The organism is Nostoc sp. DedVER02 (genome assembly GCF_034530675.2).
GTDB lineage: Bacteria > Cyanobacteriota > Cyanobacteriia > Cyanobacteriales > Nostocaceae > Nostoc.
Genome location: NZ_JAVRCP020000009.1, coordinates 57,672 through 115,342, shown reverse-complemented (window position 1 = coordinate 115,342; position 57,671 = coordinate 57,672). Strand labels below are relative to the sequence as shown.

General features: G+C 39.1%; 53 protein-coding genes, 1 tRNA gene and 1 pseudogene (2 of these 55 cut by a window edge). 30 read left to right on the top strand and 25 right to left on the bottom strand.

All coding sequences use genetic code 11. The features are described from left to right. The 4 genes and pseudogenes from RMZ41_RS12350 to RMZ41_RS12335 form a co-directional block, all read right to left on the bottom strand. Positions 1-396, bottom strand: partial view of a tetratricopeptide repeat protein gene (locus tag RMZ41_RS12350; RefSeq protein ID WP_322642839.1) — the 5' portion only. The gene continues 345 nt to the left of window position 1, outside the view; 396 of the gene's 741 nt are visible here — the first part of the coding sequence; it begins with the start codon at positions 394-396; the stop codon falls past the left edge of the window. A 138-nt stretch (positions 397-534) separates the two neighbouring features. Next, positions 535-1,704: pseudogene (gene rpoD, locus RMZ41_RS12345) on the bottom strand (RNA polymerase sigma factor RpoD); the annotation flags it as partial. A gap of 1,210 nt (positions 1,705-2,914) precedes the next feature. Beyond that, positions 2,915-3,097, bottom strand: a complete 183-nt coding sequence (locus RMZ41_RS12340; RefSeq protein ID WP_322642786.1) for a hypothetical protein — start codon at positions 3,095-3,097, stop codon at positions 2,915-2,917. Between the two features lie 18 nt (positions 3,098-3,115). Further along, positions 3,116-3,937, bottom strand: coding sequence for an Rpn family recombination-promoting nuclease/putative transposase (locus RMZ41_RS12335; RefSeq protein WP_322642785.1), 822 nt, complete (start codon positions 3,935-3,937; stop codon positions 3,116-3,118). A gap of 229 nt (positions 3,938-4,166) precedes the next feature. Between RMZ41_RS12335 and RMZ41_RS12330 the strand changes: the two genes are divergently transcribed. The 4 genes from RMZ41_RS12330 to RMZ41_RS12315 all read left to right on the top strand — a co-directional run bounded on the left by RMZ41_RS12330 (position 4,167) and on the right by RMZ41_RS12315 (position 8,358). Further along, positions 4,167-5,600: a BCD family MFS transporter gene (locus tag RMZ41_RS12330; protein ID WP_322642784.1), complete on the top strand. Its 1,434-nt coding sequence runs from the start codon at positions 4,167-4,169 to the stop codon at positions 5,598-5,600. 103 nt (positions 5,601-5,703) lie between these two features. Further along, the gene (locus tag RMZ41_RS12325) at positions 5,704-6,510 is read left to right on the top strand and encodes an inositol monophosphatase family protein (RefSeq protein WP_322642783.1); all 807 of its coding nucleotides are present in this window, start codon (positions 5,704-5,706) and stop codon (positions 6,508-6,510) included. A 215-nt stretch (positions 6,511-6,725) separates the two neighbouring features. After that, positions 6,726-7,298, top strand: a complete 573-nt coding sequence (locus RMZ41_RS12320) for a hypothetical protein (RefSeq protein WP_322642782.1) — start codon at positions 6,726-6,728, stop codon at positions 7,296-7,298. 106 nt (positions 7,299-7,404) lie between these two features. Continuing rightward, entirely contained in the window at positions 7,405-8,358 is a 954-nt protein-coding gene (locus RMZ41_RS12315) for an MDR/zinc-dependent alcohol dehydrogenase-like family protein (protein WP_322642781.1), read from the top strand. Positions 8,359-8,452: 94 nt separating this feature from the next. Here RMZ41_RS12315 and RMZ41_RS12310 read toward each other — a convergent pair whose 3' ends face one another. From RMZ41_RS12310 to RMZ41_RS12295, 4 genes are all read right to left on the bottom strand, one after another. Further along, positions 8,453-8,740, bottom strand: coding sequence for a hypothetical protein (locus tag RMZ41_RS12310; RefSeq protein WP_322642780.1), 288 nt, complete (start codon positions 8,738-8,740; stop codon positions 8,453-8,455). A 79-nt stretch (positions 8,741-8,819) separates the two neighbouring features. Further along, on the bottom strand, positions 8,820-9,866 hold the full coding sequence (gene chlG, locus RMZ41_RS12305; protein ID WP_322642779.1) for a chlorophyll synthase ChlG: 1,047 nt from the start codon (positions 9,864-9,866) through the stop codon (positions 8,820-8,822). 145 nt (positions 9,867-10,011) lie between these two features. Next, positions 10,012-11,112, bottom strand: a complete 1,101-nt coding sequence (locus RMZ41_RS12300) for an ArsA family ATPase (protein WP_322642778.1) — start codon at positions 11,110-11,112, stop codon at positions 10,012-10,014. Positions 11,113-11,232: 120 nt separating this feature from the next. Then, positions 11,233-11,424, bottom strand: a complete 192-nt coding sequence (locus RMZ41_RS12295; protein ID WP_322642777.1) for a DUF2862 domain-containing protein — start codon at positions 11,422-11,424, stop codon at positions 11,233-11,235. A 240-nt stretch (positions 11,425-11,664) separates the two neighbouring features. On the opposite strand from RMZ41_RS12295, the gene RMZ41_RS12290 reads away from it, so the two are divergent. From RMZ41_RS12290 to rfbD, 16 genes are all read left to right on the top strand, one after another. After that, a complete protein-coding gene (locus RMZ41_RS12290; RefSeq protein ID WP_322642776.1) occupies positions 11,665-12,393 on the top strand; it encodes a Uma2 family endonuclease in 729 nt (242 codons plus the stop codon). Between the two features lie 18 nt (positions 12,394-12,411). Then, entirely contained in the window at positions 12,412-13,146 is a 735-nt protein-coding gene (locus RMZ41_RS12285) for a Uma2 family endonuclease (protein ID WP_322642775.1), read from the top strand. A gap of 309 nt (positions 13,147-13,455) precedes the next feature. After that, positions 13,456-14,262: an ABC transporter permease gene (locus RMZ41_RS12280; RefSeq protein WP_322642774.1), complete on the top strand. Its 807-nt coding sequence runs from the start codon at positions 13,456-13,458 to the stop codon at positions 14,260-14,262. Beyond that, entirely contained in the window at positions 14,263-14,997 is a 735-nt protein-coding gene (locus RMZ41_RS12275; RefSeq protein WP_322642773.1) for an ABC transporter ATP-binding protein, read from the top strand. A gap of 308 nt (positions 14,998-15,305) precedes the next feature. Continuing rightward, a complete protein-coding gene (locus RMZ41_RS12270; protein ID WP_322642772.1) occupies positions 15,306-18,581 on the top strand; it encodes a glycosyltransferase in 3,276 nt (1,091 codons plus the stop codon). 52 nt (positions 18,582-18,633) lie between these two features. Next, a complete protein-coding gene (locus tag RMZ41_RS12265) occupies positions 18,634-19,410 on the top strand; it encodes a class I SAM-dependent methyltransferase (protein WP_322642771.1) in 777 nt (258 codons plus the stop codon). A gap of 321 nt (positions 19,411-19,731) precedes the next feature. Continuing rightward, on the top strand, positions 19,732-21,492 hold the full coding sequence (locus tag RMZ41_RS12260; RefSeq protein ID WP_322642770.1) for a hypothetical protein: 1,761 nt from the start codon (positions 19,732-19,734) through the stop codon (positions 21,490-21,492). Positions 21,493-21,569: 77 nt separating this feature from the next. Next, positions 21,570-22,856: a glycosyltransferase gene (locus RMZ41_RS12255; RefSeq protein WP_322642769.1), complete on the top strand. Its 1,287-nt coding sequence runs from the start codon at positions 21,570-21,572 to the stop codon at positions 22,854-22,856. Beyond that, positions 22,849-23,916, top strand: coding sequence for an NAD-dependent epimerase/dehydratase family protein (locus RMZ41_RS12250; RefSeq protein ID WP_322642768.1), 1,068 nt, complete (start codon positions 22,849-22,851; stop codon positions 23,914-23,916). The genes RMZ41_RS12255 and RMZ41_RS12250 overlap by 8 nt, the downstream gene beginning before the upstream one ends. A gap of 35 nt (positions 23,917-23,951) precedes the next feature. Further along, complete coding sequence (locus RMZ41_RS12245) at positions 23,952-25,022, top strand: NAD-dependent epimerase/dehydratase family protein (protein ID WP_322642767.1); 1,071 nt, start codon at positions 23,952-23,954, stop codon at positions 25,020-25,022. A gap of 124 nt (positions 25,023-25,146) precedes the next feature. Continuing rightward, a complete protein-coding gene (locus RMZ41_RS12240) occupies positions 25,147-26,067 on the top strand; it encodes a glycosyltransferase family 2 protein (RefSeq protein WP_322642766.1) in 921 nt (306 codons plus the stop codon). Positions 26,068-26,204: 137 nt separating this feature from the next. Next, positions 26,205-27,062 (top strand): glycosyltransferase, encoded by an 858-nt coding sequence (locus RMZ41_RS12235; protein ID WP_322642765.1) that lies wholly within the window; start codon positions 26,205-26,207, stop codon positions 27,060-27,062. 91 nt (positions 27,063-27,153) lie between these two features. Then, on the top strand, positions 27,154-28,221 hold the full coding sequence (locus RMZ41_RS12230) for a glycosyltransferase family 1 protein (protein WP_322642764.1): 1,068 nt from the start codon (positions 27,154-27,156) through the stop codon (positions 28,219-28,221). Between the two features lie 115 nt (positions 28,222-28,336). Continuing rightward, positions 28,337-29,413 carry a glucose-1-phosphate thymidylyltransferase gene (locus RMZ41_RS12225; RefSeq protein ID WP_322642763.1) on the top strand — a complete coding sequence of 359 codons (1,077 nt, stop codon included), beginning with the start codon at positions 28,337-28,339 and terminating at the stop codon, positions 29,411-29,413. Positions 29,414-29,517: 104 nt separating this feature from the next. After that, positions 29,518-30,063, top strand: coding sequence for a dTDP-4-dehydrorhamnose 3,5-epimerase (gene rfbC, locus RMZ41_RS12220; RefSeq protein WP_322642762.1), 546 nt, complete (start codon positions 29,518-29,520; stop codon positions 30,061-30,063). Between the two features lie 220 nt (positions 30,064-30,283). Beyond that, positions 30,284-31,168: a dTDP-4-dehydrorhamnose reductase gene (gene rfbD / locus RMZ41_RS12215; protein ID WP_322642761.1), complete on the top strand. Its 885-nt coding sequence runs from the start codon at positions 30,284-30,286 to the stop codon at positions 31,166-31,168. Between the two features lie 129 nt (positions 31,169-31,297). On the opposite strand, the gene RMZ41_RS12210 is transcribed toward rfbD, so the two are convergent. Continuing rightward, entirely contained in the window at positions 31,298-32,032 is a 735-nt protein-coding gene (locus RMZ41_RS12210; protein WP_322642760.1) for a 2-phosphosulfolactate phosphatase family protein, read from the bottom strand. A 315-nt stretch (positions 32,033-32,347) separates the two neighbouring features. On the opposite strand from RMZ41_RS12210, the gene RMZ41_RS12205 reads away from it, so the two are divergent. The 3 genes from RMZ41_RS12205 (at position 32,348) to RMZ41_RS12195 (ending at position 37,426) form a co-directional block, all read left to right on the top strand. Beyond that, positions 32,348-32,767, top strand: a complete 420-nt coding sequence (locus tag RMZ41_RS12205) for a BlaI/MecI/CopY family transcriptional regulator (protein WP_094329782.1) — start codon at positions 32,348-32,350, stop codon at positions 32,765-32,767. Beyond that, a complete protein-coding gene (locus RMZ41_RS12200) occupies positions 32,767-33,639 on the top strand; it encodes a M56 family metallopeptidase (RefSeq protein ID WP_322642838.1) in 873 nt (290 codons plus the stop codon). The genes RMZ41_RS12205 and RMZ41_RS12200 overlap by 1 nt, the downstream gene beginning before the upstream one ends. Before the next feature lie 1,264 nt (positions 33,640-34,903). Then, positions 34,904-37,426 (top strand): choice-of-anchor D domain-containing protein, encoded by a 2,523-nt coding sequence (locus tag RMZ41_RS12195; RefSeq protein WP_322734339.1) that lies wholly within the window; start codon positions 34,904-34,906, stop codon positions 37,424-37,426. A 155-nt stretch (positions 37,427-37,581) separates the two neighbouring features. On the opposite strand, the gene RMZ41_RS12190 is transcribed toward RMZ41_RS12195, so the two are convergent. Further along, entirely contained in the window at positions 37,582-38,016 is a 435-nt protein-coding gene (locus RMZ41_RS12190; protein ID WP_322642758.1) for a hypothetical protein, read from the bottom strand. 120 nt (positions 38,017-38,136) lie between these two features. Here RMZ41_RS12190 and RMZ41_RS12185 point away from each other — a divergent pair, with 120 nt between their 5' ends. Next, positions 38,137-39,987 (top strand): S8 family peptidase, encoded by a 1,851-nt coding sequence (locus tag RMZ41_RS12185; RefSeq protein WP_322642757.1) that lies wholly within the window; start codon positions 38,137-38,139, stop codon positions 39,985-39,987. 148 nt (positions 39,988-40,135) lie between these two features. Further along, positions 40,136-40,360 carry a hypothetical protein gene (locus RMZ41_RS12180; RefSeq protein WP_322642756.1) on the top strand — a complete coding sequence of 75 codons (225 nt, stop codon included), beginning with the start codon at positions 40,136-40,138 and terminating at the stop codon, positions 40,358-40,360. Here the strand turns inward: RMZ41_RS12180 and RMZ41_RS12175 are convergent. After that, positions 40,357-40,680: a thioredoxin family protein gene (locus RMZ41_RS12175; RefSeq protein WP_185580382.1), complete on the bottom strand. Its 324-nt coding sequence runs from the start codon at positions 40,678-40,680 to the stop codon at positions 40,357-40,359. The two genes, RMZ41_RS12180 and RMZ41_RS12175, sit on opposite strands and share 4 nt — an antisense overlap. Before the next feature lie 393 nt (positions 40,681-41,073). Further along, positions 41,074-41,451, bottom strand: a complete 378-nt coding sequence (locus RMZ41_RS12170; RefSeq protein WP_322642755.1) for a hypothetical protein — start codon at positions 41,449-41,451, stop codon at positions 41,074-41,076. Positions 41,452-42,492: 1,041 nt separating this feature from the next. On the opposite strand from RMZ41_RS12170, the gene RMZ41_RS12165 reads away from it, so the two are divergent. Beyond that, positions 42,493-42,777: a DUF427 domain-containing protein gene (locus RMZ41_RS12165; protein ID WP_322642754.1), complete on the top strand. Its 285-nt coding sequence runs from the start codon at positions 42,493-42,495 to the stop codon at positions 42,775-42,777. Positions 42,778-43,002: 225 nt separating this feature from the next. Continuing rightward, positions 43,003-43,233: a DUF433 domain-containing protein gene (locus RMZ41_RS12160; RefSeq protein WP_322642753.1), complete on the top strand. Its 231-nt coding sequence runs from the start codon at positions 43,003-43,005 to the stop codon at positions 43,231-43,233. 138 nt (positions 43,234-43,371) lie between these two features. On the opposite strand, the gene RMZ41_RS12155 is transcribed toward RMZ41_RS12160, so the two are convergent. From RMZ41_RS12155 to RMZ41_RS12110, 10 genes are all read right to left on the bottom strand, one after another. After that, positions 43,372-43,968 (bottom strand): GNAT family N-acetyltransferase, encoded by a 597-nt coding sequence (locus RMZ41_RS12155; RefSeq protein ID WP_322642752.1) that lies wholly within the window; start codon positions 43,966-43,968, stop codon positions 43,372-43,374. 94 nt (positions 43,969-44,062) lie between these two features. Then, on the bottom strand, positions 44,063-44,413 hold the full coding sequence (locus tag RMZ41_RS12150; RefSeq protein ID WP_409875190.1) for a transposase: 351 nt from the start codon (positions 44,411-44,413) through the stop codon (positions 44,063-44,065). Next, the gene (locus tag RMZ41_RS12145) at positions 44,376-44,633 is read right to left on the bottom strand and encodes a hypothetical protein (RefSeq protein ID WP_322642751.1); all 258 of its coding nucleotides are present in this window, start codon (positions 44,631-44,633) and stop codon (positions 44,376-44,378) included. The genes RMZ41_RS12150 and RMZ41_RS12145 overlap by 38 nt, the downstream gene beginning before the upstream one ends. Further along, on the bottom strand, positions 44,627-45,139 hold the full coding sequence (locus tag RMZ41_RS12140; protein ID WP_322642750.1) for a helix-turn-helix domain-containing protein: 513 nt from the start codon (positions 45,137-45,139) through the stop codon (positions 44,627-44,629). The genes RMZ41_RS12145 and RMZ41_RS12140 overlap by 7 nt, the downstream gene beginning before the upstream one ends. A gap of 185 nt (positions 45,140-45,324) precedes the next feature. After that, on the bottom strand, positions 45,325-48,345 hold the full coding sequence (locus tag RMZ41_RS12135) for a hybrid sensor histidine kinase/response regulator (RefSeq protein WP_322642749.1): 3,021 nt from the start codon (positions 48,343-48,345) through the stop codon (positions 45,325-45,327). A gap of 167 nt (positions 48,346-48,512) precedes the next feature. After that, a complete protein-coding gene (locus RMZ41_RS12130; RefSeq protein ID WP_322642748.1) occupies positions 48,513-51,329 on the bottom strand; it encodes a methyl-accepting chemotaxis protein in 2,817 nt (938 codons plus the stop codon). A gap of 60 nt (positions 51,330-51,389) precedes the next feature. Then, complete coding sequence (locus RMZ41_RS12125; protein ID WP_322642747.1) at positions 51,390-51,887, bottom strand: chemotaxis protein CheW; 498 nt, start codon at positions 51,885-51,887, stop codon at positions 51,390-51,392. 4 nt (positions 51,888-51,891) lie between these two features. Then, the gene (locus RMZ41_RS12120) at positions 51,892-52,269 is read right to left on the bottom strand and encodes a response regulator (protein WP_322642746.1); all 378 of its coding nucleotides are present in this window, start codon (positions 52,267-52,269) and stop codon (positions 51,892-51,894) included. A gap of 59 nt (positions 52,270-52,328) precedes the next feature. Beyond that, positions 52,329-52,694, bottom strand: coding sequence for a four helix bundle protein (locus RMZ41_RS12115; protein ID WP_322642745.1), 366 nt, complete (start codon positions 52,692-52,694; stop codon positions 52,329-52,331). A gap of 45 nt (positions 52,695-52,739) precedes the next feature. Further along, the gene (locus tag RMZ41_RS12110) at positions 52,740-53,807 is read right to left on the bottom strand and encodes a response regulator (protein ID WP_322642744.1); all 1,068 of its coding nucleotides are present in this window, start codon (positions 53,805-53,807) and stop codon (positions 52,740-52,742) included. Between the two features lie 532 nt (positions 53,808-54,339). Between RMZ41_RS12110 and RMZ41_RS12105 the strand changes: the two genes are divergently transcribed. Beyond that, a complete protein-coding gene (locus RMZ41_RS12105) occupies positions 54,340-54,642 on the top strand; it encodes a hypothetical protein (RefSeq protein WP_322642743.1) in 303 nt (100 codons plus the stop codon). Continuing rightward, positions 54,570-54,770 (top strand): HAD hydrolase family protein, encoded by a 201-nt coding sequence (locus tag RMZ41_RS12100; protein ID WP_322642837.1) that lies wholly within the window; start codon positions 54,570-54,572, stop codon positions 54,768-54,770. The genes RMZ41_RS12105 and RMZ41_RS12100 overlap by 73 nt, the downstream gene beginning before the upstream one ends. Before the next feature lie 80 nt (positions 54,771-54,850). Here RMZ41_RS12100 and RMZ41_RS12095 read toward each other — a convergent pair whose 3' ends face one another. The 3 genes from RMZ41_RS12095 to alr all read right to left on the bottom strand — a co-directional run bounded on the left by RMZ41_RS12095 (position 54,851) and on the right by alr (position 56,950). Continuing rightward, the gene (locus RMZ41_RS12095; RefSeq protein ID WP_322642742.1) at positions 54,851-55,147 is read right to left on the bottom strand and encodes a hypothetical protein; all 297 of its coding nucleotides are present in this window, start codon (positions 55,145-55,147) and stop codon (positions 54,851-54,853) included. Between the two features lie 363 nt (positions 55,148-55,510). Next, positions 55,511-55,592, bottom strand: a tRNA-Leu gene (locus RMZ41_RS12090). Between the two features lie 170 nt (positions 55,593-55,762). Next, a complete protein-coding gene (alr, locus tag RMZ41_RS12085) occupies positions 55,763-56,950 on the bottom strand; it encodes an alanine racemase (protein WP_322642741.1) in 1,188 nt (395 codons plus the stop codon). Between the two features lie 389 nt (positions 56,951-57,339). Here alr and RMZ41_RS12080 point away from each other — a divergent pair, with 389 nt between their 5' ends. Beyond that, positions 57,340-57,671 carry the 5' portion of an HNH endonuclease gene (locus RMZ41_RS12080; RefSeq protein ID WP_322642740.1) on the top strand. Its footprint extends 166 nt past the window's final position, so 332 of the gene's 498 nt are visible here — the first part of the coding sequence; it begins with the start codon at positions 57,340-57,342; its stop codon lies beyond the right edge, outside the window.

Below are 57,671 nucleotides of genomic sequence, written 5' to 3'. Positions count from 1 at the left end.
GCGATAAAAGGCAACCCCTCGGTGAAAATAAGCTTCAGCAAGGTCAGGCTTAATTTTCAATGCTTGGCTGTAATTACCAATGGCTTCCTGTACCTCTCCTAGATTACTACGGGCAAAACCACGGTAGAAGTAAGCTAAGGCTTCATTTGGATTAAGGAATAGTACTTCGCTATAATCCTCAATTGCTTTTAAGTCATCTCCCAAACTATAGTGAACATGACCTCTCTGATAATAAGCATCTATATATTGAGGATTTAGGTTAATAGCTTGAGTAAAATCTTCAATTGCTCCTTTTTGAAATTCTCCTTCCGTTTTGGCTACCCCTCTGCAATAGTATAGCTGGGCATTATTGGAATCAAGCTTCAGTGCTTGGTTAAAGTTCTCAATTGCTCCCAAAAAATCCTGATGCCTATGGCATTTCAGCCCTTTCTGAACATAATCAGTACTATTTGTTGTCTTTTGAGTAGAACTGTGATTCGCTTTCAATTTATCTTCATATTTCTTCTGGTGCAAGTCATAGGATTGCCATCCGCAAATATATTCTTTGAGAATGCTATTACGGTTAGGGTGGCGTAACTTGCGGAGTGCTTTAGCTTCAATTTGACGAACTCGTTCGCGGGTTACATGAAAAATCTGACCAATTTCCTCAAGGGTTCTCATGCGTCCATCATCAAACCCGTAGCGCAGTCTCATAACATCACGTTCACGGGGACTAAGACTGTCGAGAACTTTTTCTAAGTCTTCCCGTAGCATATCTTTATAAACTTGTTCTTCTGGGCTTTCTTGCTCATCCGTAATAATAAAATCGCCTAGTTGTAGTTGTAAATCTCCTTCTTTTTCAATAGGCGTTTCTAGTGAAATAGGCAAATGCGCGGAGTTAGCAATAAACCGTAGCTTTTGAACGCTCATTTCCATACGAACAGCTATTTCTTCTTCGGTGGGTTTTCGACCAATTTCTTGAGATAGTAGGTTAGTGGTTTTCTTAATTCGAGAGATGGTTTCATAAAGGTGAACTGGAAGGCGAATAGTGCGGGATTGGTCAGCTATAGCCCTAGTAATTGCCTGACGAATCCACCATGTAGCGTATGTAGAGAACTTATAACCTTTTTCGTGGTCAAACTTTTCAGCAGCACAAATCAAACCGAGACTGCCTTCCTGAATTAAGTCTTGGAACAACAAACCACGATTCATGTACTTCTTAGCAATTGAAACCACAAGACGCAGGTTAGATTCCACCATCTTATCTTTAGCCCTACGACCAACATGCAGGCGATAACGAAAAACTGGTAAAGGCAGTTGCATTGCTTTTGCCCATTCACTATATCGAGGATCACGATTCAACTGTTGTGAGAGCCTTTCCCGCACTCTCTCTAATTCCAACAAATCGGCAATTTTAAGCGCCAGTTTGATTTCTTCATCTGCCCGCAGCAGGCGAATGCGACCAATCTCTTCTAGATAAAGGCGAATTGAGTCTTCTGTATAGTGCTTTTTCTGAGTTTGCTTCCAATGATAGAGGTTCGCATTTTTACCAGAGTAACTGTCTTCTTCATCTAGCGAAACTTTTAAAAAATCATCATATTCCCCAGAGTTGTTTACTAACAACTCCTCTTCCTCAATTAATAGTTCTTCTAGCTCGATCTCAGGCTGATTTATTATTTCTAGGTCAGGCTGAAATATGCTTTCGAGTAAATTGCTACCAATAATAGGAAAGCTATTAATAGGAAGCTTATAACGGGGTAACTTGATTATTTTACAGACAGGATGAAGAGTTTTTGAGTCATCTATTTTGTGCGTTTTTTCTTTTTCTACAGAGATGTCTTTAAATATTGAAAATGATGCTTTGCCTACAGGTGTCTGATTAGTTCCACCAAAAATACACATCAGCGATCGCCATTGTTCATCAGTTAAACTTCTTTGTCTACTTTGAACACTCTGAGTAAAATTATGTTTTAAAGTATAAGGTTTCAAATCTTCTCTAGTCAGTACAACACCTTGAATATTTGGCAAATTGTGAAATCCTTTATTCTGCCACTGTTCTTGGCTAATAAAGGGAATAGCAACTCTAAAATTTAAGTTTAATGAGGCGCAAAAATCTAGCTGTTTACGCAAATGGTTTTTAAGCGCAAACATCTGGTATTGTACTTGGTTAACTGGTTTTATGCGGTCTTCATACCAGTTTTTCATTTTCCATTCAGCACCCTTAATAGCTTCCATATCATTGATGTAGCATCCTTTACATTCAATCACCCATAGTCCTAGCTGACGATGGACAATAAGAATATCAATCTCTCGCTCAAGATTTCCATATCTGTCAAATAGCTGATAACAATGAAATGCCTCACCAGAATCATCCCTGAAGGCAGATTTTACTTGTTGCCAAACTTCTTTCTCGGCGTTATTATTAGCATCAAAAATATTGTCTGGATAGAATTCCATAGAATCTCTAATTTAATAAATTGTTACTAAACTTCATTTTTTGGACGGATATCATCTGCACCAAATGTTGTAGTCAAGTAATGGCTATTATTAGAGTTCCCAAAACTGAAGTTGTTATTAAGGTCACTTCCTACCAAGTCTCAACTACGATGAAGTCATAAGCATTTTAATCTGTCACATTTTGAGGCGATCGCATCACCACCATCCAAAAAATTAGCTATGGTAAGCGGTGAAGTATTTGATACCAAAACAAAATTCTTTAACCTCTGTAGCTTCTGCTTTTCATTGAAGTGAAGAATCTAGCAGCTTAAACAGAGGATTTATTTACTTTTTGATGAAATGATGAGTATTTTAATCTGTCACATTTTGGCGCGATCGCTCTGAAAACCATAGAAAGGCAATTGAGGATTTTAATCAAGCTCTCCTCATTTTGCAAAAATATGACAACAGACATGAAATGACCATTCTATGTGTTTTGCTATGTGGCAAGCTGAACATCTTCTATATCAACATTGAAGTGTTGAGCAATCTGCTCCACACTCATCCCTGTTTTTAGTAACAGAGGCACGATAAGTTTCAACATTTCAGCTTTCCGTTCTTCTCGACCCTCGGCTTTCGCTTCCTGATAAACTCTTGTTTCCTCCAAACTCAATCCCAGCATAGCTTCAACTTCCTCATTCTATGTGCTTGACTGTGCGGCAATCTGGACAGCTTCTATATCAACATTGAGATGTTGAGCAATCTGCTCCACACTCATCCCTGTTTTTAGTAACAAAGGCACGGTAAGTTTTAACATTTCAGCTTTCTGTTCCTCTCGACCTTCCTCCCGACCTTGTTCTCGCCCTTCGGCTTTCGCTTCTTGATAAACCCTTGTTTGTTCCAAAGTCAGTCCTAGCATAGCTTCAACTTCCTCTCTACTCAACGAAGAAAACTTATAAACGGCAATTGTAGTTATGATGTCTAGTATTTCGTTTTTCGGCAGTGTGTCCGTTTCTTCTAATTTTACTCGCTCAATTAATTGCTTTGCTTGCTGTGCCATCACTTCATCCGATGCTAGAGTCAACTGCATTAAGTTGATACCTATTGGCTGCTGATTAGTTGCGCCTAACTCATCTAAATAGATTCGCTGCACTTGGTCGCTGTTAAGAAATATTCGATGAGTTTTTTGATCCCTTGGTTCCAGAGAGCGTGATGAAAAAATTACCACACAGAACCAGTCATCGTACTGAGAACGATTCCGGTTCAGGTACATCAGCGACTCGGTAAAGAACCGATGGTACAGGGCTTCATCTTTTTGGAATTGAACTTCAGCAAAAAAGATTACCTTGGATGTTGCATCCTCTGGAGGTAAAAACACACCATCCATGCGAAAAGCGGTTTCTTTGACTTCAACTGATTCAAATCGATAGTTTTGCCCTTGGAGAGGAGGATTCTCAACCAGTTCAAAAAGTAACCCAGGAAAGCGCTTAAAAATTTGATAGTAAATGGAGTCTCGTTTCACTACTTCATCCTAAAATTCTCTTGTTATGCGTAGTCCATCGTAGACATCGCAAATTACGACCAAGCTCTAAAAATTAATCCTAACTCGGCTGAAGCATACCCTAATTGAGGTATATAGTCGCTTGCCAGATCGCAACTTCAACTTTTCGTTCGCTGATTTTGAGCGGGTAGGGTTTATCTTTATTTAAATAAGAGATATTAAATCCCATAAACCATACAAAAAAGTAGCTATGGCAAGCGGCGAAGTATTTGATACCGAAAGAAAATCCCTATCTGTGCCAAGGGTAAACCTGCTAACCATGTTCCGGCTGGGTTTATTTCAGATGGGGTTGAGTATGATGTCCATTTTGACTCTGGGGGTACTCAACAGAGTCATGATTCAAGAAATAGCAATTCCGGCGACGCTGGTATCAGTAGTTCTAGCACTGCCCTTATTTGTTGCTCCTTCCCGTGTCTGGTTCGGTCAGATTTCTGATGCCAAGCCGTTATGGGGATACCACCGCACAGCTTATGTTTGGGTAGGCGCGGCAATATTTGCGATCGCAGCTTTTTTAGCTATACAAGTATTGTGGCAACTAAATCTTGCCGCTACTAGTGCAAGTGGCTGGGTATGGACAACCCAAACAATCGGCTGGACAGCACTTTTGGCTTTGATTTTCGCTATCTACGGTTTAGGAATTTGTGCTAGCGGTACTGCATTCGCCGCTTTGTTGGTGGATATATCTGAAGAAGATAACCGTTCCAAAGTAGTTGGTGTGGTTTGGTCGATGTTAATGGTGGGAATTATTGTTGGGGCAATTATCAGTGCCAGCTTGCTGAAACAGTTAACGCCAGATGCAACCTTAGAAACCTTGCAGGCATCTATCACTAGGCTGTTTACTATCGTTCCAGCAATTGTATTTGGTTTAGCGATCGCAGCAACACTCGGCGTAGAAAAAAAATACTCCCAATACTCAACCCGTTCGACACTGGTGAACCGAGAAGACAGCATTACTCTAGGCAATGCTTGGAAAATCTTGACAGCTAGCCCCCAAACAGGTATCTTCTTCACCTTTTTACTGGTGATGACTATCAGCTTGTTTATGCAAGACCCGATTTTGGAACCTTATGCGGGTCAAGTCTTTAAAATGCCCCTAGCGGAAAGTACCAAATTAAATATTTTCTATGGAACGGGTTTACTGATTGCCTACGGCGTTACGGGTTTTTACATTGTCCCGCGTTTGGGTAAGCGTAGAACTGCACGTTTCGGCTGTATGTTGGTAGCATTGTGTGCAATATTGCTGGGTATATCAGGATTCACAGCTAATGCAGCAGTTCTCAAACTAGGTTTGGTATTGTTCGGTTTAGCCACAGGTTTCTTAACTACAGCCGCAATTAGCTTAATGTTGGATCTCACCGCAGCAGAAGCCGCAGGTACGTTTATTGGGGCATGGGGATTAGCGCAGTCGCTTTCTAGAGGTGTGGCAGTAGTAATTGGAGGTACAGTTTTGGATGTTGGACGCAGGTTTTTACCAAGCCTAGAGTTAGCTTATGGATTGGTATTCATTCTAGAAGCCGTGGGAATGGTGTTGTCGATTTGGTTTCTGAATCGGGTGAACATCACAGAATTTCAAACAAGTACCAAGCTTGCGATCGCTTCAGTTTTGGAAAGCGATTTAGATTAAACTGTATGGGGAATGGGGAATGGGGAATAGGGAATGGGGAATAGGGAAGAAAAATTATTGATTGACCAATGACAAATGACCAATGACAAATGACAATTAACCAATGAATGATTTTTGGACAACAATTCTTGATTTTGCCCAAACTACCACTACGAGAGTGGGCAAGCAGCTAATGCAAGATTTTGGGCAAGTCCAGGCTTCCCAAAAAGCTGATGGGACTTTGGTGACGCAAGCAGATAAATGGGCAGATCAGGAAATTCGGGATGCGATCGCTTCTACTTTCTCTGGTTACGGCATTTTGAGCGAAGAGAGCGATCAGTCATTTCCCGGTACTGAGTGGTGCTGGGTAATCGATCCTCTTGATGGTACAACCAACTTCACACGCGGCATTCCCCTCTGGACAATTTCTCTGGGTTTACTGTATCGAGGCACGCCCATTTTTGGGTATGTTTACGCACCAACCTTAAATCAAGCTTTTCATGGTTTTTGGCCAGGTTCATCTGGGTTAGCAACGCCAATAGGAGCATTTCTCAACCTCCACCCCATCCACACTAGTATTGATAGTCCCAGCAATAATCACTTTTTCAACCTCTGTTCTCGTAGTACCGCAGCTATCAAAAACGGTTTTCCCTGCAAAATTCGGATGTTGGGTGTGGCTAGCTATAACTTTTTGACGGTTGCAACTGGGGCTACTCTGGGTGGGATTGAGGCGACACCAAAAGTTTGGGACTTAGCCGGGGCTTGGGTAATTGTTCAGGCTGCGGGTGGGGTATGGTCATCGCTGAAGTCAGATCCGTTTCCGTTGTCACCGGGAGAAGATTATAGCGATCGCTCTTTTCCCACTCTTGTTGTCAGTCGTCCCGAATTAGTTCCGGTATTTCAACCTTTTCTAGATGGTATAAAAATCTAATCTGCCGCTTTCAGTCCTGAAAACATTGATTTTGTCAACCAAAGTATTGAGCGGCGACATCCTCGACATCAAAGTTAATAAAGCCCTGGTTAGACAAAGAATTGAGTATAAATAAAACTGGTAATAATCCTGATTTAAGTGTAAAACCAGCGTAGTTACTAATTTAAGTACGTTGTGGCTTTCATCACACTGCTTAACTTAGTATAAATAATTTTATGTTATCTAATCTAGATTTAATTCGAGAGTTTGTGCAAAACTCTATCCAGAAAAAAGAAGTTTTGTTGTCAAATCCTGCTTTGACAGCGCAAACAGTGTATAAAATCAACCAACTGACAGCGAAAGCCGAAGGTGTGATTGCCAGCGTTCAACTATCTAACACACCATCTGAATTCTCGATTTCTCCAAAGTCATCCCAGTGGGAATTGATAAATCAGATATTAGCAGAATCTAGTTATCTCCTTAAAGGAGAAGTGGATAGTCGGGGTTTCTATCAATATCAATACTGCGAAGTTCCCAAAGGCTATGAGATGCACTGTACTAAATCTGTACTTCTATGGAGAGCTTGGTGGAAATATCGCAAGTATACTTCAAGGCTAGGAATTCCTTTGGAACTTCTGATTAGAAGACGAGATTCGTGGTATCCAATTAGGGATTTAATTATCAGTGACGGACTTCTTTATATCAAAACTTTAGGAAGTGAGATAGCGCTTGACTCAGAAGACTTGGTTACTTGGTTAAGCAAAATTGACGTAACTAAAACTAAAGAAATACCTAGTACAGAGACGTAATTCGTAATTACTTTGGAGACGCGGTTTATACTCGCCCTTTTAAGGTTAAATTGACTACAGTCGATTCATTATTTTGCAAAGATTTTTGAAAATGGTGTGAAGAAAAATGAAAGGACTTTGGCTCGAAAATAACCAGTTGCAGCTACGCACCGATATTCCTATTCCTGAACCACCAGCAGGAGAAGCCTTAGTGCGCGTCTTGCGTGCGGGTATCTGTAATACTGACTTGGAACTACTCAGAGGCTACTATCCCTACACGGGAATTTTGGGGCATGAATTTGTCGGCGTGGTTGAAAAAGGGCCAGAACACTTAGTTAACCAACGTGTAGTTGGAGAAATCAACGCTGTGTGTGGGCATTGTCGGTTTTGTCTCAGTGGACAACCAACTCACTGCGAAAATCGCACAGTTCTAGGTATTGTCAACCGGAATGGAGCCTTTAGTGAATATCTCTGTTTGCCAGTAGATAATTTACATTTAGTACCTGAGAATGTGCCAACAGAAGTAGCAACATTTACCGAACCGATAGCAGCAGCTTTGGAAATTCAGCAGCAAGTACCATTGCATCCAAACGATCGCGTGTTAGTGGTTGGAGATGGTAAATTAGGGCAGTTAGTAGCCCAGACACTAGCCCTAACTGGCTGTGAACTCTTAGCTGTGGGGCGGCATCAAGACAAACTTGCTAACTTAGAGGCACGGGGGATTAAAACTGGTTTAGCTGATGCTGTCAAAGATGGATATTTCGATATTTCTGTAGAATGTACAGGCAACCCAGAAGGATTTGCGATCGCCCGTCGCGCCCTCCGTCCCCGTGGTACGCTTGTACTCAAAAGTACCTATGCTGGCAACCTCAGCTTAGATGTTTCTTCCTTAGTAGTGGATGAAATCACCCTCATCGGCTCCCGTTGTGGCCCCTTTACACCAGCCCTCCAGCTGCTAGCCACAGGACAAGTTGATGTGCAACCCCTGATTCATGCCACCTATCCCCTCATTGAAGGGCTTGCTGCTTTTGAACATGCCCAGAGTCGCGGTGTTTTAAAAATATTGCTGGAGATTGGTTAATAGTCATTTGTCATTTGTCATTTGTCATTTGTCATTGGGCATGGGTTATTGCCCTTTTCCTGTTGTCTCCCTCATCTCCACCAGTCCCCACTTCCTAATAAAGATAGGGATTAGTCTTCGGTTGATAGTCCAAACAATTGATCGCTTCTTCTGTATTAGCAATACATGGGCGTACAGTACATTTAAGACGGTAATTGTCGGTAAAAAATTGGCAACCACTACAGGGAATTTGATGCATAAGTTTGGCTGTAGCCACGCTATCTCGCGCCGCCGTCCAGAGACTTAAAACAACGAGAATAGTTATAGCCCAAGCAGTGATAAAGCATATTGGGATTAACAAAGGTTGAATTCCATGAAGGAGGAAAGATATCACTTCTAACACAGTATGTCCTGATACAAATTAGGAATTAAGAGTATATTAACTCCTAACTCCTAATTCCTAACTTCTACTATGGAAGTATTTAAACGCCAGCATGACCAAGTGCTAAACCTGTTACGAGCATTCCCAGGACAAGAAACGGCTGGGCACTGGCTTGGTACTTAACATCATTCTTCACAGGATCGCGCAAGAAATACATATCTTGCAAGGTGATTTGCGGAATGATTAAGAGTATTAGTATTGTTGCATACAAATTTTCATGAATGCTGACAAGATAAGCTGCAATCAATCCTTGAAATACATCAATTGTTACTACACAAATCCATGCCGCAGTGGTGATACCAAACATTACAGGTAGTGAATTTAATCCTAACTGGCGATCGCCTTCTACACTCTTAAAATCATTGACAATGGCAATACCCAATCCAGCCAAGCTGTAGAACATTGTCAAAATTATAATTGTGGAATTGAGATCGCCAAATAAAGCGTGTCCTGTAGACCAAGGTAGGGTAATATAGCTTGCACCCAAAGCGTAGCTACCTAGCCAGCCGTTTTGCTTGAGTTTCAGAGGAGGTGCAGAATAAATGTAGGCGATGAAGGAACCAATAATTGCGATCGCTGTAATTGTCGGAAATTCATGACCAGACCACACATCTAGCACAAATGCTAAACCATAGCCAGCAATCAGTAGTACCCAAATTTGAATAATTACTTGGGGTAGGGGAATTGCCCCAGAGGGGATGGGGCGATAGGGTTCATTGATGGCATCGATTTCGCGATCGTAGTAATCATTGAGGATTTGAGTGTAACCTGTCATCAATGGCCCAGCCAGAAGCATACAGGTTAATACTTTCAACACATTTTCCAGCGTCCAAGTATAGTTACCAGAAGAAGCCGCACCACAGACTACACCCCAAATTAGGGGAATCCAGGTAATCGGCTTCATTAGCTGCAAACGAATTTTCCAAATTGAAGTTTCCCCAGCAGCTGCACCTTTCATCCCCAACAGCTGCCTAGTTTTCGCGTTGCGATCGCTCGTTGCTATTGCTTGCTCACTGGGATTAATTGCTACTGAGTCTATAACCTCAGTTGGATTGGGGTCTGGGTTAATAGGAGTTGATTCTGACATAATTTTTACTGATTAATTGGGGATTGGGAATTGGGCATTGGGCATTGGGCATTGAGAATTGGGCATTAATGATTAACTTTTCCCCATTCCCTACTCCTTATTTCCCATGCCCCATGCCCCATGCCCCATGCCCATACCTGACAACTTAAAACGAAATTATCAAATAATTATTCTGAAACTTTGCTCCAGCGACGGATCTGCCACTCAAAGCTGGCGGTAGGGGAATATTCCGGCGCTGATCTCCTGCTTCTACCGTGACTTCTGGCCCATATTGAGTCAGTTTGACTTGCTTTTTATCAAAACTTGGCAAGAATAGGCGTACTTGACGATTTTGGATGTCTATTTCAATTGGTTTAGGAGCCTCTAGAGCTTGTGCTTCAAAGTTGGGTAGTGCGTCTATCAGTGGTTGCCAGTCACCTGTTGGTGAGTCGGGAACAACGCTCACAGGTAGAGGGATAAATTCCTCTGACAGACTGACGTTTGTCTCAGGAGACACAAGTAGAACGCCACCGACAGTTAAACCAATTTGTTGAGCGCTACCCCACAAATAACGAGCATTTGCTACGTCAATGGGATCTCCTGTGGTCACTAAGAAAGCAGCGAGACGCTTGGGGTCAGCAAGTGCGGCTCTCCCTTTTTCCAAGAAATTATTGACTTGGTTAGTAGGCGCTGCAAAATTATCTGCTGTCCAGTTGACATTGAAAAAGCTGCTAATTAGGGGTTGAATTAAAGGGGATTCAGTAATTGTTTTCCCCAAATCGGAGTTAACAAACAATTGCCGAAATCGCCGGATATACCAACTGAGAGATTCTGGCAAACCCAACATTCGCAACGTCAAAGAGTCACCCGTGCCATCGTAGACGATCGCATCATATTTGCCACTGGCATCATATTCGCGGATAGCATTGAGAGCTAGGGCGTTGTCCATTCCTGGTAATACTACCAGTTCTTGACCAAAAACGTCTTTGAAGATGGGCGTGCGGAGGTATTGCGCCTCAAGTTTTTTTACTTCTTCCCAGTTGCGCTCTAGCAGTACAGATGCTTGAAACTGTACCGCTTGTAATTTGGGAGCGATCTCTTGAGGATCGGCAGCAATGGGAGTACCCAACAGGATTGATAATGTTGGTTCTGCTTGTCCTACTAAAAGTACGCGCTTGCCTTGACTTGCCAATAATTTGGCGGCGGCGATCGCAATTTTGGTACGAGCGGTGCCGCCTTTGCCCAAAAATGTCAATATTAGAGCCATTACTTGATTCCTATTTTCACCGCCGATCTTTTCAATTCCAACTTAGCACTCAACAAAGATTCTCAACCTGTGCTTGAAATTTCAGATGCCAAGAAAAGCCCGGATCTGAGTTCTTTCCAACTACACAGGTTTAATTTCATCTTCAAAAAACCAAGTGGAAGTATTGTCTTCAAACAGCACCACGACACCGATTCCAGCACCATCGGTAACTTTGTAGCCTTGAATGACACCCACTTGCCCAAGTTTTTTTACAACAGGGGCAGAAACGCGATCGCGTAAACGAAAGACTTTAACCTTTTGTCCGATTTCCATGCCTGATTACAATGCAACAAACCAGTCTCAGTGTAGCGGAATCCGTGACTCAGCTTTCAAAAATTCAGAGAATGGGGAAGCAGGGGGCAGGGAGCAGGGGGGCAGGGAGCAGGGGAGCAGAGGAGCAGGGGAGCAAGGGTAAGTAACTAATTCCCAATGCCCAATTCCCAATTCCCAATTCCCAATTCCCAATAACAAACAGCTTAAAATTAAATCAATAATCAAACAGGTACAACCATAATGTTTGTCACAGCGCAACAGCTAGAACAGCAGATGCCCGATGCAACTCGGTTGTTAAGTGATGAGCCAGAGATGGAAACTTCATTGCACTATATGCAGCTACTGCTGCTAGTAACTTCCCTTGAGTGGTTATGGCGTGACTCTAATGATTTCTTTATAGGTGCGAATCTAACAATTTATTTTAGCCGTCAGCAGTTGCGAAATCGAGATTTTCGAGGCCCAGACTTTTTTTTGGTCAAAGACACCGAAAAGCGATCGCGTAATTCCTGGGTAGTCTGGGAAGAAGATGGTCGTTATCCAGATTTGATTATTGAATTACTTTCAGAAAGTACGGCTGATATTGACCGAAATTTGAAGAAAAATCTTTATGAAAATCGATTTCACACACCAGAATATTTTTGGTTCTCGCCGGAAAATTTGGAATTTGCCGGTTTTGAATTGGTAGGCAACAAATATCAGGAAATTACCCCAAATGCGCGGGGATGGTATTGGAGCGATGTGCTTGGGCTGTATTTAGGCGTAGAAGGACGTAAATTGCGCTACTTTACATCCGATGGTGATTTAGTTCCAACACCAGAGGAAGCTGCTATTCTGGCCCAGCAACAGGCATCAGAAGCCCAGCGACAGGCATCAGAGTCACAATTGCAGTTGGAAGAAGAACGGCTGCGATCGCAACGCTTGGCTGAACATTTGCGATCGTTAGGAGTTAATCCAGATAGCTTGAGTTAAGTAACCAAGGTAGTAGTCATGTATCAAACAGATCCCCCTCGTCCACCACAAGAAACAATGCCTACGATGTATGATTTACCTAGTGAATTAATAGGGGAATCAGGTTTGCCAGATGAATTTCACTGCATTCAGGCTGATTTGCTAACTGAGACTTGTCAACCTCTGACTTATCCATTGGAGGAAATTTTACTTGCTAGCGATTTGAATCTTTATTATGACCCTCGCCATCCGTTGTGGTACAAACGTCCTGATTGGTATATGGTTTTAGGAGTACCTAATGCTAGCCAACAGCAAGACTTACGCTTAAGTTACGTCATTTGGCAAGAGGGTATTGATCCATTTTTAGTAGTTGAATTACTTTCACCAGGTACAGAACAAGAAGATTTAGGAAAAACACTCCGAGAGGTAAATCGAACCCCAACTAAGTGGGAAGTATATGAACGCATTTTGCGGGTTCCCTACTATGTTGTCTATGATCGCTATAAAAATAATTTGCGTGCCTTTCAACTTATAGGCACTCACTACGAGGCAATATCTTTAATAGAGAATCGCTTCTGGTTGCAAGAGTTAGAACTAGGATTGGGTCTTTGGCAAGGTTCTTATCAAAAGACAACAGGTTTGTGGTTGCGTTGGTATAATTCAGTGGGTTGGGTGGCAACGCCAAAAGAACAAGCTGAACAAGAGCGCCAACGGGCTGATAAATTAGCAGAGTATTTGCGATCGCAAGGAGTCAATCCAGATAGTTTGAGTTAGGGAATTAAAGTAACGCCTAAATCATCCAATAATATAAACATCCTCAGATAAATGATGTTTGACTTTTAAAAATTTTTATGATATCACAACACTGCTGGTTTGCAGCAGAGAGTTCTAGGAACCAATTAATAAATTAACTGGTCTTCCGAAAGGAAGATGCGGTTAAGAGTGGAAAAATGGTAGCTGGATAATGTACTTAACAATGCTTTTTAAAGCAAAGTTCTTCATCGTAGGCTAATTCACTAAAGTACACTCTAATAGTATAAAATTCGCAAATAACTTGCCTGTGGTGTGTGGTAGTTTTTAACAATGATAATTTCGCTTAAAGATAATTCAACTTGGTTGCAAGTGCAGCGCTACTGGGAATTGCTGCAAGTTTTGGTAGCGCGAAATCTCAAAGTGCGTTATCGAGGTTCGATCCTGGGGGTTTATTGGTCGCTATTCAACCCTTTGATGATGACCGGGCTGTACACAGCGATTTTCGGTGCTACTTTTGCCTCCTATTACGGCAACTCAATACTGAACTATTTATTGGCAGCCTTTACGGGACTAGTAGTGATTAATTTTTTCTCAGCTTCTACCTCTCAGGCATTGACTAGTGTAGTCGGTAATGGTTCACTATTGAATAAAATTAGTCTGCCAGTCAGCGTTTTTCCTGTATCAATGATTTGTGCAAACATATTTCAGTTTTCAGTAGGGACATTTCCCTTACTGGCATTAATGACTTTTATTAATTCCAAGAGTTTAGTCAATGTATTGGCGTTAGTATTTCCATTTTTAGCTTTAGTTTTAGTTTCTACAGGAATAGGTTTTTTAGTCAGTTCTTTATACGTATTCTTTAGAGACTTGCCTTATTTTTATGAGTTAATTGTATTTGTACTTTGGCTCAGTAGTCCTATATTTTATCCAGCAGCTATTGTTCCACCGCAGGTAAGGCAGTTTTTAGGTCTTAATCCGTTATCACCAATTATTGAAAGTCTCCGTCAGATTACATTATCAGGTTCTCTGCCAGATTTAGGTTTAATTTGGGGTTCTTTGCTCAGTGGAATAATTATTTTAGCCTTGGGATGGACTTGTTTTCACTTGTGGCGACATCAATTTATGGATTTGCTGTAAATGGAAGTAATTCGCCTAGATAATGTTTCGCTATTGCGACGGACACAAGAGGAGTTTTCTTATGACCTTAAGAAAACTATGCTATCTGTTTTAGAGGGTAAATATCGTCAACCAGTAAAAAAGTTAGTGCTGGATGAAATTGATTTCGTAGTTGAAAAAGGCCAAAAAATTGGTATTATTGGTGCGAACGGTTCCGGTAAATCTACTCTTCTAAAAGTAATTTCTGGAATATTACAACCTACCAGTGGAACAGTACGGGTACGAGGTAAGATCGCGCCTTTGATTGAATTAGGAGCCGGTTTTGACTTGGAAATTTCCGTAATGGATAACATTATCCTGTATGGTGTACTGCTGGGATATTCTAGATTAGAAATGCAAAATCGAGCATCTTCAATTTTGGAATTTGCAGAGTTGCAAGATTATGCTTTTGTCCCAGTTAAAGGATTATCTTCTGGTATGGTAGCAAGGCTAGGTTTTTCTATTGCAACAGACGTGCAGCCTGATATTCTAATTCTAGATGAGGTGTTATCTGTAGGTGATGAAAGTTTTAAGAATAAATGTAAGCAGCGAATTGAAAAATTATGGGATGAAAATGTGACAATTTTAGTAGTATCTCATGATTTAAAATTTATCAAAGAGTCTTGCCAAAAATCTATCTGGTTAGATAAAGGTAAAATCCAATTAACTGGAAGTGCAGGTGATGTTGTAAATAAATACCTCAAATTTGTAGTTTAAAAAGAGGTAAATAATGAATAGTCATTAGAAAAAACTATATAAGCTTATGTATATTGACCTTTAGATAAATGTATCAAAATAAATGTAAAAAGCTGATATTAAAGACCATTATCTGATAAAGTATCACAATTCACGGAGATTACTGCACCACATGAAACCTCTGTATGTTCTTGTATCATAATCTTAAAATTGATGAGTTAACACATCAATCAGTGGCAATAATATTTAATTTAAATATCTTCATAATCTGCTACTTATTCATATCAATTACATATTATTTATTGATAACTAAATAAGGCAAAGCTGTGATGAACCAAGATAACAAGTCTTCGATTTTTATAATTACTGGAATGCATCGTTCAGGTACTTCTCTATCTGCATCGTTGATAGAAAGTGCGGGAGTAAATATAGGTGAAAGATTAATGGGTGCAGCCTCTAGTAACCCAAAAGGTCATTTTGAAAATTTAGATTTCGTAGGTTTTCACGAACATGCTCTACGTTCTCAAGGTATTAGTCAGGAAGGATGGACAGTACAAAAGCATATCGATATACCACAGCAATTGTTTGATAAAGCAAAACTAATTATTGCTGAAAATGCAAAAGAGAATTACTGGGGATGGAAAGATCCACGCACTACTCTCTTCTTAGACTTTTGGAAAAATTTACTACCGCAAGCATATTTTATATTTACATATAGATCACCTTGGGAAGTTATTGATTCTTTATATCGTCGGGGAGATGAAATATTTTATAGCAATCCTAAATACGCTTTACAAATCTGGATGCACTATAACAAAATCATCCTAGATTTTCATCATCAGTTTCCAGATAAATGCATTTTGTTAAATAATCATACTGTAATTGCAGACCCGACTGTTATTTCAAAGTTATGTGAAAATAAATTTGGTCTTAAACTTCAAGATCCTAATGAAGGTATTGCAGATAAATCATTAATGAGTAATTTAGCATCGAACACTCACAGACAGATGCTAATTCAACGCTTTTTTCCAGAAGCAATAGAATTATATAATGATTTGAATAATCAAGCCGATTTAAGATGCCAGTCACTTCAGTTAGAGCCATTAGAAATTGATATTTATTTGAGAGACTGGGTTCTTCAAGATTGGCTTGATATTTACAAAATTAGGAAAAATTCAAAAATAGAATTAGAGCGATCGCAGTCTACTCTACAACAAACTCAGGCAGAATTAGAGCGATCGCAATCACAACTGCAAAATACCGAGATAGAATTAGAGAGTTTGCAATCTACTCTACAAAAGACTCAGACAGAATTAGAGGTTTTGCAATCTACTCTACAACAGACTCAGACAAAATTGGAGCGATCGCAGTCTAATTTACAACAGACTCAGACAGAATTAGAGCGCTCACAATCTCAATTGCTAGATACGCAGGCAGAATTAGAGCGATCGCAGTCTACTATATACCACACTCAGACAGAATTAGAGCGATCGCAATCTCAATTGCTAGATACTCAGATACAATTAGAGCGATCGCAGTCTACTTTATACCACACTCAGACAGAATTAAATCATTCGCACTGTACTATTGCAGCCATGAATACTAGTAAATTTTGGCAGATGCGAAAAATATGGTTTAAATTGAGGCATGTTGTGGGTTTACTAGACGATGATAATCCGTTTCACATAAGTTTATGGTTTAAATTTAGAAGTGCTAAAACTATAAATTTATTATCTGATTTTAGTTCATCTGACATAACAGTTTTGTCACAATTAAAAAAAAATTGGACTGTTTTACGAACAAAAGGGCTTGGATACTGCTTAAAAAAATTACTGAAAAAAACTTCTTCGAACTTAAAGTTTGATGATGCATTACTACCTACTATAGCCCTGCCAGATATTCCTCAAACTAATGATGTTAATTATCAGAAGTGGCTGAACCAAAACTACCCTAATCAGGCAGCCTTAAAAAAAATGGGTGAAACGGCAAAATTATTAGATTATAAGCCTACTATTAGTCTGATTATGCCTGTTTTCAATACTCCGACTCATTTTCTGCAAGAAGCTATTGAGTCTGTATTAAATCAGGTATATCCCTATTGGGAATTATGTATTGCTGACGATTCTTCTACAGATAATCATGTTAGAAAAATTTTAGAGGAGTACTCATCAAAAGACTCCAGAATAAAAGTTGTTTTTAGAACTGAAAATGGCCATATTTCTCGATGCTCTAACTCAGCAATAGAAATCGCAACTGGTGAGTTTATTGCCTTACTCGATCATGATGATTTGCTAACCCCAGATGCTTTGTATGAAATTGCTCTACTGCTCAATAAGCATCCAGAAGCAGATATGATCTATTCTGACGAAGATAAAATTGATGAAACTGGTAAACTACGAGATCCTTTCTTTAAACCAGATTGGTGTCCAGACTCATTTTTATCTCGGATGTATACCTGCCATTTAGGAACTTATCGAAGAGCGCTAGTAAATGCCATTGGAGGTTTTAGAACAGGTTATGAGGGAAGCCAAGACTATGATTTAGTTTTAAGATTAACCGAAAAAACAACACAAATATTTCATATCCCGAAAATATTATACCATTGGAGAATTCATCCCCAATCTGCTGCAAGTATACCGGATCAAAAACCTTATGCTGTCATAGCAGCAGAAAAGGCATTAGTAGATGCCCTTGCTAGACGAGGCGAACATGGACGAGTTACACAAGCTGGAAGCCTTGTGGGGCATTACGTAATTCGATATACAATCAAAGACTATAAGCTTGTTAGTATTATCATACCTACAAGAGATTTGGGTAATACCTTAGACAAATGTCTCACATCTATTTTCGAAAAGACAACTTACCCAAATTATGAAGTAATTCTCATAGATAACGGTAGTCAAGAAGAGAATACAGCTAATGTGATTTCTAAATGGCAACAAAAGGAATCTAGTAAGTTTAAATGTTACCGTCTTGATATACCTTTTAACTATTCCCGGATTAATAATTATGCAGTTAAACAGGCTAAAGGAGATTATTTACTATTTTTAAATAATGATATTGAGGTAATTACCCCTGACTGGATAGATGCAATGGTTGAGCAAGCTCAAAGACCTAGTATTGGGACTGTCGGAGCCTTGCTTTTATATCCAGATAACACTATTCAACATGCTGGTGTAGTCATGGGTGTTGGAGGAGTTGCTAATCATAGTCATAAACATTATCCGGTCAATTCTCCAGGATACTTTGGTCAAATCTTAACGGTAAATAATTATTCGGCTGTCACAGCCGCTTGTTTAATGTGTAGACGAGAAATTTTTGAACTAATCGGAGGTTTTGAAGAAGAACTTGCAGTTGCATTTAATGATGTTGACTTGTGCTTGAAGATCGTTGAGAAAGGTTACAAGAATATCTATTTACCACACGTTATGTTATACCACTATGAATCCAAGAGCCGAGGTTGTGAAGATACACCTGCAAAAGTAGCAAGATTTATTCAAGAAACAACGTATATGCAGAAGAAGTGGAAAAACTTTATAGAATACGATCCTTGCTATAGTATCAATCTGACCTTTAAGCGTGAAGATTACAGCATCAATGTTTGATGTCAACCTCAAACCTGCCAATTTATAAACATTAACAAAATTCATAAAAAATATGAACATTTTAGATCAATATATCAAATCTGCACCCAGCCCGCAAAATGCACTCGATATTTTTAAAAATGAGTGGTCATCAAAATTACCTGCACCACTAGCAGATTTTAAAGCAGGTTCGATTTCATTGTTTGAAGATGCAAGGATTGATTGGGTATCTACTAAGCTAGGCGGGATTAAAGGTAAAACTGTGCTGGAATTGGGGCCATTGGAAGCAGGGCATACTTATATGTTGGAATGCTTAGAGGCAGCATCAATCTTATCAATAGAAGCTAATACACGTGCTTATTTAAAGTGTTTAATTATCAAAGAGATTTTAGAACTGAAAAAGACACGTTTTTTATGTGGGGACTTTGTAGAATATTTGCGAAATACTCAGACTAAATTTGATGTATGCATTGCTAGCGGTGTACTCTATCACATGAACAATCCAGCCGAATTGATTGGGTTAATAGCTAAGTGTACAGATAAAATATTTATTTGGACGCATTATTATGATAAACAAGTAATTTCAGGTAATCCGAATCTTAGACATAAATTTGTAGGTAGTTCTAAAAGCAATTATGATGGCTTTAAGCATACTCTTTATCGTCAAGAATATGAGAAAGCGCTGGAATGGTCAGGTTTTTGTGGTGGTAATGCAAGTACTAGTTATTGGATGAGCCGCGATGATATATTAGCTTGCCTCAAATACTTTGGTTTGAAAGACATTGAAATTAGTTTTAATGCTCCAGACCATCCGAATGGGCCGAGCTTTGCTTTAATGGCTGTTCGTTAGTATAACCTGAAGTCGATATATAGGAATTCGGTTTTATTTATGAAAACATACGTAGTGGCTTGGCAAGACTAAAGTAGTGCAATAGAAAACTTGGATTATGTCTTTTAACTTGAATTTTTCAGAGATTTTTAATATAACATTTTAGTCTTGCCACACCACTACAATACCTACCTAATTTTGTTCAAAAACAAAATAGTAATTCTTTATATCAACACACTCCGCAAGCGTCCCAAACATCCTCATCATCGAACCAAAAATACTCGGTGAAGATCGCAGGTTCTTGCTTGAATTATACAATCAATAAAAATTCACTGAAAAAATATGGACAACAAACCTTTCTCATCCCAAAAAGAAAAAGTACTCTTAGCAGTTGCATATTCTCTACCAGTTGTTCTACTTTTCTGGTTTGTAACTAACTTTAGTGTAAATGTACCTTTTGCGGACGATTGGGGATTAGTAGATTTTTTTGAAAAAATTCATAGTGGTACTGTAAATTTCAGAGATTTTTTTTCTCAGCACAACGAGCATCGCATACTTTTTCCAAGGATAATATTCGCAATACTTGCTTTTTCTTCTAAATGGAATATTAAACTAGAAATTTACTTTACTTTCTTATTGGCTTTAGTAAATTTTATAATTTTATATAAGATCGCAGCCTATAATTGGAATGAAGATAATAAAATCTTATTTATATTATTTAATTTATTTAATATTACAGCTTGTCTTGCACATTTTTCTTTAAACCAGTATGAAAATTGGCTATGGGGGTTTCAAATAACTTGGCTATTTATAAATACCTGCTTAATATTAGCAATTTTTATTCTTACTGTACCTAAAAACTTACTTCCAAATATCAGATTATTACTTGCATCTTTATGCTGTTTTATTGCTAGCTTCTCGTCGGCTCATGGATTACTATCTTGGGTTGCAATTCTACCATCAGTATACTTACTCGAAGGGACAAATAAACAGAAAAAAATTAGGATTTTGGTATGGATGGGGGTTTTTGCTTTTTGTGTTGCTATCTATTCTATTGGTTATGAAAAACCTTCTTATCATCCTAATACATTTTTTATTTTCCAGAAGCCATTAATTGCCTCAAAATATTTCTTCACTCTAATAGGTTTCTCATTATTAAAAAATACTTTTCCCCCTGTTCTTACTGGTTTAATAATATTATTAGTTTTTTTCTTTTTTAATCTATTCTCTTTTACCAATCAGCAATCAAACTTTGCCAATAAAGCAGCACCTTGGTTATCGTTGGGTTGGTTTGCCGTTCTGTTTGCATCAATGACTACTGTTGGTAGAGCAGGTTTTGGTGTTGAGCAAGCTACTTCATCTAGGTACATAAGTGTTTCGATCTTATTATTCATATCCTGCTTACAATTGTGTGGATTATGGATTTTATACAAATGGCAGGAACAAGCTAAAAAAAAATATATATTCTTAGTATTCTGCCTAAGCTTTCTAATAAGTATTTCTATTTATATCTCAACTGATAGCATTGCAGAAGGTCAACTTATATGGATACAAAGGAAGGCTGGTAAAAATTGTTTAGAACTCATAAATTATATAGATAAATCTATAACTAATTCACCTAGCAACTGTTTAAATTTTATTTTTCCCGATCAACTTTTGATCCGAAAACTAAGTCCAGTTCTTCAAAAATTAGAGTTTAGAGATTTTCCTCAAAATCTCACTTTTATAACTAAAGCTGATAAAGTTCACGGTTACATTGATTTACCTCCAACAACAAAACAACCATTAAATATACGCAGTAGTGATGTTTTAAAGTTGTCGGGCTGGGCTATTCTTCCTGAAGGTCAAGAACAGCCACCCATAGTTTTACTATCCTATGGGAACAGTCAATCATTTTTTGCCACTGGGTTTGTATATTTAAACAGACCTGATGTAGCTAAAGCCTTAAATTCAAATCTGTACAATACTTCAGGTTGGGAAGCAATTATTTCTCTAAAATCTATACCAGCAGGTGAATCTGTTATTAAGGCTTGGGTTTATGACCGAATCAGTCAACAGTTTATAAAGTTGAATGGTGAACCAAAGATAACAGTAGTGGAATAAAAAATAATCAAGTTTATAAGCTGTAGTATTGATGGTTAGGAACAGAAAAGGAGCCATAGAGTCAAATGATCAAAAAAATGTTTAAGCCAAAAATACTAAAGTTTTTACTAGGTGGTGGTTTAGCAGCAGTACTAAACTTAGCACTAATTTATTTAATAATTGAAAAACTAGGATTCAATACAGCTTTTCTACGTAATATTGCCAATGTAATATCAATTGAAATTTCTTTAATATTTAGTTTTTTTATATACCGAACTTGGGTTTGGACTGGCGGTGTTTGGAACCTTAAAGAAGTATTTTTGCGACAACTTCCTCTTTACCATGTTTCTGCGGGCGCAGCAGTTATTGTTCGCGTTTTTTTAATTTTTCCCATTTTAGATTGGTTGAAAGTTAACTATGGCATTAATACTATAATAGGCGCACTTGTGAGTGCATCAATTAATTATTTAATTAGCGATCGCTTTGTATTTAAAAACCCAACAAAAAAAATATCAGGTACATATTATCCAGAATCATTGGCTCCTGCTCTATTAGTAAATTCTAGCATAAGAAAGGAAGAGCCAATAACGATAGATAGTTCAAAAGCTGTCAAGACGTTATCAATAGTAATTCCAGCCTACAACGAAGAAGACTGTATAGTTCAAACTGTTCACACAATTAGCAACGTTTTGGAACAAGAAAAAATAGATTACGAAATTTTAGTCGTTAATGACAACAGCAAAGATAAGACAGAACAATTATTACAGCAGATAAATTCTGAAAATAGTAAACTTCGTTACGTTAATAATTATTATCCTAACGGGTTTGGCTTTGCAGTTCGCTGTGGATTAGAAAATTTTACAGGAGATGCTGTAGCGGTAGTTATGGCAGATAGTTCCGATGCACCAGAAGATATGGTATCTTACTACCATAAATTACAAGAAGGATACGATTGTGTTTTTGGTTCCCGCTTTATTAAAGGCGGTAGAGTTATTGACTATCCCAGCCACAAATTAATTGTTAATCGTTTAGCTAATTTCTTTATTAAAGTTTTATTTGGCTTAAAATTTAACGATACTACTAATGCATTTAAAATCTACCGTAAAGATGTTATTGAAGGGATCTCCCCATTAGTATCTCATCATTTCAATCTCACCGTAGAAATGCCACTAAAAGCTATAGTAAGAGGGTATTCTTATACAACTATTCCTATTACTTGGAGAAATAGAACCACAGGAGTTTCTAAGTTAAAACTAAAAGAAATGGGTAGTCGATATTTGTTTATAGTCCTCTACATCTGGCTAGAAAAACATTTATCACGTGGAGATTATCATCTAAGCAAAAATAGACCACTACTAGATCAAAGGTTTAAATCCAATGGCTGAGAAGATTCTGATTTTAGGAGGGGCTGGTTTTGTTGGCAGTTCATTAGCAATTAATCTAAAAAATCATCATTCTCAGTGGGAAATTACATGTTTTGATAATCTCAGAAGGCGTGGTTCAGAATTAAATCTTCCTAGACTAAAAAATTTAGGGATTGAATTCATTCATGGTGATATTCGTTCTTCTAGCGATTTAGATCCTGGAATATTTAATGTCGATACCATTATTGATTGTTCTGCTGAACCTTCTGTACTTGCAGGATTTACTTCTCCACAATACGTCTTGCAAACAAATTTAGTAGGAACTATCAATGTCCTTGAATTGGCTAGACAAATTCAAGCTCGTTTGCTCTTTCTATCTACTAGTCGTGTTTATCCAATTGAAACACTTAAATCAGTTAATTTGGTAGAACTACCAACTCGCTATAACATTGCTGTTGAACAGACAATACCTGGAGTCTCTAATATTGGTATAGCAGAGGAATTTCCACTTCAAAGCTACCGTTCTCTTTATGGTACTACTAAGCTTGCCTCAGAAATGCTAATCGAAGAGTATCGACAAGCTTATGGTATTCAGGCAATAGTCAACCGCTGTGGCGTAATTACAGGGCCTTGGCAAATGGGTAAAGTTGACCAAGGTGTTTTTGTTTTATGGTTAGCTGCACACCATTTTGAGAAATCTCTAAGTTACATAGGCTATGGTGGTACAGGTAAACAAGTTAGAGATTTATTGCATATTGAAGATTTATTATGCTTAATTAATTATCAGTTAGAAAATTTTTCCGAACTAGATGGAGATATTTTAAATGTTGGTGGAGGTGCTGATAATAGTCTATCGCTATTAGAAACTACTAGACTATGCGAGGCAATTACTGGTAAATCTATTGCGATCAAATCAGAAGAAGCAGCCAGACAGGGTGATATCCCCATTTATATTACGGATTCTTCCAAAATAATTTCTAAGACGGGATGGAAGCCAATGATGAATCCTGAACAAACTCTTAAAGATATTTATGATTGGATTCTTGAGTATGAAACAATTCTGAAGCCCGTTTTATCCTAAACTGATGGTTGTACTATGACGTGAGTCAAAATATTATGCCCACCGTTTTAATTACTGGTTCATCTGGTCTAATTGGTTCAGAATCGGTTCATTTTTTTGCTCAAAATGGTTTTTCTGTTGTGGGTATCGATAATAATATGCGAGCAGTATTTTTCGGTGAATCTGCATCAACAGAGTGGAATCGTCGCATCCTAGAAGATAAATATGGTGATAGTTATCGTCATTATGACATTGATATCCGCGATCGCCCCGCAATAGAAAATCTATTTCAAGAATATTCTTCTGATATTTGTCTGATTATTCATACAGCAGCACAACCATCTCATGACTGGGCAGCGAAAGACCCTCATACAGATTTTACAGTTAATGCTAACGGTACTTTAGTCTTATTAGAAGCTACTCGGCAATATTGCCCGAATGCGACTTTTATATTTACCTCAACGAACAAAGTTTATGGCGATGCTCCCAACTATTTACCCTTAGAGGAGTTAGAGACACGTTGGGAAATTGAACAAAATCATCAATACAGAGAGGGTATTGATGAGTCAATGACAATTGACAATTCTAAACATTCTTTATTTGGTGCTTCTAAAGTTGCCGCAGATATTCTAGTTCAAGAATATGGTAGATATTTCGGCATGAGGACTGTTACCTTTAGAGGAGGTTGTTTGACTGGCCCTAACCATTCTGGCGCTCAGTTGCATGGTTTTCTTGCTTACTTAATGAAATGTACTATTGCTGGTGACATTTACACAATATTTGGCTATCAAGGTAAACAAGTTAGAGATAATATACACAGTTTCGATTTGGTGAATGCTTTTTATCATTTTTATCAAAATCCCAGATGTGGGGAAATTTATAATATGGGAGGTTCTCGGCATAGTAATTGCTCTATGTTAGAAGCAATCTCAATTTGCGAAGATATCGTAGGTAAAAAGCTGCAATACACTTATACAGAACAAAATCGCTCTGGGGATCATATCTGGTATATTTCAGATGTTAGAAAGTTCCGTTCTCACTATCCAACATGGCACTACAATTATAATCTTCGACAGATATTAGAAGAAATTTATATTGCTCAAACATCTAGAAATGTTACTTCTTGATAAAGGCTATTTTAAAACTATCTGGATATATATTGGTGTTAGTTAATATTGATACATTAGTCGGAACTTTAGAGTATTAGGATATAAAATTAATCAATATAGTTGTTATATAACATCTAAATCAATGACCCTAAAAGTTGCAGCTTACATAACTCTCTATAAGGATAAGCAAGCTGCCAGCAATTGTTTGCAAGCTATTCAATCCCAATCCATACCAATAGATATTGTTTTTGTAGTAGATAATTCCGAGCAAAAATTACTAGAAATTGATAATAATGGATCGATTTTAATACATCATTATCCAGAAAATATTGGTATTGGTAAAGGTTTTGCCCTTGGACTGGAATGGGCAATAAAGGAAGGTTATGATTTTTTATGGGCTTTTGACCAAGATAGTTTACCTACCAATCATTGTTTGGAGATTTTGTTGAAAATTTACAACAACTTGTCTCTCAACGATGATAACAAAATTGGGATTATCGCTCCTACTGCTATTGATTGCAAGACTAAGGAAATTGTACAGGGAGCAGTCTTTGTAAAAGACCAGTTTAAAGGTTGTAAACATCATAATAATGTTGATTTTTATGAGTGTGATTCTCCGATAACTTCTGGTTCTTTGATTTCCATTGCTGCGGCTAAAACTGTTGGCCTTCCTCGGGCAGAATTATTTATAGATGGAATTGACCTTGATTATGGGCTAAGATTACGACAACAGGGATTCCGTAATTTAATAGTTACTAACGCTATCATGTATCATAATTTTGGTAATCCAGTTAAAGTAAAATTTTTTCAACGAGAAATTATCGTTCACAAATACTCCAGTCTACGTAACTACTACATTAATCGGAACCACACTTATTTAGAAACTCGCAACGCCAAAGGTTTATATCGATTACGCAGTTATGGTCAGCGCATAAAATATTTATTCCGCAGGATAGTTACAATTTTGCTGTATGACCCTGAAGAAAAAACCCTAAAAATATGGGCTTGCTTACTGGGAACATTTCACGGCTTTCAAGGAAAGCTTGGTAAAACTTGGTTTTGAGTTGATAAATAGGGGTAGATATTGGAGATTTAGAAGTGAAAAATTGTGTCCGGATCTTTAACAGAAAACATCTATAGGAATCCTATATAATTGATTATTAACAAGATTAACTGATATTATAAATTTATATAAGCATAGTGATTTATTTTTTAACCGTTAATTATTATTCTGCCAATTTAATTTCAAAATTAATTAGTTCGATAGATAAAACAAGCAATATTGACTACAAAGTAATTATTATCAATAATTCACTTGACGATCGCAACATTGATAATCTCAAAACTGAATCTGTATTGATTTTTAATGCTGAAACTAATTTAGGTTTTGGTTGTGCTTGTAATTTAGGCTTAAAATGGATCTACATTCAAGACCCGCAAGCATATATTTGGATTATCAATCCAGATGCTTATTTAGTAGACAATACTTTAGATAAAGTTCAACCTTTTTTTAAATTATATCCAGAAATTTCAATTCTTGGTACACTTATCTATACACCCACAGGTGAAGTTTGGTTTGCTGGTGGTAGATTTATTCCGAAAAATGGTGCAATCATTACTGAAAAAAAATTAACAAATACAAATATAGATGCTAATTATGTTAATTGTGATTGGATTTCAGGTTGTAGTCTAATTGTGAATTTAAAGAATTTTAGTGAATGTCCTCATTTTGATTCTGCTTACTTTCTTTATTATGAAGATGTAGATTTTTGCTTACGCTATGCTAGTCAAGGACATATAGTTGCCATAAATAATTTTTCAGTGCTGCATGAACCATCATCTATTACTAATAGAAACATTTTTCAAAAAATTAGATATAGTACCTATAGCTATTTGTTAACAATCGACAAATATACAAATAAATTTATTTTTAGCATTAGATTAAGTCTTCAAATATTAAAAGCAATATTAGGGATTATACTAAAGCCACAAGCTGCATTAGGAAAAATTTGTGGGATATGGGATTATCTGATAAAGAATCGGAGTAAATATAAATAAATTATTAAATTTAATTGGTAAAATTTTAAAATAAATTATTGAAATATTGATTTTAAAATAATTGATTTTTTAAAATTTATGTTTAATTATAATGAAATTATTAATTAATCTCTCATTTCTGTTAACTCAACCCACAGGTATCACTACCTACGCTCTAAATTTGCTGCCTCACTTACAACAACTTTATCCTACACTTCTAGTTTCCCAAGAAATTCCTGATTACAACTGCTATCCAATTCCCTCTAACCAATCCGCAGCAGAAGGGGTAAAAGGTCATTTAAAACGTCTTGTTTGGACGCAATTTCAATTACCACAAATCTATAGAAAGCTAAAATCTCAGATTTTATTTTCCTTACTTCCAGAAGCACCTCTTAATACCAACTGTCGTTTTGTCGTGATGGTTCACGATTTTATCCCGTTGCGTTTTCCTAAAGGCTTTTCACCACTTACATTGTATCACCGCTACTACATTCCCCAAGTTATTAACCAAGCACAACACATTGTCTGTAACTCCCAAGCTACAGCTAAGGACATTACCGATTTTTTTCATATTCCTGCTAGCAAAATTACCTCTATCCCACTTGCTCACGATCGCACTCACTTCCGTTTTTTCAATCTGCCCACCCGTAACTATTTTCTCTACATCGGACGACAAAATACCTATAAAAACTTACATGGGCTTATTGCTGCCTTCGCCGCGCTACCCAATAACAGCGATTATGAACTTTGGTTAGCAGGGCCAAGCGATCGCCGTTACACCCCAACTTTAATAGCGCAAGTTGCCCAACTCGGCATCACCAATCAAGTGAAATTCTTGGACTATGTTCCTTACAGCGAATTGCCAAAAATTATCAATCAAGCGATCGCTCTTGTCTTCCCCAGTCTCTGGGAAGGTTTTGGTTTACCTGTCCTGGAAGCAATGGCGTGTGGTACTCCCGTCATAACCTCCAATCTCTCCTCTTTACCAGAAGTCGCTGGAGATGCGGCAATTCTGATTGATCCCTACAACACCAAAGAAATTACAGAGGCGATGGAGGCGATCGCAACTGATTCGACATTGCGATCGCGCCTTTCTAGTCAAGGTATCATTCACTCTCAACAATTCAGTTGGGAAAAAACCGGACAAGCAACCGCCGAAGTATTATCCCGCTACGTGTAGAATATTACCGTTAAGTAGAGGACGCGGGGATGGGAAGACACCGAGAATAATTAATGCCCCATGCCCCATTCCCCATGCCCCATGCCCCATGCCCCATGCCCAATAATAAATCCCTATGAAAGCATTAATTCTGTCTGGTGGTAAAGGTACACGCCTACGTCCCCTCACCTATAGCGGAGCCAAACAACTCGTACCAGTTGCTAATAAACCAGTTTTGTGGTATGGCATTGAAGAAATGGTCGCTACTGGGATTACTGATATTGGCATCATCATCAGCCCGGAAACTGGGGCAGAAGTCCAAGGGAAAACCGGAAATGGAGAATCCTTTGGAGCAAACATCACCTACATCGTCCAAGAACAGCCACTTGGACTTGCTCACGCCGTCCAAATCGCCCATTCCTTTTTAGGAGATTCTCCCTTTGTGATGTATTTGGGCGATAACCTGATTCAACTAGGTGAGTTACGTTACTTTCTGCAACAATTTAGCCAACAACAACCAGATGCTCTAATTCTTTTGCGTTCGGTTGCCAATCCCAGCGCCTTTGGTGTGGCTCAGGTAGATGAAACAGGACGGGTATTACAGCTAATTGAAAAACCCAAAGTTCCGCCTTCAAATCTGGCATTGGTGGGGGTTTACTTCTTTTCTCACCTGATTTTTGATGCGATCGCAAATATTCAACCTTCTGCTAGAGGCGAATTAGAAATCACTGATGCTATTCAATACCTAATTAATCAAGAAAAGCAAGTTTTAGCATACAATCTCAAAGGTTGGTGGTTAGATACCGGCAAGAAAGATGACTTGTTAGAAGCTAACCGATTGATTCTCGATACCTATCTGACAGCATCAGTTATTGGCGAAGTTGATGCCCAAAGTCAGATTATTGGGCGAGTGCAAATCGGTGCAAATTCTCAACTAATTAACTGCACTATTCGGGGGCCAGTAGTCATTGGTAGCAATTGTCATTTAGAAAACTGTTTTATCGGCCCTTATAGTAGTATTGCTAACAATGCAACAGTCATTGATACTGATTTAGAACACAGTGTGATTTTAGAAGGTGCTAAAATTGTCGGAATTCATCAGCGCATTATTGATAGTGTGATTGGTCAACGGGCACAATTGACTCTTGCACCTCGCCGCCCCAAAGCCTTGCGATTTCTAATTGGCGATGATTGTCAAATTGAATTGACTTAAAAATGAGAAAAGCCACGGTCGAAGTGTTACCTACTAGCTGTAAAATACAAACATTAAATGAGTCTCACAATTAAGACTGTGGCGAATTACTCGAAATAATATTAATGAGCATTGTACATACCAAAATACCCGAAGTTATACAACTAGAACCCCAAGTATTTGCGGACGATCGCGGGTTCTTTTTTGAAGCCTACAACGATCGCAAATTTGCCCAAGAGACTGGTATTATTGCCAGCTTCGTTCAAGATAACCACTCTTGCTCTAAACAAAACGTTCTGCGGGGATTGCACTACCAAATCCACCAACCCCAAGGTAAACTTGTTCGGGCTATTATTGGCACTATCTTTGACGTAGCCGTAGATATTAGAAAAAGTTCGCCAACCTTTGGAAAGTGGGTAGGTTATGAACTCAGTGCTGAGAACAAACGTATACTGTGGATACCATCAGGCTTTGCTCATGGTTTTCTCGTGCTTTCAGAAATAGCCGAAGTTGTCTACAAAGCTACAGATTACTACGCACCCCAAGGCGATCGCACAATTTTATGGAACGATCCAGATTTAGCGATAGATTGGCCCGTGAGTGCCTCACCGATTTTATCAGCTAAAGACCAAGCCGGTAAATCTTTGAGAACTGCTGAAGTATTTGATTAAGTAGTCATTGGTCATTGGGCATTGGGCATTGGTCATTGGTCATTGGTCATTGGTCATTGGTCATTGGGCATTGGATTTTGTCAGATACCCAGCCTCTTGCTATAGCCTAAACTTACTTTTATCGTGTGCAGAAAAACTTTGTCTTTCATCGAATTAATTCAAACCAAGTTAAAGAGTGGACGTGGCTTCTCTTTGACAAATGACAAATGACAAACGACAAATGACAAAATTAATTTTGCTGATTGGTAGCAACGGTCAAGTTGGTAAGGAACTGCAACAAATACTTCCATCTTATGGAGATATTATCTCAGTAGCACGCCCAACAGTAGACCTTGCCCAACCCGATACTCTCTGCAACTTTATCAGATCAAAGCGGCCGCAAATCATTATTAACGCTGCTGCTTATACTGCTGTGGACAAAGCAGAAAGCGAACTCGAACTTGCTACCGCAATTAATACTACTGCACCCCTAATTATTGCTCAAGAAAGCCAAAAATTAGGGGCTTTTCTAATTCATATTTCAACCGATTACGTTTTTGATGGCAATGGGTATCGCCCTTACCAAGAAACCGATGCAACTAATCCCTTGAGTGTCTATGGTAAAACCAAGCTTGCTGGAGAAGAAGCAATTCGGGAAACTTGCGGCCATCACCTCATCCTTCGGACTGCTTGGGTTTATGGAACCTTTGGCAAAAGTAATTTTGTCAAAACCATGTTGCGGCTAGGTGCAGAACGTCAAGAAGTTCGTGTTGTCGCCGATCAAATTGGTAGCCCGACTTGGGCACAAGATATAGCCGCAGTTATAGCCCAGATGATTCCCCAGTTAACCCCAGAAATTAGCGGCACTTATCACTATACTAATAGCGGTGTTGCTAGCTGGTATGACTTTGCTGTTGCCATTTTTGAAGAAGCCCAGCAGCTAGGTTTCCCTTTAAAAGTTGAACGTGTTGTCCCCATTACAACCGCCGAATATCCCACACCAGCCAGTCGCCCAGCCTATTCTGTGCTTGCTTGTAAGAAAATTACTGCAATTCTAGGGACTTATCCCCCTCATTGGCAACAAAGACTCCGCCAAATGCTCACGGAATTGGGAATTGGGAATTGAGAATTGGGAATTGGGAATTGGGAATTGGGAATTGAGAATGGAGTAATAATCTAATAGTTCTTCTTCCCCTGCCCCCTGCTCCCTTGCTTCTTCCCCAGTCCCCAGTCCCCAATCCCCAATCCCCAATCCCTATCCCCTTTTTAAAACTCCCTTCTCATGTTGTATGGGTAAGACATCTAAAATATCTGTTTGAGAACAATATTTTAAATCTTCTTGGCAGTCAAGACGCAACAATCGTTGGCCGTGACTAGCTTGGTGGAATAATCCTAATAAGTTATCTTGCCACTGAGAATAAAGAGCGATCGCACCAGCTACTTCATCATTACCAGCTAATTCTTCTGGTGACAACTGTGTTTGTTGTAAAAGACTATGAGCGATCGCACCTGCACAAACTGTATCCTCTAAAGAAAAACTACCTTCCCAACCGGAACCGACAATCCACACTGTCTCTGGTTTCTTTTCTAGAAGAAATTGCACTACCGCCGCCCGGTTGATCAAGGCTGCTGCTAATAGATTTGGCGAGTCTTGTACCCGTTGTAATGCACGAGTGCCGTTTGTGGTACTGATAAACAAACGCCGCCCATGCACTAATTCTGGTGTGCAGTCGAGGGGAGAGTTTCCCAACTCAAAGCCAGGTACTTTTGCACCGCCGCGTTCTCCAGCCCGTAGCCGTTTTTCTGAGGGCCATTTTTCGCTAACTTCAATTAACTGGTCTAAATCGCTGAATACTTGTACAGCTTCGCCTCCAGCTGCCAAAACGGTCGCTATTGTGCTTGTGGCTCGCAGTACATCGACTGCGATCGCACATTCTGGCGCTTTACCCGTTGGAGTCAATTCAGGAGTGTGATATACGAATAGCTTCACGCGCTGGATACACCTGCTTTAATACTACTGCCGCAAAATAACATTCTACCTAGTTGATGTCACCAACTATAGTTACAATTACTCACAAAGAATTTTTTAACATTAGAATGCATTATCTGACTCATTCAATACATAAATACTTAAAAAATACATTTTTATGCTTATAGATTTTTAGACTTGCTGCATTATCCTGTAATGTAAAACAATAAAGGGAATGGGGCATTGGGCATTGGGAATTGAAAAGAGGCAGAGGGGAAAACTAATCTCCCTGCTCCCTGCCCCATTCCCCATTCCCCATTCCCTTCAAAAATCGCTATGGCACCCTTACCCGATTACCGCCCTAAACAACTATCTTTAGGCCCGTTGGAAGCGGAAATTTTAAATATTATCTGGGAACTTGGTTCAGCCACAGTCAAGGATGTACACGATCGCATTCTGACCGATCCGAACCGCGAATTAGCCTATACTTCTGTCACTACTGTTTTACGTCGTCTCACTGATAAAGGTTGGTTAGCCTGCGATAAGAAAGAGCGGGCATTCTATTGGCGGCCAATGCTGAGTAAGCAGCAATCAGATGTCATCAAAGCTCACGAGCAGTTACAGCGATTTTTAGCGGTGGGGAACCCCGATGTTGTTGCTGCCTTTGCTGATAGCTTAGATGAAGCAGCTAGTGAACAAATAGCAGCGATCGCCAAACGCATTCAATCTGCACGCCAAGCCAGGGAGGAAAAATGATGCATCTGATGATGATTTTAATTACTTTGGTAGTTTCCTGGTGGTTAAGATCCTCTTGGAATCAACCCCAAGGCAATTGGAATATGCGGTGGCAGCGATCGCTATTTTTGTTCCTTTTCCCGCCCTTGCTGATTTTTATGACTGCGATCGCTCTGCTATTCATGGGGCCTCAAGGACAAATGAGCGGGATGTATACAGGCTCAGTCAGCTATTTACTAGCATTAGTTTATTTAGCATTTTTTGCCATTTCATGCATTAAACTTGCCTTTCAGGGTTGGCAGTCTGTAGAATCTGCTCGCAACTGTCCTCTGGTAAATTTGGGGGATAAACGAGCTAGGTTACTGCGAACGGGCGCGTTGTTTGCAGGTCAAATTGGTTTTTGGCAACCTGAATTAGTGATTAGCCAGGGATTACTGCAAACTCTCTCACCAAATCATTTAGAAAGCGTCTTAGCCCATGAGCAAGGGCATCATCATTATAGGGATACGTTCTGGTTTTTTTGGCTGGGTTGGGTACGTTCCTGCACCGCTTGGTTGCCAAACACAGAGCTTTTATGGGAAGAACTGTTAGCTTTGCGCGAACTCCGTGCTGATGGTTATGCAGCCTTGCAGGTAGATCCTTTAGTGTTAGCAGAATCACTTTTATTAGTGGTTAGTACCAGCCCAGTATTATCGGAATTATCGGAAATTTGCTGTGCTGCATTGGGTTCGTCTGGAGTAGGCGATGCCTACGGCGGGCTACGCCTACGTTTAGAACAACGAATAGAAGCTTTATTAGCACCACCAGAACCAACGCCAGCAGATCAATTGCATTCCTGGCATGGATTTATGTTAGCTTTCCTACCTTTAGTGACTGTAGTATTTCATAGTTAAATTGGATTTATACCAGTTCTCTATAAAGTTGCACAGAATAATTATTAACTTAATTTCTTCCTTTACGCCCTACAGGTACTCAGTTGGAGAATTCGTAGAGTAGCCGCTCCTTGTCTATACGTCCTTTGTGGTTCGTTTAATAAAAATCAAGTGCATCTTTATAGAGAATAAAACTTACGCTTTGACAGAAAATCAAAAGATTTATGGTATAAAAAAATACTACCTTTGTAAGGATAATTCATGAATTGTCCTTACAGTGCGGAGCTATTTAATATAAAAAAATAATTAATAAAAAAATGACATCAGACTCCTACTATAGATATTCCTTAATCTCTTACTAATGGGCTAAAACCCTCTTCCTTCGTGCCCTGAGCGCAACAAATCAATTTATGACAACCTCCTGGTTAGCGAGATGGTCATTGCTTGATGTAGGCATAGCTCGTCGAATATTTAGATAAACTTCATCAAAACCTTGCACAAAGCGCTCTTCATTGTCATATCACTCCGAAAATTAACAGGATTTTACCAAGGTATCTCCATATTTTTTAGTTTTTGTTGTAAAAAAACTTACAATGTTCCGAGCATTCACCGATATCAAGTGCTATTTGTAAAGGTTATTTTTAATTAAGTTAACAAGGTTCAGTTACACCGTTTACAACAGGTTCGACTAAGTTGTTACATTAGTTCCCTTAAGTTAAAGGGTAAACCTACTAAAGTTTCAACCAATTTAACTTTCACCACTGTAACTTTAAGTCCTCAGTTATCAGTTCGGAGGTGCATTTTACCATGCAGACTTGGCAACTTCCTGACCTAAACAACGGGCAAAGTTCAGAGGAATTACTATGCCAATTTATGAGCATCCTATCAATATATAGCTGGCTCACAAAGATCAGCGAAGCTGCTACTACAGATAACAATACGGTTTAGTTCGACTCCATTACAGGATGTCTGACAAAAAGCCCACAGAAGACAATAAATGTCTCCGGCTTTGCACTGCACATCAAGATATTAATCGTCCAAGCACCCTCAATAAAAAATACTGACTGTATCGATATCCCTGATTTAACCATCAACGGTTGACAGGAGAAAAAGTTTTCAGTTTGACAACAGCGTTTCTACAACCGATGCGATTTCAAGTCGTAATTGGACAACTTTCACTGTCTGAAAATTTCTGGCAGATTATCCATTCCAATAACTACTCAGGAACTTTCTAGGTTGCTGAGGTGTACTTCCAATTTCCCTTACACACATTCGGAGTAAACAGATGACTACATATTACGTTTCTGGAACAGGCAGTGATAACAATAACGGCTTGAAAGAAGGCGCTGCATTTCGCACTTTGGGCAGAGCTGTATATGAGATGAAAACAGGCGACACGCTTTACGTCATGAATGGGGATTATGACAAAGGAGCGATGCTTTTTAACAAAAATGGCTCACCAGACAACTGGACAACAATAAAAGCGTACCCAGGGCATACACCCAAAATCAAAACAACGGGAAGTGGCATTCTTGTATTTAGTTCATCTTATGTACGAATTGAGGGACTTGATATAGAAGGCAATCGGGAAAATATAAGTTTAGACTATGCATTACAACAAAAAGACAACCTCAATAACTCTTTAACTAATGCTAGTGGAATTGATGTCAAAGCTTGGAAAGATGATAAAGGTGCTGGCGGTACTAACTCCCATCATATTGTTATCTCTGGCAATAAAGTCAGTAATTTCTCAGGTGGAGGAATCGTATTGATGAATACAGACTACATTACCGTTGAGAAAAATACTGTGTCTGGAAATGCTTGGTATTCGCCTTGGGGTTGTCAAGGAATCAGCGCTCTCCGTAGTTTTAATTACGATAATAATACTACTGACTACAGAATGATTTTTCGAGACAATATTGTTTACGATAATCAAAGTCTAGTTCCGTGGTATGAAGCTGGCAAAATCACTGAAGGTCACGGGCTTATGCTTGACACTACTATTAAGACTAATAATAGTACGCCTTATAGCGGTAAGAGCTTAATTATCAATAACACCGTCTACAAAAATGGTGGCTCTGGTATCAATGTTTTCACAGCGAAAAATGTAGATGTTGTCAACAACACAACTTATCAGAATGGTCGTGTTCTTACAACTTCAGGAGAGATTTCTACAACTTTCTCAGAAAATGTACGTGTTTACAACAACATTATGTATGCGAGGGACAATCAAAAGGCCAACGTTATATACGATGCTAAAAATATAACTTACGATCGCAACCTTGTTTATAACTCCTCTCAATTCCAAGCCTCAGATAATCTAAAAGCCACATTACAGAATATCTTGGGTAAAGATCCCCAATTTGTTGATGCCGCCAAAGGAAATTTTGCACTTAAAACTGGAAGTGCTGCAATCGATGCAGGTTCCAATCTTTTCAATAGTAGCAATACAAATACTCCCCAGGATGGCGATGGCAATGGCACTGCACTTATTGATATTGGTGCCCACGAAGCCCCTCGCATCACCATTAGCGCTCCCGAAATTCAAGTTCTCAATGGCACAGTTGATATTGCAGATGGCAGCACTACCGCCATTAACTTTGGCAATGTCGTTGCTGGTAGCACTTTGACCAAAGCTTTTACTATCAAGAACACTGGTACATCTGCACTTAACCTCACTAGTCTGAAGCTTCCCGACGGATTTAGTTTGGTCGGTACTCTTCCGACGAGTGTGGCTGCAAATGCTTCTACCACCATCACGGTGGGACTCAATACCACTACACCTGGAACTTATAGTGGCACTCTGATTTTAGGCAACAACGATAGTAACGAAAGCCCCTTTGACTTTGCGATTAGTGGTACAGTTCAAACCAAAACTCAAGTTCTCAATGGCACATCTGGTAAGGACACCTTTGTTACTAAGCTAAACAATGGCAATGACATCATCACAGACTTTGGTGGTGTGGGTACTAACGCAAACCCAACGGAAGAGGTAATTGCCAAAGTAGACACCTTGCAATTTATTGGGGCTGGCTTGACTGCGAGGAATCTGCAATTAACTCAGAATGGCAACAATTTAGAAGTCACCTTTGAAAATGTGGCTAATACCCAAGTCACTCTACAAAACTTTCAGTTAGAAAACCTGGAAAACGTAGGCGCATCAACAACAAGATCCGCTATCGGTAATATCATATTTGACGGGCAAACCAGTCTTACTGACAGTTTTGATGTAATTAATGCTAACTCTACTCAAACTAGCATTTTCACCGCAAACAGTGTCACCTTCCTGAATGACTTGAACAATAACATTGTTGGTTTTGACTACTCCAACGATGTGATTAATGGACAAGGAGGTAATGACACTATCAATGGTAAGAGTGGTGACGACCTACTGCGAGGTAATACTGGCAATGATACTCTTATGGGTGGAGAAGGCAACGATCTTCTCATAGGTGGTTTGGGTGCTGATGCTTTCAGCTTCAACAGCAATGCTGCTTTTTCGAGCGATGGTGTGGGTATTGATACCATTGCTGACTTCAATCGCTCTCAAGGTGACAAGATTGTTTTAAGTAAGGCTACCTTTAATGCCATTACTTCCATTGTGGGAAATAGTTTTGGTAAGGCTAGTGATTTTGAAAGCACCAGTTTAGGGGCAGCTAGTAATGCTGTGATTGTCTATGACCAGATAACTGGGCAGTTACTATACAATCAAAATGGTAGTGCTGCTGGTTTCGGCACTGGTGGTCAATTTGCACAACTTACTGGTACGCCCAGTCTTACTGCCTCAGACTTCATCATTCAAGCATAGTTGCGTCAAGTTAACTGAGTCAAAGTGTAATCTAAAAATGAATCGATTTTAAAGGCAGTTTTCAATTAAATAGATCGTACATATAGGGGTGCAATATATTTGTGCCCCTATAATTTTGCAATTTAATAGCAATGGAATTTGTCGCTTTAATATAACTACTGCTGTGGTTCTGAGTGCAAGTCTTGTAATACTTCCTGCAAAAACTTGCCCCATTGCGCCGCCAAAGGGATTTCTGTAAATGGAACACGTACTGAGTTAGTAGATTCTGAAAATAGAAATTCTAATTCTATAGAACGACCTTTATCAGGTATACTTTCCATATCTACTGATTTATCATCTACTAAAAGATGAATTTGCTTAACATCAAGCAAAGAGAATGTTTCTAGTTTAATAGGCCCTTTAGGCGTGGGTTTTCCCCAAGTTATATTGTTGCTTTTTTGACCTAACACTGAATAAATATCGTACTTAGCCCTTTCAAATTGCTCTGCCCAAGCGCGATAGGCTTCAACTTTCTGATACTCCTTTGAGCCTTGCCAAGCCAACCAGAAAAACATTACTAAGAGGGGCAACCACAAAAGACCACGTTCCATTGTTTAAAAAATCCTGAGTCGTGAGTGAAACTTGTAACTAAAAGTGCAATAATCCACCAACAAGGGATGCAGATAAGTTATGGTAGTGAGCAAACTGGCAAAAAGCGGTGATGAGTTAATATGAGAAAACTTATATTATTGTGCTTGTTTGTCATTGGGCTGGGATCTGCCATATTTGGTTTCCTAAATTTCCAGGGACTGGCAGCTAAAGGAGAGTTTGAGACGATTTTGCTTGATTTTCGGGAAGATATTCCATCCCTTGTGGTGGAGGAGAATCTGCAAGCGATCGCCAAACAATATAACGTTACACCCCAATTAGACAACAAGTTTTCAAAAAAAGATAATGTGTATATTGTCAAAGGCGATCGCCAGCGACTCCAAGAACTGAAAAAATCTCAATTTGCCAAAGCTACAGAATTCATTGAACCAAATTATATCTACAGTAAGATTCCACAACCAGGCAAAACTGCAAGGCTCGGAGAATTTTTGAGACCCCAAGAAGAAGATGAAGCAAACCCTTCATTAACTGGCCCCAACGATCAATATTACAGCAAGCAGTGGAACTTGCACAAAATCGGTATTGAAGGCGCATGGAGTCAAACTAAAGGTAGTGGCATCACAGTCGCGGTAATTGACACCGGGATTACTAAGGTGCGGGACTTATATGAGACAAAATTCGTCAAAGGCTATGATTTTGTTAACGACCGAGAAGAAGCCACAGACGATAATGGCCACGGTACTCACGTTGCCGGAACTATTGCCCAAGCCACAAATAACAAATATGGCGTAGCTGGAATTGCCTATGAAGCCAGTCTGATGCCGTTAAAGGTACTCAGTTCTTATGGGGGCGGTACAGTTGCCGATATTGCCGAAGCGATTAAATTTGCTGCTGATAAAGGCGCAGATGTAATTAACATGAGCTTAGGTGGTACTGGTGAAAGCAAGTTGATGAAAGAAGCCATCGAGTATGCCCATAGAAAAGGTGTAGTTATTATTGCCGCAGCTGGGAATGAAAATACTAATGGGGTAAGCTATCCAGCCCGCTATCCTTACGTAATCGGTGTTTCGGCAACTGGCCCAGATGGCGAAAGAGCGCCCTACTCTAACTTTGGTGCTGGGGTAGATATCTCTGCTCCTGGTGGTAGTGAAGCTGGTAAGATTCTCCAAGAAACTATCGATGAAAAGGGCGAAGGAGTATTTCTGGGTTTCCAGGGTACAAGCATGGCTTCTCCCCATGTTGCTGGTGTTGCGGCATTAATCAAAGCTGCTGGTATCAAAGAACCAGATGAAGTTTTAAAAGTCCTCAAGCAATCAGCGCGAGTTATCCAGGATGATGGTTTGAACTATTATGGTGCTGGACAACTGAATGCAGAAGCAGCAGTCAGACTAGCCTTTGGGGGGCAAATCAGTTTTCCAGATTTCTTTCGTTGGTTACGAGATAGCGGCTATCTTAACCCCGGCTTTTGGATTGATGGTGGTGCAGTGGCACTGTTACCAAAGATTTTAATGGTGGTTGGTTCCTATTTGCTGGCTTGGTTTTTACGGGTTTACTTTCCTTTTACTTGGAGTTGGTCTTTATCTAGTGGACTAATTGCTGGCAGTTCTGGGTTATTCTTCCTCAAGGGAATCTATATTTTTGATCTTCCCCAATGGCCTTTCCGGGTTTTAGGTAGTTCAATTCCCGAACTAGGTAATACCCTCCAAGGAACCGATGCGTTGAATCCCCTATTTGCTAGCGTACTAATTCCCATTGTGTTAATGGCATTGCTGCTGGGACATCCTATTTGGAAATGGTTTGCTCTTGGTTCAACATTGGGTGTAGCAGCGTGCTTGACAGTAAGCGCGTTTTTAGATCCAGCCGTTTGGGGTTTGGGAAGTGGCAACTTAGCACGCCTATTTCTCATCACCAATGCTCTAATCTGTTATGGACTTGTTCGTTTAGCATTGAAAAATGAGGAAAAAATAGCATAAATTGGAAATGGGGAATTGGGAATTGGGAATTGGGCATCGTGAAGAATTATGATTAATAATTCCTGTACAGACACGATTAATCGCGTCTCTCCCACCTTTTGTACAGACGCGATTCATCGCGTCTCCCTACTCAGCACTTAGCACTTTTATGAGCATTACACTTACAGGTACAATCGAACGTCGTGATATTGGCACAGGCGCATGGGCGTTAGTCACAGAAGAGGGCGTTACTTACGAAATCCTTAAAGGGGCTGACAAAGGCTTACTCAAAGCTGGACAAAAAGCAAAAGTTAAAGGACAGGTGCGTGAAGATATCATGACTATTGCCATGATTGGCCCTGTCCTAGAGGTCAAATCTTTTGAGGTAGTTTAGTTCTGATTAGCTGTGGAATCTAGAACCTCTTGAAGACGGCTTCTAAATTCCCCTTTGGGATGACCCCCTTTTACTTCACCCACAATCTGAAATTCTCCTTCTGGAGAATTGCAGATGATGTAAGTAGGCCATCCCATTTCTGATTTGTCAGGATACTGAGTCAATAAAATCTTGCGATACTTGCGATAAGCAGTCGTATCCTGCATTTTCACATCAATAAATTCTAAACCCAGTTCTTCAGCCACTTTTTTGTCATAAAAGGACATTTTGTGGCAGATGCCGCACTCTTCTGAAGAGAACTTAATTACAGCTAAACTCATGGGTTGGTAACTCTTTGATTTTAGGCAAAGTTTTTTAACATAATGCCATGAAATACTATCATATAGCTGGCCATTAGTGTCAAGTTCAGACTGAAACCCCTGATTTAATCTCCTTTTCTCTAATATTTTCTAGCAGAGATCCACTTTCAGAGGTATCAGCCTTTAGAAGCACAGCGAAAGTTAGGAGATTTTTTTAATAGGTGCAGCTAATGTCCAGTTACCTTCCGCCAGATGTTTGAGGAAAACTGGTGTTGTTTTTGCAGTAGTACTCACCACCATAAAAAGAATTGTAGGCTGCGATCGCTCATTTTGCTATAAAGGCGGGATCGTAGGTGCAGCCCTTCGTGGACATCGCTTTTTATCGCGTATTTACGATCTGTAAACAATGTATACTTAGCTACCTATATCATAACCATTGATCATTGATGTCAATTGCGAATCGACTGCATTGACATAACCGCGATCGTTCAAAACTTTTGCTGGTAACTTGTTAGCCTTGATAGCAGCCTGAACCACATCTTTCGCAGTCAGGTTTCCTATTTGGAATTCAGATAGCAAAGTACCCGCACTGGGAATACCCTGCTCTTTGAAAGCACCTTGATAAGCTAGAAAGGCAACATTAAAAGGTTGCAGATATCTGGTATTGGACGAATTTGTGTTGATTTGTCCACCACTATTGTTATTATTAACTGTTTGAGCATCAACAATTACAGGGGCGAAAGCAACACAAGCAACGATAAGGACAGAATTTATCAAGTTTGTAATTTTCATAATTTTCTACTAATTTGAACTAAGTTAATTAGTGTTGTCTAGGAATGAAATCCTAAATTTTTAGCATTTTTAAACTCAATAATATAAAAATGCGTGATTGAAACAATAATGCTATTGTTCTCTCTCAAAGGTACTGTACGTCTTAAAAACATCTTTTTTTAAAGCGAAGCTTTAAACTCACAGTTAAAGTCTGTTTTCTGTTTCCTCGTCCCTCTTTCTTGTAAGTTACAACTCAGAAATACTAAGTTACAACTCAGAAATACAGAGCTAACTTAGATTATTCAAAATTATTCAGACCCATCATCTGATATGCAATAAAAGCAGTATCAAATGATTTGAGGGAATTTACATTCCTGCAATAGCTAGATAAAGTATCAGAGTTGACAGTTAGGTTCCTTGATGTGCCACTGTTATTATTATTGGCTATATTAACGCTAGTGATTTTAGGCGGAGAATTAATCCAATTCATAATATGTGCAAAATCAATCGACTTTCTAAGTTTCATAAAGTTATCCTCAACTAAAAAAATGCAATCAATCAGTATTCTCTATTAATAGAGTCAACTGAGTTATAAAATTCAAAAATTTACACTCAGAATATTTGAAAACTTGATTTCTTAAATACACAAACTTCTGAGTTAAATCAATCTAAATATCAGAAAATATAAACGCCCGCTATATAAAATCTATTGTTTACCAAATTTTATAAAAGCTGCGATCGCTCATATATACTGAATGATGCTTTTATCTTCTAGATATTTTTTACTTTCGGCTACAAACTGAAATTCAACTTTTATTGACTAACTAACGTTTCCATACCAATATGCTAGAAAATGTTCATGATAGAAGCAAATACTTTTAATTTTCAATTTGATAAACAAAAGTGATGCCAGTATTATTTGGCATTGCAAAGTTTTCTATAAAGCTTACTGAGTACTCATTTGAGTTCGGATGCACTCTGATGTAAGTTAGGCGTTCAGGGGGATAAAATAAGGCGATCGTGTCAAAATGTTAAGTGTATAGTTTATTTGCAAGCTTACTTATGCCGAAAGCAATTTGGAATGGCGCAGTTTTAGCCGAAAGCGATCGCACCGTAGTTGTGGAAAACAACCATTATTTCCCTGCTGACTCCATTAACAAGGAGTACTTCACAGACAGTAACACCCACACTACTTGTCCTTGGAAAGGTGTCGCTAGCTACTACAGTATTGAAGTTGATGGACAAATCAACAAAGATGCTGCTTGGTACTATCCCAGCACCAAGGAGAAGGCTAAGAATATTGAGGGTTATGTGGCTTTCTGGAAGGGTGTAAAAGTAGAAGCTTAATAAAGGTTCCTGGAAGTATTTATTTCCAGGGAATTGATTCAGTATCTTAAGCAATCATCAAACTAAACTTTGTGGAGGTTGGCTTGTGTCAACCTCCACAGTCTTAAAATATTTGCTGATTTATTATTAACTGCTGCTCAAGGGGAAAAGTCAGATAATAGAAAAAATGGACGCAGTTATTTCTAATTTCTCAATTCCATAATTCCACATAGCGAGGTAACAACCATGCAAAATCTCACCAGAATTACCCGCAATCCAGAAGTGATCGGTGGTAAACCCTGCATCCGAGGAATGTCTGTCACTGTTGGTACTATTGTTGGGTTAATGGCATCTGGACACAGCAATAGCGATATTCTTAAAGCATATCCCTACCTCGAAGAAGCTGATATTTATGAGGCGCTTGCCTATGCTGCATGGCGAGTTGAAGAAATTGAAGTTCCTCTAAAAAGTGCATGAAAATTTTGATTGATATGAATTTTTCCCCTGATTGGGTTGCGGTTTTTCAGAGGTAGAATATTTCGTCTGTCCACTGGTCATCTAACAAAACCGCATTGTTTCCCAGAAGACTTTGCGACATTTTGTGTTTTGATATTACTATATCAAACCTAGACATCTGCTACTTCTGCGAAGTTCGTTTGGAAGATTTTGTTCTTGGATTAAAGTAAAACCATGATGTCCGTAAAATCTGAGTGATTCAGGCGTAGGGAACACATAAATTGGTCTAACTCCTCTACGTGCAAGGTTTTGCACTAAACAAGACCCTAACCCAAGGCGGCGATAATCCGGTTTAACATATAAAGATTTCAACAACGAATAACTACCTTTCTTAGACTGTATAGCATAAGCTACTAAGCAATTCTTATGTTCTATTAGTAGAACTATTGAGCTATCTTTTCTATTAAAAATACTTGCAAGTTGTAAAGATGAAGTTATTAATATTGAACTGCTTACTATTAGTGGAATTCTTACTAAAGATATCAAAAAATCCTGAAAACTAATAGAACAATTCCCGATAATAAGACATATAGTATAAAGGAATAAGAAAATACTTATTATTAAAAATATAACAAAAATAATTAAGCTTTTTAAGCTACTCAAACTCATTAGAATAATTTGATATATTGCTGGAATGTCAATATTACGGGCTTGGCGAATAGTATAATCCGGTGGCAAAGATGAAGCTCTAGTCATTTATTTAGTCTCTGCTTTTGATTATGCCAACCTAAATCCATCACTAATGTCAAAATCATCGCGTAAGCACCCAAAATTTTGATTTAATACCAATTTAAATGGTGTTTAGGGCAGATAGGGCATCAAGAATGAAGGAATACCCAGTAATGGACATAATCACTTCTGGTGTTAACTCAGCCAAGAGTTGATCGACTTTGGCTTGCAGTTGATCAAGTGTTTGAAACGAAGCCCATTTAAGATCAGTTTTAAGAGGTTGCCAAAGTCGTTCAATTGGATTAAGTTCTGGACAGTAAGGAGGTTGAAACAACAAAACGACATTCTCAGGCACAATCAGATTTTTACTTGTATGAAAGCGTCCTTGATCAACTTGAAGAATATTGAGACTATCTGGATATACTAGAGAAAAATCATTTAAGAACTGTTGATAACACGCTTGTTTCAACATGAGAAAACTGCAAGAAAAACGATTCTCCTGTTGCAGGTTCAACCGCACCATAAAGCCAAAAGGCTTTGAATAACCACTGCCCTTGCCCTATCGGTTTGACTCCGCAGACCGTAATCAAGCGTCCGAGCATTGTGTGAAGTCCAAAACGACTCTCATCTTCAACAAAATAGCGAATTGGGCGTTCTTGCTGTCGAACTTGCCGATCAAATTGACTCAACAAATCAAGGTCATCTGCAAGTTTTTTTTAAAGGATTCTCGCTGTTGAGGCTTTTGCTTATTGTGCTGAGGACGGGGAACCTTTAGCTTGGCCTTGAGCCGATTATGGGTCATCTGATACACCGTGTGATATTCTGCTTCCACTCCCAATGTCTGTGCTAACCATTGCTGCACTGCTCCATAGCTTTCAAACCCTTGATGCGGCTCCTCTAATCTCTTTGCTAACGCCGCTTCTGCCCATTGCGGAATCACCCTTACTCCTCCTAGCGATCGCTTGAGTTCCAACATCTCATCTAATCCGCCATTACGGTATTTCAATAACCAGGTTTGCACTGTGTTGCGATGTTTCCCGATGGCTTTAGCGATCGCACTGATCGTCGGTGCATTCTCCTGTTTGAGCCAGTACAGCACTTGCAAGCGTTCTTTTACTGTTGCTGTTTCTGCTTGACGCAACCTTTCTACCAAATCATCCAAACTTTCTTTGACTTCTATTGAGGTGACACCAACCATCGGTAGAGGTATCTAAACAACGATTCTCAGTTTACCTTATCTGCCCTGTATTCCATTTAAATTGGTATAACATGAGTTCGACGGAACTAAAAAACGGCACAAGGCAGTGTAAGCAAATCTTTTGGGAAATGTCAATCGAGTTTATTTAGTAAGCTTTTTGCCTTTTATAACCGTCGAATTCATGTTCAATTAGACGCGCCTTTTTCTGTTACATTACGAATTATCTCCTCAAGTGTCTGAAGTAATTCTTGCTCATTATAAGGTTTAGAAAAGTAAGCCCGCGCTCCTAATTGCATAGCTAATTGTCGATGTTTATTGCTGCTACGAGAAGTCAACATCGCAACTGGAATATTTTTTGTATCAACATCTGAATTTATCTTACCTAAAAAGCCATAACCATCTAGGCGAGGCATTTCAATATCACAAATTACCGCTTCAACTCTTAATCCACTATGGAGTTTTTCTAAAGCATCTTGACCATCTTTAGCTTGTTCTACTTGATAGCCTCCCTTTTCAAGTGTCAAAGCTAAAAAGCGGCGAACATTAATTGAGTCATCTACAATTAAAATTGTACCTTTCTGTTTAACAGATGCGGCTGATATTTTGTTTTCATCAAATATTAAAAATGGTGTCTTTAACCTTGCTGATGGTAATTGAGTACCTTTAGAAGTCTGCCGATTTGTAGCAATCCAATACAGCAATTCATTAACATTAACTAGCGGCACTACTCGACCATCACCAAGAATTGTGCAGTTGCTGAAGCCTTCTGGTAAAGGTATATTTCCCTCAACTTGGCGAATCGCAACTTCTTGTTCACCCCAGCAACGGTCTATTTGGATTGCTACTGGCTGATTATTCCCTTTAACTACTAAGACGCTGTTAGCATTAATTGCCGCCGGAGTCTCTAATTCTGAAGTATCGTAGCGCAGGCAATTAAACTCTAAATAACGAGTTAGGCGAATCAGTGGCAACATACTTCCTTGCCAATTTAAAACTTCGCTACCTGCCATTTGGAAAACTCGCTCGTCTTGGAGTAAAGATATTTCTGAAATAACATCCGTAGGAAATGCCAACAGCATTTTGTTGATTTCTACAAGCAGAACTCGGGCAACGGAAAGTGTAAATGGTAATGATAGGGTGAAGGTAGTCCCAACTCCTGGTTCAGTATCAACTTTCACATCTCCTCGAATTAGTTTGAGGTTGTTACGAACTACATCCATGCCGACACCGCGACCAGATAATGCTGTAACTTGTTCGGAGGTGGTAAAACCTGGTTCAAAAATTAGTGATAATAGTTCTTCATCACTAGCATTTGCCAGTAAAGAAGCATCCAATCCCATAGCTAAAGCGCGGGTGCGAATTTTCTCTAGAGAAATGCCCCAACCATCATCTCGGATGGTAATTAAGGTGCGATTGCTGCGGTGACTAGCTGTAATTTCAATTAATCCTTGTTCTGGTTTACCCAAAAGGCGACGAGTGTTAGAGTCTTCGATACCATGATCGAAAGCATTCCTTAATAGATGCATTAAAGGTTCGTTTAATGTTTCTAAAATGCTGCGTTCAATTAATGTGTTACCACCTTCAATTTTTAACTGGACATTTTTCCCATACTCTACATTTAAATCGCGCAAGGCTCTAGGAAAACGTTCGGTCAAATCGGATAGCGGCCGCATCCTGATGTGATTTAGCTTTGTTTGTAATTGTTTGGATGTTTTGTTAAGTTTACGAGCAATTTGATCTGTATCATCTACACTAAGTTGCACATCAGTTGTAACTTCCTGCACCTGAACAATGGTTTCCATAACTTCCTGCGATCGCAGGTTCAAATCGTTATAGCGATCCATTTCTAAGGCATCAAATTCTCTGTCTACACCTTGTGTTTGGTCGCTATTTTCAGCTGGCGATCGCACTTGAGTAGAAATTTTGTCATAAGCTATACGTAAATCCTGATTTTCCCGATCAAGAACTTGTACTCGCTGGTTCAGGTTACGAACCAGTTTGCGTAATCTTTCTAGTTGGGAGTTTAAGCCATTTCGCTGAACAATTAGTTCACCAAATAAATCATTAATTTGCTCTAGTTGTTTGCTGGGAACTCGGACGCTATTTTCATGAATTTCCCGGTCTTTAACAACTCCATTTGACTCTCCTTTGCCTTCATTAGATTTATTAGCATCGGGAGAATTATTTTCTCTAGTGAATATTGTATTTTGCTCAGTGACATTGATAGCATTAGCATCATCGGCAAATTCTGGATCTACAAATGTAAAATTAGCAGCGATACCTGCGGTGGGCTGCGCCAACGCTTCATGATTAGTCCAATTTTCGCTAGGATTTTCTGGTTGCCAAACAGGTGTCGGCACTACTTCTGTATCCACGGAAGGAAGCTCTATTACTTCTGCTGGTGGTAATAGTGGCTGAGATGGCGTGTAACCAGCAAAATCAAGTTCTGTAGGTAAGTTATCTAATTGATTTGTCAGCACCAAAGCTTGCGATCGCCGCCATGCTTGCAATGCTAATTGGGCAATTTCGGGAATGCGCGAACTGCTAGCTGTTTCCAATTGCTGTGTTACTGACTCACAAAGCTTGCTAAAAGCTCCTAATTGGAGCATTTCACCTAAACCGCCCAATTCAGCTGCCATGATGACAATTTCTTCATGCAAACCGGGCTTTTCGCTATCTGCCAACACAGATTCTAGACGCTGCAAACACTCTTCTACTTCTGTAGCAAATAGCAAGGGGATAACGTCTTGCCCATCCTCTGGGGATAGCATAGATGAGGCATCCTCTGGAGTGGGGTCGCCTAAGCGATCGTGCAACTCATCAAAAACTGGATAACAAAAGGTTGCTAACCATGCATCTTCAACCACATTTCCTTCTGAAAGTAATTCGACAATCTGACGCAGCCAATCAACTCCAGATAGCAATAAACTTTGCAACTGGGTGTCAATTTCTAGAGAATTTTTTTTAGTTTTTAAAACTTTAAAAGAATCTTCCAGACGGTGAGATAAATGACTTAAAGATTTGAATCCCATCATCCCCGCGCCACCTTTAATAGAATGAGCGGCCCGGAGTGCAGCATTTATTTTTTCTAAATCTATACGGTTAGTCGTGTCGATTTCTAGTAATACCCCTTCTAAGGTATTTAAGTAATCAGTTGCTTCTTCCAGAAACTGCATCTGGATTTCTAATTCTTTGTCTTGTAACATGGTTTTTGTCCTTAGTTATTGGTCATTGCTCATTGGTCATCAGTCATTGGTCATCAGTCATTAGTCATTAGTAAAAGGACAAAGGACAAATGACAACGGACAAATAACAAAAGTCATTTGTCATCGGTCATTAGCAAATGACAAATGACAAATGACAAATGACAAAATTAACTAACTTTGAAAGCCTCAACAGTCTCTTGTAACTGTTGAGAAATCTCTACAGTTTGTTGTAGAGATTCGGAAACTTGACGAGAAGAATCGCTGGTGCGTTGTGATATAGCAGAGATATCTTTCATCAATTGGCTAACACTTTGTGATGTTTCAACCTGAGATGCCGTTGCAGTGGAAATCGACTGCACTAAGGAATCAATTTGACGCGATACATCCAAAATTTCACTCAGGCTTTGTTTGGCTTCCTCCACAATTAGAGTCCCTTCCACCACTTGGGTAGTGCCTATTTCCATCGCCTGTACTACTTCACTGGTTTCTCGTTGAATATTTTTAACAATTTGTTCAATTTCTTGAGTTGCTGCCGCACTCCTGACTGCTAATTCACCGACTTCTTCAGCAACTACGGCAAAACCTTGGCCTTCTTCACCTGCACGCGCTGCTTCAATGCCGGCGTTAATGGCTAGTAAGTTAGTTTGAATAGCGATTTGGTTAATTAAAGAAACTACACGGGAAATTTGTTGTGAAGATTCTCCCAAACGTTTGACTTTCTTAGCAGTTTCACCCACTGTTTCCCGCAAAGATAGGATGTTTTGTACTGTTAAATCCATCGCGTGTCCACTCTTGGTAGCGGTGTGAGCCGCATGATTAGCCACGAAAGCAGCTTTTTCGGCGTTTTCGGCTACAGCTTTCATAGATTGGGTCATTTGGTCAACAGCATCGAGGGTGCGGTTGATTTCGGCAGCTTGTGTAAGTGCTTCTTCTGCTAGGTGGCGCATTGCTCCTTCGTTAGAACCAATGGCAGTATTAACGTGGGTAGCAGCTTTTTGAACTTGGGTAACAATATCGCGGAGGCTTTCGACAATTGAGTTGAAAAAGTCGGCAACAGTTCCTATTTCTCCAGCCGTTACATCTGCACGTACTGTCAAGTCACCTCTGGCTGCACCTTCTACATCATTTAATAGTTCTAAAAGTTGCTGTTGTAATGTTTCTTTTTGATGGCGTTCATCGTCAGAATCAGTGACTACAACATTCTTAACTTGTTCTATCTCTTCTAATAACTTGGCTTGTTCTAAAGCGTAACCAACTTGAATTGCTATCTGTTGAAACAAATCAATTTCGGGCTGTTGCCAAATATGCGGAGTTTCGCAATGATGAGCAATTAATAAACCTAAAAGTTGTTTTTGGGCAAGAATTGGTACGACTAAATTCCCTTTGACAGCAAATTTTTCCAAAAATTGGATGTAACTGTTGGCATTTTTCAGGCTTTGGTCTTGATGAATATTTGCAACTACTTGCACCTGTTCATCACGATCGCTTTTTAGATAATTTTCCCGAAAATAAGGATCGTCGATTTTCACTCCGAGCATTTCCGGCCAATTACCAGTTACCGATTCAGCAACGACAACGCCATCCCGATTATCTGCATTCAGACTATAAATGATTACCCGGTCTGTTTTTAGGACTTGCTGAACTTCTTTCACTGCTGCATGATAAATGTCTTCAGTTTTAAGACTTTTTCGAATTCGTAGGGTAATATCTGCTAGTAATTTTGTCCCTTCAACGTCTACTTCTTGTTCTTTAACTAAAACCTGCAATTGTTCGGCCATAAGGTTGAGATTTGCACTCAATACCCCTAATTCGTCTTCACTTTCGATTTCCACACGGGTATTGAATTTACCTTGACCAAGCTTTGCTAATGCCGCAGTTGCAGTGAGAATTGGCTGTGTAGTCAGTTTAGCTAACCAAGATGCGATCGCACCCACAATCAATGCTGTCAGTCCTGTACCGATGGCTATAGTCCACAACAACTGTCTTTGCGGCTCAAATACAATTGCTGTATCTGTAGACAAAAGTACTTGCCAGTTTAAATCTGGTAAGCCATCTAACTTGCTAGCTGGTACGTAGCTGACTAATTCCTGTTTTTTATCAGTTTTGGGAACATCTATAAAACTATCTACCTTCTTTGCTGTCAGCAATTTAGGTAAATTACCATACTCTTCCTTTGCCTCTTTCCCTAATAATTCCTTTTGGGGACTCAAGAAAACTTTTCCCGAAGCATCGAGTAAATAGTATTGTTGCCCATTGGCTACATAGTTTTTGATAACTTCTTCTAAAGATTTTACGGGCATCCGCGCTCTTACCACGCCAATGGTTTGGCCCGTCCTTGTCTCTTTCACAGGTGCGGCGATATAAATATTCACTGCACCAGTAGTTTTTGCTGCTTCCGGTTTACTGATGACAGGAGTATCTTTTTGTAAAACGTCTTGAAAGTAAGTAAAGTCTTTTTGGTTATCTAGAGGTTCGCCTGTGGATTGAACAATTAAGTTACCTTGGCGATCGAAAACAGCAACGCTGTCATAAGCTTTGTAGGCTTCGACAATTCGATTTAAAACTGCTTGCTTATCTTGAGTACGAGCTTCGGGACTTGTCAAAAAAGGCAAACTTGATATTACCTGAATATCACCGTAGCGTCCCAACATGAAGCGGTTAATTTTATCACTTAACCCAGTGGCTTCAGCTTGTTGAGACTGGGTAATTTGCTTAGTAATAGACTTATTGGCAAAAGTGAAAGCGATCGCACCGATGCCCAATACTGGTATTGTACCAATTGCGATCGCTAAAATAGTCGCTTTCTTAGCCAATCCGAGTTTTGTAAAAAAGGCAAAAGCCTGATTTAGGGAAGAATTATTATCCGTTCCGTTATTATTCTTAGGTGGTAGCTTAATCGCACTAGCAGTTATTTTTTGGGATGAAATCAGTGATGCTCGATTTTGAGCGCCACTCCCTTGATTTGCGTTGCTTTTATTAAACATAAAATTAATTCTCCTAACTATGTGAATAAGAACACTAAAAATCTTTTTTAGTAGTACATTCTAATCACTGCGGAGAATAGAAGACTGCCCAATTGCCTGTGCATCTAATACTAGCAATATTTCTTCTTGCTGGACAACGCACCCACATAAATAAGGAACTAAACTAGAAGCCACTTGTCCTATAGGAGAATGAATTTCATCGGCAATAAACTTAGTTGTACCTTTTATTTCTTGCACAACTAAAGCTAATACTAATGATTCCACCTGGATAACGATCGCACTATATTGCCGCAATCGATAATCTAGAGATTCTAAATTGAGCATTCTTGGCAAATCAACTACCCAAATTATCCGACTTCGCCAATTCATTAATCCTAATATACAGGTAGGCATATTAGGCATTGAGGTTACAGATTCAATAGGCACAATAATTGCTTCTTGCGTATGTTTCATTGATAAAACAGCAGCAGTCTGTTGATTTAGTTGAAATTTCAAATAACTGTCTGTTAAATTATTTTGAGTTAGTTTTAAAGGAAGTGCAATGTTTGTACTAGCCATTGATTTAAATTACCACTGATTTAATAGTACGTAACAGATGTTCGCGGGTATAAGGTTTAGTTATGTAGGCATCTGCACCTTGTCTCATCGCCCATAAACGGTCAATTTCTTGATTTTTGGAACTACAAACTACAATTGGCACTTTTGCAGTAATCGGATTTCTTCTCAAAGAACGACACAATTCAAATCCGCTCATTTCTGGCATTACTACATCAGTAACAATCGCATCTGGTTTTTCTAACACAGCTTTTTCTAAACCCTCTTTTGCACCACTTGCTTTAATTACGTTGTAACCACTCTCTTTCAGATAATGGCTCATCAACTCCAATTCGCTGGGAGAATCTTCGACAATTAAAATTGTGCCAATTAAAGTTAGGCTCACTATTAAATCTCCTAAAAAAATAAATTAAGGCGATTAAATTTGGTATCAGAATTCAGGAGTCAGGAATCAGAAGTCATAATGGACTTAGCATAGCTTGTGAGTAGCTTACTAACTTCCTCAAGTTTAAGTGTTAATCTGGAAGCATCACCATATTCCAAGTCATTTGAAAGAATTAGATAATAACGACATTCTTCCAAGGAACCTTGTGCAATATTTAAAAAACGCACTTTATCTGCTAATCCTTTTTTCTTAAAACCTTCCGCTATATTTGCTGGGATAGAAACTGCTGCACGTCTAAATTGAGAGGTAAGCCCATATATTTCTGATTTAGGAAAGTCAGCAGTAAATGGATATACTAATAAAATAAATTGATGTGCTTTCTGCCAAACTATCAAATCTTGAAATGTCTTTGCTGGTTGTCTCATTTATTCTGACTCCTGAATTCTGACTCCTGAATTCTGACTCCTGAATCAACCAAGATGTTTAAAAACCATTTTTAGCAATTCCGATTGTGTAAAAGGCTTAGTTAAATATCCTGACGATCTGACCATTTTCGCCTTTGCCCTGTCGATAAATCCTGTTCTACCAGTTACCATAATGATAGGTGTATGTTTAAAAGCTGAATGTTTTCGTAATAAAGAACATAGTTCGTAGCCATCTAAACTTGGCATCTCAACATCTAGCAAAATCAGATCGGGCTTACTCCGTAGAATTTGCATTAAAGCTTTTACAGGATCGTTAATAGTTACGACTGAAAATGTGTTTTCATCCAAAAAGTGTTTGATAGAATTCAAAACTGTTTGGCTATCATCAATGCAGGCAATTGTATATAGTTTTTTGCCAGCAGATGGCTGATTATTTTTATTATTTTCAGGAATATCAAAATTGATTGGTATCGGTAAATTTTGCCCAAGTTTTATTTTTAGTTGTGGCTGAACTTGAGACGGTTGTATTTTAGACAAAACTTGGGAACCCGCACCAGCCGGAATTGACGACTGGATATTTTGCCGATTTCGCAACTGCTTTTGACAGTATTCAACAAGTAACCGCAAATCCAGACGACAGAACTTTGGTAGTTCATCCAAAGAACTTTCCGGGCTGAATTCATAGCTACCTTCTTTTAAACACAGAAATGATTCCAATACTTCTTTTGCCAATTCGTCTATCAGGCTTGCTGCTTGCACAGAAGTAATATAATCCTGATTTACTAACCAACAAATAGCTTGGTAATCTGCATTAGGTATTGATTGATGTTCATTCTTCGTCTCAAACATCAGCCGCATCTGCACGCGAGTGGCGCTGTTGAGAGCAGGAATTTGCTGGCTTAAGCGTCGTAAGTGACTGTCAAGCCGCTCAAACAGTTTATCTGAATAGGAGGCATAAGTAAGTTTACCGTCCTCTAGATAAATTGACCAAGAAACTATCCCAGTAAATATGCTTAAGCACCCTGTAGCACGTCGGCTGGTTAATTGTGCCAACAGAGATAGCGGATGTAGTTTCTGGAACAACCTGTAGCTACCTATAGGAGTTGTGCTCATTTTGCTTTTACTTCAGCTAAATTCGATACGTGTAAGCTAAATTCGTATAAAGTTATTCCACAATTTAAAGCAAGTAAAAAGCCTCAAATTCTTGTATTCTAAAGTACATAAGCTTACTTCTGGGGTTTGTGGTAAAACTCAACGAAAACAGCGTTATTTTCAAATAATCAAATCTCAGTAAATTGGTAAATTATTATTAATTTACTTCCTGTTACTGAGATTTACAGACATCCTTGGAGAATAAGACATAAAAATGTCAAGACTAGATGAAGCCACTTTCCATTGAGTAACCCCAATCTGACCAGAGAAATAATACTGATTTTCTTAAATCAATATATTTGAACTTCTGTATTTACACTTAATTCAATCCAAGAATTAGGCATCTAAGTACTAAATAAAGCCACTATTTATTAAGTAACCCTGTTATGACTACAGGGATAATACTGATTTCTTTAATAAAAATAGAACACAATTTCAAAGAGCTAATAGCAGTACCAGCCAGAAAAAAGCGTGAAATTAATCAAGTCTCTAAGTGAATTTTTCTGCTTGTCCAAAAAATTTGTGCGATTGCCAAGTCAATCCCCTGTCAGTTGGGCGTGTAATTGTTGCCACTTGGCATCCTCATGAAACCACAGTTTTTGAAACTATCCGCCAGATGGGATTAGAATTACAAGTCATCACGAACAAAGCTGCGGTAATGATTCTACCATCAGGAATTAATAAAGCCACAGGGTTAGCTGCCGCCTTGGATGGGATGCAGGTATCACCTCAAAATGTAGTCGGGATGATGCAGAAAACGATAGTGATTTCCTCAGTATTTGTGGTTATTCAATAGCAGTTGCCAATGCTTTGCCAATGCTCAAAGAGCGTGTGGATTTTGTGACTAATGGTAGTCAGGGGGATGGTGTTATAGAATTAATTGAAAAACTCATAACCTCAGATTTTGCTGAATTTGGGCATTAAGATAAGCAGGTTTATGTAAATAAAAAAAGGAGAGTATTGCTACTCTCCTAACGTAATATGAGTGAGTTAGAATTTATTTTTTAGCGATGCAGTCTTGCTTGACGTTCACGCAATTCACGAGCATGTCGTTCACGAGCTTGGCGTTCACGCAATTCACGAGCGCGTCGTTCACGAGCTTGACGCTCACGTAATTCACGAGCGCGTTGTTCGCGGATTTGGCGTTCGTGTTGGAATTTATTGTTATTAAAACTTACAGTATTATGATTCAAGCGATCGCGATCGGATTTAAATTCAGCAGCATTCGCATTTTGAGAAAGAGCAGTAATTGAAGCAGCTGCTAATAAGCTTCCAAGAAGAATAGATTTAAAACGGTTCATATATCTTTTAATGCGCTTTGCATTACTTGATTTCTACATTCTCAATGTAATCCGAGTAATCAGGCTTATGCCTGTATACAAAGTCATGTTGAGATAGTTACTTTTGTAACTAATATTATGATTTATATTTTATTAGGACTTAGGCAAAATTATGATACAACGAACCGCGAAGGACACAAAGGACACAAAGAAATAAGAGTTTCAGAAAGTTCTTGCGTAAGTCCTGTTTATTTCTGAAAATTTACAACGGTCAAAATCTAGCTTGACATGGGTCATAGCAAGACTAAAGTCGCATTTCTATATTTAGATGATTGTCTGGAGGTTTAATATCACCCAATAAATGAGCGATCGCAAAATTAAAAGTGCGGATAAAAGGACTTGAACCTTCACTCCTTTCGGAACTAGAACCTAAATCTAGCGCGTCTGCCAATTCCGCCATATCCGCATCAGTTTATTATCGTACCATAAGAAATTATTTTTGGGAATAGGGAATAGGGAATGGGGAATGGGGCAGGGAGCAGGGGCAGGGGGAATTACTGAATAAGTCTCTCTCTTGTCTCCCCCCTCTTCCTTGTCTACCTTGTCTCTTCTTCATTCCCAATTCCCAATTCCCAATTACATAACTGCAATACGAGGCAAACGATGCTTAAAGCCACAGAGAATTTCCCATGAAATAGTATTTAATTGTTCTGCCCAATCGTCTGCGGAAATTTGTTCTTTTCCCTGTTCCCCTAGCAAAGTAACCACTTCCCCCTCTTGAATATTGGGTACGGCACTCACATCTAGCATCAACTGATCCATTGTAATTGTCCCGATTTGCGAAACTCGCTGACCACGAATTAACACCTGCATTTTGTTGGAAAGACTGCGAGGTACACCGTCAGCATAGCCAATTCCCACTACAGCGAGGCGAAGTTCGTGCGGGGCAATAAATTTATGCCCGTAGCTGACAGCAGTTCCGGCGGCAATTGTTTTAACTTGGGTAACTCGTGCTTTAAGTTGCAAAACGGGTTTGAGGTCGATCGCATTTTGTAAATGCAGTGCTGGGTAAAGTCCGTAAACTGCTAAACCTACTCGCACAATGTCGTAGTGCAATGCCGGATCTGTCAGTGCAGCTGCTGAGTTTGCCAAGTGCAAGCAAGGCACTTCAATTCCCATTGCTTTAATTTGTGCGATCGCTTCCTCAAATCGTCTATGCTGTTCTTTCATTGCCGTAGTGTCAGGATCGTCTGCTGTTGCCAAATGAGAATAAATACTAGCAATAGATAGATGTGGTAAGCGTTGCACTAATTGCACAAATTCACCAGCTTGCTGCCAATTAGTTCCCAACCTAGACATTCCTGTATCTAATTTAATGTGTACGGGCACTGTTGAATCATGATTCATGGATTCTAAAGTGTCAGAAAATACCAAAGCTTGTTTAGGGCTACAAAGTGTGGGTTGAAGATTCCAATCTGCGATCGCATGAATTTGCTCTGGTGTATGAGTGGCCCCTAAAATCAAAATGGGCGCTTCAATTCCACCTTCTCGCAATTGAATAGCTTCTGGAACTGTAGCGACTCCCAGCCAACTAGCTCCCGATTGGATGACTGTTTGGGCGACTGTCACCGCACCATGTCCATAAGCATCAGCTTTTACTACTGCCATTAACTGGGTACGCGGTGATAAAAACTGCACTAATTGCTGTACGTTATGCGATAACGCCCCTAAATCAATTTCTACCCAAGCTCGTTGCGAATACCACGCATAGGTGTCGCACTGTTGATTAGGAACTACACCAGGGATTTGTTTGCGACTTAACATTTGTACTGACTCCTATCCCACCACGGCTAAACTTCCAAAATATCTATAAACGCTCCAAAAAGCGAAACCAGATTAAATAGGAAGTTTAACCTTCATATTGGAATCGATACAAGATATTGCGGTAGTCAAAGAAAAGTTAAGATTTATGAACAAGAAGTCAAAAGTAAATCTTATGGCTCGGCTTTTTGCTGTGTTATTTGCATTAGCCTACGTAAAACTCTTGAAGTTAGGTGAGAAGTTTTACTTCCAAACTGCTAACTATTCACTCATAACGCTCAAATCATAAATTAATTGCTGAATTCTGCCGAAAGTATAATTTATTCTCATCTCCCTAGCAGGGTGTATTTGTGTTAACATTTATGTAAAGCTAATACCCTGAGCGCAGATAAATGGGGAAGGTTTTAGTCTTAAACGCATCTTACGAACCTCTCAATATAACGAGTTGGCGGCGTGCTGTGGTTCTGTTAATCAAGGGCAAAGCAGAACGCGTAGAACACAACGGTAAATTTATCTACTCGGATTTCCCGTTGCCGACCGTGATCCGATTGCGTCATTACGTGCGTGTTCCTTATAAAGAAATTCCTCTAACTCGCCGAAATATCTTGCACCGTGATGGTCATGCCTGTCAATACTGTGGTTACACAGGAGATGAATTGACTCTAGACCACGTAATACCGCGATCGCGCGGCGGGGGCGATACCTGGGAGAACATTGTGACAGC

Bases quoted from the DNA above. Each gene is read 5' to 3' on its own strand.
- RMZ41_RS12230 (WP_322642764.1), top strand. From the start codon at position 27,154: ATGAAATTATTAATTAATCTCTCATTTCTGTTAACTCAACCCACAGGT.
- RMZ41_RS12115 (WP_322642745.1), bottom strand. From the start codon at position 52,694: ATGAGACAACCAGCAAAGACATTTCAAGATTTGATAGTTTGGCAGAAA.
- RMZ41_RS12290 (WP_322642776.1), top strand. From the start codon at position 11,665: ATGTTTGTCACAGCGCAACAGCTAGAACAGCAGATGCCCGATGCAACT.
- RMZ41_RS12160 (WP_322642753.1), top strand. From the start codon at position 43,003: ATGCAAAATCTCACCAGAATTACCCGCAATCCAGAAGTGATCGGTGGT.
- RMZ41_RS12140 (WP_322642750.1), bottom strand. From the start codon at position 45,139: ATGGTTGGTGTCACCTCAATAGAAGTCAAAGAAAGTTTGGATGATTTG.
- RMZ41_RS12190 (WP_322642758.1), bottom strand. From the start codon at position 38,016: ATGGAACGTGGTCTTTTGTGGTTGCCCCTCTTAGTAATGTTTTTCTGG.
- RMZ41_RS12245 (WP_322642767.1), top strand. From the start codon at position 23,952: ATGCCCACCGTTTTAATTACTGGTTCATCTGGTCTAATTGGTTCAGAA.
- RMZ41_RS12325 (WP_322642783.1), top strand. From the start codon at position 5,704: ATGAATGATTTTTGGACAACAATTCTTGATTTTGCCCAAACTACCACT.
- RMZ41_RS12125 (WP_322642747.1), bottom strand. From the start codon at position 51,887: ATGGCTAGTACAAACATTGCACTTCCTTTAAAACTAACTCAAAATAAT.
- chlG (WP_322642779.1), bottom strand. From the start codon at position 9,866: ATGTCAGAATCAACTCCTATTAACCCAGACCCCAATCCAACTGAGGTT.
- RMZ41_RS12170 (WP_322642755.1), bottom strand. From the start codon at position 41,451: ATGAAAATTACAAACTTGATAAATTCTGTCCTTATCGTTGCTTGTGTT.
- RMZ41_RS12225 (WP_322642763.1), top strand. From the start codon at position 28,337: ATGAAAGCATTAATTCTGTCTGGTGGTAAAGGTACACGCCTACGTCCC.
- RMZ41_RS12110 (WP_322642744.1), bottom strand. From the start codon at position 53,807: ATGAGCACAACTCCTATAGGTAGCTACAGGTTGTTCCAGAAACTACAT.
- rfbC (WP_322642762.1), top strand. From the start codon at position 29,518: ATGAGCATTGTACATACCAAAATACCCGAAGTTATACAACTAGAACCC.
- RMZ41_RS12270 (WP_322642772.1), top strand. From the start codon at position 15,306: ATGAACCAAGATAACAAGTCTTCGATTTTTATAATTACTGGAATGCAT.
- RMZ41_RS12295 (WP_322642777.1), bottom strand. From the start codon at position 11,424: ATGGAAATCGGACAAAAGGTTAAAGTCTTTCGTTTACGCGATCGCGTT.
- RMZ41_RS12200 (WP_322642838.1), top strand. From the start codon at position 32,767: ATGCATCTGATGATGATTTTAATTACTTTGGTAGTTTCCTGGTGGTTA.
- alr (WP_322642741.1), bottom strand. From the start codon at position 56,950: ATGTTAAGTCGCAAACAAATCCCTGGTGTAGTTCCTAATCAACAGTGC.
- RMZ41_RS12330 (WP_322642784.1), top strand. From the start codon at position 4,167: ATGGCAAGCGGCGAAGTATTTGATACCGAAAGAAAATCCCTATCTGTG.
- RMZ41_RS12095 (WP_322642742.1), bottom strand. From the start codon at position 55,147: ATGAACCGTTTTAAATCTATTCTTCTTGGAAGCTTATTAGCAGCTGCT.
- RMZ41_RS12265 (WP_322642771.1), top strand. From the start codon at position 18,634: ATGAACATTTTAGATCAATATATCAAATCTGCACCCAGCCCGCAAAAT.
- RMZ41_RS12315 (WP_322642781.1), top strand. From the start codon at position 7,405: ATGAAAGGACTTTGGCTCGAAAATAACCAGTTGCAGCTACGCACCGAT.
- RMZ41_RS12255 (WP_322642769.1), top strand. From the start codon at position 21,570: ATGTTTAAGCCAAAAATACTAAAGTTTTTACTAGGTGGTGGTTTAGCA.
- RMZ41_RS12175 (WP_185580382.1), bottom strand. From the start codon at position 40,680: ATGAGTTTAGCTGTAATTAAGTTCTCTTCAGAAGAGTGCGGCATCTGC.
- RMZ41_RS12240 (WP_322642766.1), top strand. From the start codon at position 25,147: ATGACCCTAAAAGTTGCAGCTTACATAACTCTCTATAAGGATAAGCAA.
- RMZ41_RS12340 (WP_322642786.1), bottom strand. From the start codon at position 3,097: ATGCTGGGATTGAGTTTGGAGGAAACAAGAGTTTATCAGGAAGCGAAA.
- RMZ41_RS12320 (WP_322642782.1), top strand. From the start codon at position 6,726: ATGTTATCTAATCTAGATTTAATTCGAGAGTTTGTGCAAAACTCTATC.
- RMZ41_RS12280 (WP_322642774.1), top strand. From the start codon at position 13,456: ATGATAATTTCGCTTAAAGATAATTCAACTTGGTTGCAAGTGCAGCGC.
- RMZ41_RS12180 (WP_322642756.1), top strand. From the start codon at position 40,136: ATGAGCATTACACTTACAGGTACAATCGAACGTCGTGATATTGGCACA.
- RMZ41_RS12130 (WP_322642748.1), bottom strand. From the start codon at position 51,329: ATGTTTAATAAAAGCAACGCAAATCAAGGGAGTGGCGCTCAAAATCGA.
- rfbD (WP_322642761.1), top strand. From the start codon at position 30,284: ATGACAAAATTAATTTTGCTGATTGGTAGCAACGGTCAAGTTGGTAAG.
- RMZ41_RS12300 (WP_322642778.1), bottom strand. From the start codon at position 11,112: ATGGCTCTAATATTGACATTTTTGGGCAAAGGCGGCACCGCTCGTACC.
- RMZ41_RS12165 (WP_322642754.1), top strand. From the start codon at position 42,493: ATGCCGAAAGCAATTTGGAATGGCGCAGTTTTAGCCGAAAGCGATCGC.
- RMZ41_RS12250 (WP_322642768.1), top strand. From the start codon at position 22,849: ATGGCTGAGAAGATTCTGATTTTAGGAGGGGCTGGTTTTGTTGGCAGT.
- RMZ41_RS12195 (WP_322734339.1), top strand. From the start codon at position 34,904: ATGACTACATATTACGTTTCTGGAACAGGCAGTGATAACAATAACGGC.
- RMZ41_RS12185 (WP_322642757.1), top strand. From the start codon at position 38,137: ATGAGAAAACTTATATTATTGTGCTTGTTTGTCATTGGGCTGGGATCT.
- RMZ41_RS12135 (WP_322642749.1), bottom strand. From the start codon at position 48,345: ATGTTACAAGACAAAGAATTAGAAATCCAGATGCAGTTTCTGGAAGAA.
- RMZ41_RS12260 (WP_322642770.1), top strand. From the start codon at position 19,732: ATGGACAACAAACCTTTCTCATCCCAAAAAGAAAAAGTACTCTTAGCA.
- RMZ41_RS12285 (WP_322642775.1), top strand. From the start codon at position 12,412: ATGTATCAAACAGATCCCCCTCGTCCACCACAAGAAACAATGCCTACG.
- RMZ41_RS12155 (WP_322642752.1), bottom strand. From the start codon at position 43,968: ATGACTAGAGCTTCATCTTTGCCACCGGATTATACTATTCGCCAAGCC.
- RMZ41_RS12205 (WP_094329782.1), top strand. From the start codon at position 32,348: ATGGCACCCTTACCCGATTACCGCCCTAAACAACTATCTTTAGGCCCG.
- RMZ41_RS12275 (WP_322642773.1), top strand. From the start codon at position 14,263: ATGGAAGTAATTCGCCTAGATAATGTTTCGCTATTGCGACGGACACAA.
- RMZ41_RS12150 (WP_409875190.1), bottom strand. From the start codon at position 44,413: ATGTTGAAACAAGCGTGTTATCAACAGTTCTTAAATGATTTTTCTCTA.